This is a genomic window from Anaerococcus obesiensis ph10, assembly GCF_000311745.1.
Classification (GTDB): Bacteria; Bacillota; Clostridia; order Tissierellales; family Peptoniphilaceae; genus Anaerococcus; species Anaerococcus vaginalis.
The window spans coordinates 115,343-173,013 of sequence record NZ_HE978531.1 but is presented as its reverse complement, the minus strand read 5'-3'; the positions used below and the strand labels follow the sequence as shown (position 1 = coordinate 173,013).

General features: G+C 27.7%; 51 protein-coding genes and 1 tRNA gene (2 of these 52 running past the window's edge). 10 read left to right on the top strand and 42 right to left on the bottom strand.

Annotated elements, in window-relative coordinates:
- The 3 genes from HGAG_RS00885 to HGAG_RS00875 form a co-directional block, all read left to right on the top strand.
- Positions 1–1,352 carry the 3' portion of an ATP-binding cassette domain-containing protein gene (locus tag HGAG_RS00885; protein WP_019117515.1) on the top strand. It extends 391 nt beyond the left edge of the window, so 1,352 of the gene's 1,743 nt are visible here — the last part of the coding sequence; its start codon lies off the left edge, out of view; its stop codon occupies positions 1,350–1,352.
- A complete protein-coding gene (locus HGAG_RS00880) occupies positions 1,349–3,109 on the top strand; it encodes an ABC transporter ATP-binding protein (protein WP_019117514.1) in 1,761 nt (586 codons plus the stop codon). The genes HGAG_RS00885 and HGAG_RS00880 overlap by 4 nt, the downstream gene beginning before the upstream one ends.
- 92 nt (positions 3,110–3,201) lie before the next feature.
- Positions 3,202–4,392 (top strand): dicarboxylate/amino acid:cation symporter, encoded by a 1,191-nt coding sequence (locus HGAG_RS00875; RefSeq protein ID WP_019117513.1) that lies wholly within the window; start codon positions 3,202–3,204, stop codon positions 4,390–4,392.
- A 66-nt stretch (positions 4,393–4,458) separates the two neighbouring features.
- Here the strand turns inward: HGAG_RS00875 and nhaC are convergent, their stop codons facing one another.
- The 13 genes from nhaC to HGAG_RS00810 form a co-directional block, all read right to left on the bottom strand.
- On the bottom strand, positions 4,459–6,012 hold the full coding sequence (gene nhaC / locus HGAG_RS00870; protein WP_019117512.1) for a Na+/H+ antiporter NhaC: 1,554 nt from the start codon (positions 6,010–6,012) through the stop codon (positions 4,459–4,461).
- Between the two features lie 402 nt (positions 6,013–6,414).
- Positions 6,415–6,828, bottom strand: a complete 414-nt coding sequence (locus tag HGAG_RS00865) for a DUF2871 domain-containing protein (RefSeq protein ID WP_019117511.1) — start codon at positions 6,826–6,828, stop codon at positions 6,415–6,417.
- An 11-nt stretch (positions 6,829–6,839) separates the two neighbouring features.
- Complete coding sequence (locus HGAG_RS10330) at positions 6,840–8,345, bottom strand: ABC transporter ATP-binding protein (protein ID WP_341871707.1); 1,506 nt, start codon at positions 8,343–8,345, stop codon at positions 6,840–6,842.
- A gap of 85 nt (positions 8,346–8,430) precedes the next feature.
- On the bottom strand, positions 8,431–8,871 hold the full coding sequence (locus tag HGAG_RS11805) for a hypothetical protein (RefSeq protein WP_026074023.1): 441 nt from the start codon (positions 8,869–8,871) through the stop codon (positions 8,431–8,433).
- A complete protein-coding gene (locus HGAG_RS00850) occupies positions 8,864–10,624 on the bottom strand; it encodes an ABC transporter ATP-binding protein (RefSeq protein ID WP_019117510.1) in 1,761 nt (586 codons plus the stop codon). The genes HGAG_RS11805 and HGAG_RS00850 overlap by 8 nt, the downstream gene beginning before the upstream one ends.
- Entirely contained in the window at positions 10,608–11,036 is a 429-nt protein-coding gene (locus HGAG_RS00845) for a MarR family winged helix-turn-helix transcriptional regulator (RefSeq protein ID WP_019117509.1), read from the bottom strand. The genes HGAG_RS00850 and HGAG_RS00845 overlap by 17 nt, the downstream gene beginning before the upstream one ends.
- A gap of 164 nt (positions 11,037–11,200) precedes the next feature.
- Positions 11,201–11,683, bottom strand: coding sequence for a hotdog family protein (locus HGAG_RS00840; RefSeq protein WP_019117508.1), 483 nt, complete (start codon positions 11,681–11,683; stop codon positions 11,201–11,203).
- A 9-nt stretch (positions 11,684–11,692) separates the two neighbouring features.
- A complete protein-coding gene (locus HGAG_RS00835; protein ID WP_019117507.1) occupies positions 11,693–12,733 on the bottom strand; it encodes a hypothetical protein in 1,041 nt (346 codons plus the stop codon).
- A gap of 126 nt (positions 12,734–12,859) precedes the next feature.
- Entirely contained in the window at positions 12,860–13,348 is a 489-nt protein-coding gene (locus tag HGAG_RS00830; RefSeq protein WP_019117506.1) for a prolyl-tRNA synthetase associated domain-containing protein, read from the bottom strand.
- 367 nt (positions 13,349–13,715) lie between these two features.
- Positions 13,716–14,234, bottom strand: coding sequence for an adenine phosphoribosyltransferase (locus HGAG_RS00825; RefSeq protein WP_019117505.1), 519 nt, complete (start codon positions 14,232–14,234; stop codon positions 13,716–13,718).
- Positions 14,235–14,244: 10 nt separating this feature from the next.
- Positions 14,245–15,150: an LCP family protein gene (locus HGAG_RS00820; RefSeq protein WP_019117504.1), complete on the bottom strand. Its 906-nt coding sequence runs from the start codon at positions 15,148–15,150 to the stop codon at positions 14,245–14,247.
- An 8-nt stretch (positions 15,151–15,158) separates the two neighbouring features.
- Positions 15,159–15,632, bottom strand: coding sequence for a COG2426 family protein (locus tag HGAG_RS00815; RefSeq protein ID WP_019117503.1), 474 nt, complete (start codon positions 15,630–15,632; stop codon positions 15,159–15,161).
- 93 nt (positions 15,633–15,725) lie between these two features.
- The gene (locus tag HGAG_RS00810) at positions 15,726–18,287 is read right to left on the bottom strand and encodes an alkaline phosphatase family protein (protein WP_019117502.1); all 2,562 of its coding nucleotides are present in this window, start codon (positions 18,285–18,287) and stop codon (positions 15,726–15,728) included.
- A gap of 171 nt (positions 18,288–18,458) precedes the next feature.
- On the opposite strand from HGAG_RS00810, the gene HGAG_RS00805 reads away from it, so the two are divergent.
- The 3 genes from HGAG_RS00805 (at position 18,459) to scfB (ending at position 21,454) form a co-directional block, all read left to right on the top strand.
- Complete coding sequence (locus tag HGAG_RS00805; RefSeq protein ID WP_019117501.1) at positions 18,459–19,799, top strand: aminotransferase class V-fold PLP-dependent enzyme; 1,341 nt, start codon at positions 18,459–18,461, stop codon at positions 19,797–19,799.
- A 53-nt stretch (positions 19,800–19,852) separates the two neighbouring features.
- On the top strand, positions 19,853–20,002 hold the full coding sequence (scfA, locus tag HGAG_RS10325; RefSeq protein ID WP_004817312.1) for a six-cysteine ranthipeptide SCIFF: 150 nt from the start codon (positions 19,853–19,855) through the stop codon (positions 20,000–20,002).
- A 66-nt stretch (positions 20,003–20,068) separates the two neighbouring features.
- Positions 20,069–21,454 carry a thioether cross-link-forming SCIFF peptide maturase gene (gene scfB / locus HGAG_RS00795; RefSeq protein ID WP_019117500.1) on the top strand — a complete coding sequence of 462 codons (1,386 nt, stop codon included), beginning with the start codon at positions 20,069–20,071 and terminating at the stop codon, positions 21,452–21,454.
- Here the strand turns inward: scfB and HGAG_RS10320 are convergent.
- The 16 genes from HGAG_RS10320 to HGAG_RS00715 form a co-directional block, all read right to left on the bottom strand.
- Positions 21,361–22,107: a ComF family protein gene (locus HGAG_RS10320; protein WP_019117499.1), complete on the bottom strand. Its 747-nt coding sequence runs from the start codon at positions 22,105–22,107 to the stop codon at positions 21,361–21,363. The two genes, scfB and HGAG_RS10320, sit on opposite strands and share 94 nt — an antisense overlap.
- Positions 22,104–24,257: an SF1B family DNA helicase RecD2 gene (gene recD2, locus HGAG_RS00785; protein ID WP_019117498.1), complete on the bottom strand. Its 2,154-nt coding sequence runs from the start codon at positions 24,255–24,257 to the stop codon at positions 22,104–22,106. The genes HGAG_RS10320 and recD2 overlap by 4 nt, the downstream gene beginning before the upstream one ends.
- 2 nt (positions 24,258–24,259) lie before the next feature.
- The gene (murA, locus tag HGAG_RS00780) at positions 24,260–25,537 is read right to left on the bottom strand and encodes a UDP-N-acetylglucosamine 1-carboxyvinyltransferase (protein ID WP_019117497.1); all 1,278 of its coding nucleotides are present in this window, start codon (positions 25,535–25,537) and stop codon (positions 24,260–24,262) included.
- Positions 25,538–25,546: 9 nt separating this feature from the next.
- Positions 25,547–26,176, bottom strand: coding sequence for a uracil phosphoribosyltransferase (gene upp, locus HGAG_RS00775; RefSeq protein WP_019117496.1), 630 nt, complete (start codon positions 26,174–26,176; stop codon positions 25,547–25,549).
- A 10-nt stretch (positions 26,177–26,186) separates the two neighbouring features.
- Positions 26,187–27,224 carry an L-threonylcarbamoyladenylate synthase gene (locus HGAG_RS00770; RefSeq protein WP_019117495.1) on the bottom strand — a complete coding sequence of 346 codons (1,038 nt, stop codon included), beginning with the start codon at positions 27,222–27,224 and terminating at the stop codon, positions 26,187–26,189.
- A complete protein-coding gene (locus HGAG_RS00765) occupies positions 27,196–28,200 on the bottom strand; it encodes a cation diffusion facilitator family transporter (RefSeq protein WP_019117494.1) in 1,005 nt (334 codons plus the stop codon). The genes HGAG_RS00770 and HGAG_RS00765 overlap by 29 nt, the downstream gene beginning before the upstream one ends.
- Entirely contained in the window at positions 28,201–29,274 is a 1,074-nt protein-coding gene (gene prfA / locus HGAG_RS00760) for a peptide chain release factor 1 (protein ID WP_019117493.1), read from the bottom strand. It abuts the gene before it with no gap.
- Positions 29,275–29,283: 9 nt separating this feature from the next.
- On the bottom strand, positions 29,284–30,075 hold the full coding sequence (gene prmC / locus HGAG_RS00755) for a peptide chain release factor N(5)-glutamine methyltransferase (protein ID WP_019117492.1): 792 nt from the start codon (positions 30,073–30,075) through the stop codon (positions 29,284–29,286).
- Positions 30,076–30,110: 35 nt separating this feature from the next.
- Positions 30,111–30,317, bottom strand: a complete 207-nt coding sequence (gene rpmE, locus HGAG_RS00750) for a 50S ribosomal protein L31 (RefSeq protein WP_004839030.1) — start codon at positions 30,315–30,317, stop codon at positions 30,111–30,113.
- Between the two features lie 64 nt (positions 30,318–30,381).
- Positions 30,382–30,972, bottom strand: coding sequence for a TVP38/TMEM64 family protein (locus HGAG_RS00745; RefSeq protein ID WP_004839031.1), 591 nt, complete (start codon positions 30,970–30,972; stop codon positions 30,382–30,384).
- A gap of 58 nt (positions 30,973–31,030) precedes the next feature.
- Entirely contained in the window at positions 31,031–32,386 is a 1,356-nt protein-coding gene (rho, locus tag HGAG_RS00740; protein ID WP_004839032.1) for a transcription termination factor Rho, read from the bottom strand.
- Between the two features lie 52 nt (positions 32,387–32,438).
- Positions 32,439–33,308 (bottom strand): class II fructose-1,6-bisphosphate aldolase, encoded by an 870-nt coding sequence (gene fba / locus HGAG_RS00735; protein ID WP_019117491.1) that lies wholly within the window; start codon positions 33,306–33,308, stop codon positions 32,439–32,441.
- 9 nt (positions 33,309–33,317) lie between these two features.
- Positions 33,318–33,617, bottom strand: a complete 300-nt coding sequence (locus tag HGAG_RS00730; protein WP_004839036.1) for a thioredoxin family protein — start codon at positions 33,615–33,617, stop codon at positions 33,318–33,320.
- Complete coding sequence (locus tag HGAG_RS00725; protein ID WP_019117490.1) at positions 33,608–35,326, bottom strand: proline--tRNA ligase; 1,719 nt, start codon at positions 35,324–35,326, stop codon at positions 33,608–33,610. The genes HGAG_RS00730 and HGAG_RS00725 overlap by 10 nt, the downstream gene beginning before the upstream one ends.
- Positions 35,327–35,389: 63 nt before the next feature.
- Complete coding sequence (locus HGAG_RS10315) at positions 35,390–35,791, bottom strand: PTS sugar transporter subunit IIA (protein ID WP_019117489.1); 402 nt, start codon at positions 35,789–35,791, stop codon at positions 35,390–35,392.
- 89 nt (positions 35,792–35,880) lie between these two features.
- Positions 35,881–37,971, bottom strand: coding sequence for a Tex-like N-terminal domain-containing protein (locus HGAG_RS00715; RefSeq protein ID WP_019117488.1), 2,091 nt, complete (start codon positions 37,969–37,971; stop codon positions 35,881–35,883).
- Between the two features lie 259 nt (positions 37,972–38,230).
- Between HGAG_RS00715 and HGAG_RS00710 the strand changes: the two genes are divergently transcribed.
- Positions 38,231–38,719 carry a DUF5301 domain-containing protein gene (locus HGAG_RS00710; RefSeq protein WP_019117487.1) on the top strand — a complete coding sequence of 163 codons (489 nt, stop codon included), beginning with the start codon at positions 38,231–38,233 and terminating at the stop codon, positions 38,717–38,719.
- A 93-nt stretch (positions 38,720–38,812) separates the two neighbouring features.
- Here the strand turns inward: HGAG_RS00710 and HGAG_RS00705 are convergent, their stop codons facing one another.
- On the bottom strand, positions 38,813–39,985 hold the full coding sequence (locus tag HGAG_RS00705) for a hypothetical protein (protein ID WP_019117486.1): 1,173 nt from the start codon (positions 39,983–39,985) through the stop codon (positions 38,813–38,815).
- 95 nt (positions 39,986–40,080) lie between these two features.
- On the opposite strand from HGAG_RS00705, the gene HGAG_RS00700 reads away from it, so the two are divergent.
- Positions 40,081–40,156, top strand: a tRNA-Thr gene (locus HGAG_RS00700).
- 63 nt (positions 40,157–40,219) lie between these two features.
- On the opposite strand, the gene mtaB is transcribed toward HGAG_RS00700, so the two are convergent.
- From mtaB to lepB, 8 genes are all read right to left on the bottom strand, one after another.
- Positions 40,220–41,518, bottom strand: coding sequence for a tRNA (N(6)-L-threonylcarbamoyladenosine(37)-C(2))-methylthiotransferase MtaB (mtaB, locus tag HGAG_RS00695; protein ID WP_019117485.1), 1,299 nt, complete (start codon positions 41,516–41,518; stop codon positions 40,220–40,222).
- Positions 41,518–42,630: a molecular chaperone DnaJ gene (dnaJ, locus tag HGAG_RS00690; RefSeq protein ID WP_019117484.1), complete on the bottom strand. Its 1,113-nt coding sequence runs from the start codon at positions 42,628–42,630 to the stop codon at positions 41,518–41,520. The genes mtaB and dnaJ overlap by 1 nt, the downstream gene beginning before the upstream one ends.
- A gap of 403 nt (positions 42,631–43,033) precedes the next feature.
- Positions 43,034–44,854: a molecular chaperone DnaK gene (gene dnaK / locus HGAG_RS00685; protein ID WP_019117483.1), complete on the bottom strand. Its 1,821-nt coding sequence runs from the start codon at positions 44,852–44,854 to the stop codon at positions 43,034–43,036.
- An 11-nt stretch (positions 44,855–44,865) separates the two neighbouring features.
- A complete protein-coding gene (gene grpE / locus HGAG_RS00680; protein ID WP_019117482.1) occupies positions 44,866–45,402 on the bottom strand; it encodes a nucleotide exchange factor GrpE in 537 nt (178 codons plus the stop codon).
- 17 nt (positions 45,403–45,419) lie between these two features.
- A complete protein-coding gene (hrcA, locus tag HGAG_RS00675; RefSeq protein ID WP_019117481.1) occupies positions 45,420–46,418 on the bottom strand; it encodes a heat-inducible transcriptional repressor HrcA in 999 nt (332 codons plus the stop codon).
- Between the two features lie 74 nt (positions 46,419–46,492).
- On the bottom strand, positions 46,493–47,617 hold the full coding sequence (hemW, locus tag HGAG_RS00670; RefSeq protein ID WP_019117480.1) for a radical SAM family heme chaperone HemW: 1,125 nt from the start codon (positions 47,615–47,617) through the stop codon (positions 46,493–46,495).
- Positions 47,618–47,667: 50 nt separating this feature from the next.
- The gene (lepA, locus tag HGAG_RS00665; protein WP_019117479.1) at positions 47,668–49,473 is read right to left on the bottom strand and encodes a translation elongation factor 4; all 1,806 of its coding nucleotides are present in this window, start codon (positions 49,471–49,473) and stop codon (positions 47,668–47,670) included.
- Complete coding sequence (gene lepB, locus HGAG_RS00660) at positions 49,473–50,021, bottom strand: signal peptidase I (RefSeq protein WP_004839049.1); 549 nt, start codon at positions 50,019–50,021, stop codon at positions 49,473–49,475. Before lepB ends, lepA begins: the two co-directional genes overlap by 1 nt.
- 140 nt (positions 50,022–50,161) lie before the next feature.
- Here lepB and rpsT point away from each other — a divergent pair, with 140 nt between their 5' ends.
- Positions 50,162–50,428, top strand: a complete 267-nt coding sequence (gene rpsT / locus HGAG_RS00655; protein ID WP_004839050.1) for a 30S ribosomal protein S20 — start codon at positions 50,162–50,164, stop codon at positions 50,426–50,428.
- Positions 50,429–50,494: 66 nt separating this feature from the next.
- On the opposite strand, the gene holA is transcribed toward rpsT, so the two are convergent.
- The gene (holA, locus tag HGAG_RS00650) at positions 50,495–51,508 is read right to left on the bottom strand and encodes a DNA polymerase III subunit delta (RefSeq protein ID WP_019117478.1); all 1,014 of its coding nucleotides are present in this window, start codon (positions 51,506–51,508) and stop codon (positions 50,495–50,497) included.
- Positions 51,505–53,598, bottom strand: a complete 2,094-nt coding sequence (locus HGAG_RS00645) for a DNA internalization-related competence protein ComEC/Rec2 (RefSeq protein WP_244263786.1) — start codon at positions 53,596–53,598, stop codon at positions 51,505–51,507. The genes holA and HGAG_RS00645 overlap by 4 nt, the downstream gene beginning before the upstream one ends.
- A 140-nt stretch (positions 53,599–53,738) precedes the next feature.
- On the opposite strand from HGAG_RS00645, the gene HGAG_RS00640 reads away from it, so the two are divergent.
- On the top strand, positions 53,739–54,485 hold the full coding sequence (locus tag HGAG_RS00640; protein WP_019117476.1) for a hypothetical protein: 747 nt from the start codon (positions 53,739–53,741) through the stop codon (positions 54,483–54,485).
- A 38-nt stretch (positions 54,486–54,523) separates the two neighbouring features.
- On the opposite strand, the gene leuS is transcribed toward HGAG_RS00640, so the two are convergent.
- Positions 54,524–56,932 carry a leucine--tRNA ligase gene (gene leuS / locus HGAG_RS00635; protein WP_019117475.1) on the bottom strand — a complete coding sequence of 803 codons (2,409 nt, stop codon included), beginning with the start codon at positions 56,930–56,932 and terminating at the stop codon, positions 54,524–54,526.
- Positions 56,933–56,941: 9 nt separating this feature from the next.
- Positions 56,942–57,671, bottom strand: partial view of an asparagine--tRNA ligase gene (gene asnS, locus HGAG_RS00630; RefSeq protein WP_019117474.1) — the 3' portion only. The gene runs 659 nt beyond the window's last position; 730 of the gene's 1,389 nt are visible here — the last part of the coding sequence; its start codon lies beyond the right edge, outside the window — the gene reads right to left on this strand; the stop codon is at positions 56,942–56,944.

Genomic DNA, 57,671 nt, shown 5'->3' with positions numbered 1-57,671 from the left:
CTGTAATGATGACTTTGCCAGAATTTTTAGCATCCCTAACTTCTATTGCAGGATTTTTGTGGATTTTTTTAAAAATTGGCGGAATCATTTTATTTTTGATAATTATTTTGACAATAATTTCAACTTATATTGCAAATAAAATTCCTAGAGAATTTTCTAAATTTTGGAATGACCAAAATGAAAACTACAATAAATTTACAAAATTAAACAATGAGCTAAGATCTCCCTTATCAAAACAAGATATACTTATTTTTGATTTTATAAATGTCTTTAAAAGTTTTTACAAAAAAACCAACCAAGATAGGATAGCCTATCTAGTTAGAACAGATAAAAAAACCTTTAAAATTTATAGCCTTGTAAGACTTATAAATTTTATTAGAGATGCTCTTATTATGTATTGGCTTATTACAAATTTGATGAGTGAAAAGCTTGACCTTGGCGATTTTTATGTTTATTTTACAGCAATTTTAGCCTTTGTAAATTTTAACAATTTGTTTATGTGGATTTTTAATGATTTTTTTGATAATCTTACAAGATTTAAACCGTTTTTTAAAATTATAAATCCTTATCAAAAATCTTTTGAAAATAAAAATTTACCAAAAATTTTAAAAATTGACCTAGTAAATTTATCATTTAAATATCCAAACTCTGATAAATATGTCCTAAAAAATATAAATTTAACCATAAACAATAATGAATCAATAGCCTTAGTCGGAGAAAATGGAGCAGGTAAATCTACTCTTGCTCTTATTCTTGCAGGTTTTTATAAATCTTATGATGGGGAAATTTTTATTAATGGTAAAAATTTCAAAAAACTAGATTATGATTATAATAGCTTGGTTTCAGCTGTCTTCCAAGATTCTCAAATTCTTCCATTTTCTATTAAAGAAAATATTTTGTTAAATGATTCTAATAAAAATCTAGAAAAAACTTATGAGCTTACTCATTTGAATAAAATTATAGAATCTTATGACAAAAAAGATAATCAAACTTTGCTTAGAATTTTAGATGATGATGGAGTTGATCTTTCTGGTGGACAAAAGCAAAAATTATATTTGGCAAGAAGTATTGAAAAAAGTTCTTCAGAACTTTTAATTTTAGACGAACCCACCGCCCAACTTGATGCTCTTGCAGAAAGAGAATTATATACCTTATATAATGATTTAACCAAGAACAAATCTTCAATTTTCATATCTCACCGTCTAGCATCAACAAAATTTTGCAACAGGATAGTTTATCTAAAAGATGGAGAAATAAAATCTACAGGAAGTCATGAAGAACTTATGAAAAACGATTCTGATTACAAAGATTTATACAATCTTCAAGCAAAAAATTATAAGGAGAAAGTATGAAAAATATTTTAAAATTATTAAAAAAAATAAATGAAATACACAAAAATTTTATCAAAAAATTTGTAATATTTTCCCTTATTATGGGAATACTTCCTATATTTTCCATTATTGCACCAAAATTAATAATTGATGAAATATATGGACAAAAAAGATTAAAAATAATTTTTATAATTGCTTTTCTAGTTTTAATTTTTGATTTAATAAGAGGATTAGTTAATAGGTTAAATGCTAATTTAATTACTGAAACTTTTGAGTCATTTATTGATATTTATACTTTTAAGTTAAGTGAAAAGGCAATTAAGCTTCCAATAGAAAAATCTGATAGCAAAAAAATTCAAGATGAAATGGAAAAATCTCATTTTGCAATTTTCGAAATTTATAAGGTAGTTGACACCTTTACACTATCTTTGAACCTTGCTATAACCGGAATCTTTTCTTTAATAATTCTAATGAAATTATCAGTTTTGGTTGTACTTGTGGTACTTATTTTAATACTTTTAAATAAAAAAATTGTAAAATTAATAAAGAAAAATGAATTAGACTATCAAAAAAATGATATACCAAAACTAAGGGCTTACAGATTTTTTATAAATTTTTCTCAAGACCATAGATATTTTAAAGATATAAAAATTTATAATGGAGAAAATTTTATTTTAAAAAAATCTGAAATTTTTCACCAAAAATTGGTCAAAAATTCCAGCGCATATTATACAAAAAATGGGATTTATGTTGGGCTTATGAATGTATTTTCTAATTTTTCTATACTTGGATCTTTGTTTTTTCTTGTAGTTAAGCTTATAGAAAAAGCCATAAGCCTTGCTGATTTTACTTTATATTTTAACTCATTAATAAGTTTAATAAATGCAAGTAAGGAAATACAAAAAAATTATGCCCAAGTAATTGCCTTTAATGAGCAACTTCAAAGCTTATTTGATTTTTTAAATCAAAAAGAAGAAAATTTTGATGAAGGAAAAATCAAAAAAATAAACACAGAAAAAATCACTATTAAATTTGATAATGTAAGCTTTAAATATCCAAAATCAAAGGAAAAGATTTTGGAAAATTGCTCTTTTGAAATTAAAAATGGAGAAACCGTAGCTCTTGTGGGGAAAAATGGTGCTGGAAAATCTACAATTGTAAAACTTTTGTGCAAATTTTATAAGCCCACAAAAGGAAATATTTATTTGAATGGGATTAATATAAATGATATTGATACAAAAACATATTACAAAATCCTCTCCCCAACTTTTCAAGATTTTAGATTATTTCCTTTTAGAATTTCTGAAAATATTTCAGCAAATTTATTAGATGAGATTACAAATTATCAAAGAGAAAAAATGGATGAATCTTTTTATCTTTTAAATTTGAAATCTTGGATAGATGGTCTTGTAAATAAAGAAGATACATTCTTAACTTTCCTTTTTTCAAAAAATTCTGTCGAACCTTCTGGTGGAATTGGACAAAAACTTGCTCTATCAAGATCAATTGTTCATGAAGGGAAATTTTTTATAATGGATGAGCCAACAAGTGCTCTTGATCCAAGAAGTGAACAAGAAATTTTTGAGAAAATGCTAGATATTTCAAAAGGACAAACTTCGCTTTTTATTTCTCACAGGCTTTCATCAACAAAGTATGCTGATAGGATTATTGTTTGTGATAATAAAAAAATTACAGAAAATGGAAATCATGAAACATTAATGAAAGATGATGGACTTTATAAAAAAATGTATTTAAGCCAAGCAAAACTTTATGATTAATATAATTTATTACAATAAAAGACTATTATAGTATTGTAATTTTGTCGAATTAATGTAGAATATTATTAAAATAAATGAAAGAGGTATGAAAAATGAAAAAGAAAAGCTTTTTCAATTCATTAGTTTTTAAGCTAGTGATGGGAATTATTGTAGGAATTATTATTGGACAAATTTCAAATGAATCTGCAATTTTGGTAGTTAGTTCGATAAAAACAATTCTTGGAGATTTGATAGGATATATTGTTCCTTTGATTATCCTAGGTTTTGTTACACCTGCTATTGTTTCATTAAAAGAAAATGCAGGAAAAATTCTAACTGTAACTTTATTGATTTGCTACCTTTCATCAATTGGTGCAGGAACTTTTAGTTTTTTGGCTGGAAAAGCTATTATTCCTCATTTAAATATTGCATCCAATGTGGCAGGAGCAAAAGAAATTCCAGAATCTATTTTTAAATTATCAATAGATCCAATAATGCCAGTTATGACAGCTCTTGTAACATCAATTATTTTTGGTATAGCAGTTATCCTTACCAAATCAAAAACATGGGAAAATTTATTATTAGAACTTAATAATATTGTTTTAAAAATCGTAGACGTTGTCGTAATTAATATGCTACCTTTTTATATTGCTTCAACTTTTGCAGTTTTAGCTTATGAAGGAGTAGTGTTACAAGAATTGCCTGTATTTTTGAAAATAATTTTAATAGTAATAGTTGGACATTTTATTTGGATGACACTTTTATATTCTTTGGGAGGACTTTTCTCAAAAACAAATCCAAAAGAAGTTTTTGGTCATTATTTACCAGCTTACCTTACAGCCTTAGGAACAATGTCATCAGCAGCAACCCTTTCAGTTGCCTTAAAATGTGCTAGAAAATCAAAAACATTAGATCCAAAAATAAGAGATTTTGTAATTCCACTTTGTGCTAACACACATCTTTGCGGTTCAGTTTTAACAGAAGTATTTTTTGTTATGACAGTTTCACAAATTTTAACAGGACAAGTTCCATCAAATGCAAATATGATTGTATTTATTGCATTACTTGGAATTTTTGCAATAGCAGCTCCAGGAGTTCCTGGAGGAACAGTAGTTGCAAGTTTAGGATTAATTATTTCTGTTTTAGGATTTAATGATACAGGAACAGCTCTTATGCTTTCAATATTTGCCCTCCAAGATTCATTCGGAACAGCTTGTAACGTAACAGGCGATGGAGCAATAGCTCTTATGGTTACAGGAATTTTTGATAGAGTTCCAAAAGATCATAAAGAAATTGAAGAATAAAAAATAATGCTATACTTTTTGTATAGCATTATTTTTTTGAAAGAAAAGCTTATTTAAATGGAGGATTTAAAGTGAAATTTTTGGAGCTTTTCCTTCTTTTCTTAATTTATCTAATTGATTTGTTGCATAAATTTCTACTTCTTTTGGTGCGTGTGCTTTCTTTTTCATTTTTGTTTTTCCAAAAATATTTGTGTATGAACCATCTGCCCAAAATATATTTCTTTTAAAATACGCTGTTACTAGAGCATATATTGGATTTATTAAATTTACAAATGCAAATGGGAAATAATAAAGAGGATTTACTCCCAAAGTTTTCATTTGATAAGCTCCACAGGCTGTCCACGGAAACATAACTGCCCACAAAGTGCCTGCATCTTCTAAAGTTCTCGATAAAAAATTTCTTGAAAGACCCATATCATCATATTTATCTTCATAAAGTGGAGCTGGAACTCCAATGCCTAAAAATTGATCACACATAGTTGCATCGCAAAAAATTGAAGTTGCCATTGTTGTAAAAACAAGTCCACCAACTGAATTAATTTTTTCTTTTAAGTGAGCAAATAATTTTTCAACAACTCCAGATTTTTCTAAAGCTCCTCCAAAAGATACAGCTAATAAAATTAAATTTATAGTCCACATTTGATTATCCATTCCTCCCTTTGCCAAAGCTTGATCAACAAAAGCATTTCCTGTTTCAATATCTGGACCATAGTGTAAAATTGAAAAAATTTCAGCAAGAGATCTTGGCTGTTGAAAAATTAAAGAAAAAATAATTCCAACTACAACAGAAATCATTACACCAGCCAAGCCTTCAATTCTTAATACACAAACTAAAATTATAATTGCAATCGGAAGTAAGACCAAAGGATTTAAATTAAAATTATTTGCAAGAGAAGTTTTTATGCCTTCTGCAATTGTTGGATCATAATTAACAACATTTGCCCTAAGTCCCAAAATCGTATATAAAATTAAAGAAATTATAAAAACTGGACCAGTTGTAGAAATCATTGCAGTAACGTGATCAAACAAACCAGTTTTTGAAACACCAGCTGCAAGATTTGTAGTATCTGATAAAGGAGAAAATTTATCTCCAATATAAGCACCAGAAATTACCATACCAGCACTAATCGCTGGATTAATTCCCATTCCCTTTCCTATTGTCATAAATGCAATTCCAATTGTTGCTGTTGCAGTCCAAGAAGATCCACAAGCAAGACTTACAATCGCCGTTATGATACAACCAATTGGCAAAAATAATTTTGGATTTAATAAATCAAGCCCATAATAAATAAGAGCTGGAATTGTTCCACTTATCATAAAAGAAGAAACCAAAAGCCCAACAGTAAGCAAAATTAAAATTGCATCAAGAGTTGTGCTAATCCTATTAATCATTCCATTAATCATCTCTTTAAAAGAATGACCGCAAATCATTCCAACCAAACAAGCAACAATTATTCCACAAATTAAAGGCATGTGTGCCCCATCATAAATAGATTCAAATTTTCCATCAACTTTTTCTTTTGCAAAAGCAAATACATAAATCATCAAAGACACCATAGTTATAATCGGCAAAATCGCTTCAAAAAAACTAGGTAGCCTAATTGATTTTTCTTTTTCCATATTAATTCCTTTCATAGTAAATTATATTTTATTATAATGCCTTGATAAAATTATATGTTAAATTTTATCGTATATTTATTTTACAATATCAAGAGCTTATTGTCAATTTTGATTTTAATTATTTTATTTTGTTATCTAGATAAAGCAAAATAATTAAATCATACCCCATTAAAATAAATGGCTTAAAAATATTTTTATTTTAACAGCTAAGTTAAATTTTTAATATAAATAAGAATTAATTTTTTTCTCTTAAAAATTTCAGTAGGCTTTAAAAATTTTAAAAATTCTTAAAAGCTTTCAATTTATTTTATTTTTTGAATATTTACATAAAAAAAAGGCTATAGAAAAATTATTAATAATCATAATTTACCTACAGTCCCTTTTAATTTTCATTTGTAATTTTTATTTTACAATAGATTTTAAAGACTTAAAGAAAAAGTAAAATGCTACTGCCATCAATATATGAAATACTCCTGCTATTCCTGAAATTGACATATCCATTGCTTTTGTCAATTGGCTAGCGTTTACTTGTGTTAGACCTCTTACAAACATTGTAAGACTTGTTCCTACTAGAGCAAGGTTATAAACTTTATAAAATCTAGAAAAACTTTTTGTTTTTATTAAATCATCATTGCTATATACGTAAGCTCCTATTACCAAAAATACTAACATACCTAAAACTAAAACGTAAGGATGGACTTTTGAAAGACTTGTTAGTCCTTCAAATCCCTTAAGTTTAGTGTATTCTCTATAAAAAGCTCCTGCTGTTAAGCCATAAATCATATAAAACATTGCTGTGTTGATTATTTTTTTCATTTTTTCTCCTTTTATAAACTAAATTGTGAATTGTAAAGATCAGCGTAGAATCCATTTTTTTCCATTAATTGTTCATGATTTCCTTGTTCAATTATATTTCCTTCATCCATTACCAAAATCAAATCTGCATTTTTGATTGTTGATAATCTGTGGGCAATTATAAATGACGTTCTTCCTTGTGCTAATTTATCCATAGCTTCTTGAACTAATTCTTCACTTCTTGTATCTACGTTTGATGTTGCTTCATCTAAAATTAAAAATGGTTTATCATCAATCATAGCTCTTGCAATTGTAAGAAGTTGCCTTTGTCCTTGTGAAACTGAATCGTCATCATCAATTTTTGAATCTAGTCCTTTTGGTAAAGTTTTTATAAAATGATCTAAGCTTACAGATTTTATTACATGATTTAATCTTTTTTCTGAAATATCTTTTCTATTAAATAAAATATTTTCTCTAATTGTTCCTTTAAATAACCAAGTATCTTGCAAAACCATGGTAAATAAATCATGGATATTTTCTCTTTTTAAATCATTTATGGATTTTCCATCAATAATAATATCTCCCTTATTTATTTGGTAAAATTTCATTAAAAGATTTACCATAGTTGTTTTACCAGCTCCTGTTGGCCCAACTATTGCAACTTTTTGTCCTTTTTTAATATCAGCTGAAAAATTTGTAATAGTTGGTTTTTTATTTCCATCATAAGTAAATTCTACCTTTTTAAATTCAATATTTCCGAAGGCTTTTTGTGGATCTAAATATTCTTTTTTTTCTTTTTCATCTTCCATTTCTTTTTCATCAAGAAATTCAAAAACTCTCTCACTACTTGCTGCTGTTGATTGAATTGATGTCATAGCTTGTCCGATTTGTGAAAGTGGAGATGTAAATAATCTGACATAAGACATAAAAGCAACAATTACTCCAAAAGTAATTTTCCCTTTAATTGTCAAAACAGCTCCTACAATACAAATTGCAACATAGCCCAAATTTCCAATAAAAATCATTAAAGGCATCATTAATCCTGACAAAAATTGACTCATCTGACTTGCTTTATAAACATCATAATTAGCCTTATCAAATTTATCTAGAACATAATTTTTGGCATTGTATGATTTTACAATATTTAAACCCGAATAAACTTCTTCAATGTGTCCATTCAATTTTCCAAGTGATTTTTGTCGCATTGAAAAATATTTTTGACTTTTACCAATTATCAAAAACATAAATATAAAACCAAATGTGCTTGAAACAATAGCAGTTACTGCCATTTGCCAATTTGTGTAAAACATCATTATAATTGTTCCTAAAAATTGAACGATTGATGAGAAAAGACTTGCCAACGATTGGTTCATTGATTGGGCAATTGTATCAATATCATTTGTAACTCTTGATAAAATATCTCCAACAGAATTTTTATCAAAAAATGTCAATGGCAGTCTATTAATTTTTTCAGAAATTGAATTTCTTAGTTTTTTTGCAAATCTATTTGCAACTTCTGTCATTGAAATGGACTGGATAAATGTAAAAAATGAACTTATAAAATATAAAAGTGCAATTACAATTGCGATATTTTTATTTTTTCCAAATCCATTTTTGGTTCAATTACTTTTTTATTGATTTTGGGAATGATTCCAATTTTTTTAGCTCTTTTAGCTGATCTTCTTTGGATAAATTTTTCATATCCATATTTTTTCCTTGGTTTTTTTGCATTATTTTTGCAAATTCCATTTGATCTTCTACGCTAATTTCAACTCCATCTATTGTTATTGGATCAAGTTTTCTATTTTTCATTCCTTTTTGAATATTTTTAGCTATTGGTTCAATATTTTCTACTCTTGGTCTAATTCCAAGAGAAATTTCATCAACCATATCGGATAATTTATTTGGAGTAATTATTGTTAAAATTGAACCAACGATAGCAAGTACAATGCTAAGTCCTATTAATAATTTAAAATCTTTTAATTCTTTTGTTAATCTTTTTATTGATGACTTTAAATCTTTTGGTTTTTCAATTTTCCCTCTTGCATTTCCATGTCTAGCCATTGTATAATTCCTCCTCACTTAGTTGGGATAGAGCAATTTCTCTATAAACATCACAGTTTTTTAATAATTCTTTGTGGCGTCCTTTTCCAACTATTTTTCCTTGATCTAAAACTATTATTTCGTCTGCATTCATAATAGTTCCAATCCTTTGAGCAACTATTAATTTGGTAGAATTTTCTGTAGATTTTTTTAATTCATTTCTCAAAATCGCATCTGTTTTGTAGTCAAGTGCTGAAAATGAATCATCAAAGATAAATATTTCAGGATCTTTTGCTATGGCTCTAGCAATAGATAATCTTTGTTTTTGTCCTCCTGAAATATTTGTACCACTTTGGGCTATCATAGATTTTTTGCCATCGTCCATTTTATTTACAAATTCGCTAGCTTGAGCAATGTCCAAAGCTTTTTCTATATCTTTATCACTAATTTCTTTTAGTCCTTCTCCAAAATCTATATTATTTTCTATGCTTTCATTAAACAAAAATGCTTTTTGTGAAGCGTAGCCTAATTTATTATATAAATCTTTTAATGGATAATCTCTAACATCAATCCCATCTATTAAAATTTTTCCGCCACTTACATCGTAAAATCTTGGAATAAGATTTATCAAAGTAGATTTTCCTGAACCAGTTGAGCCGATAAAGGCAACAGTTTCTCCCCTGTTTGCTGTAAAAGAAATATTTTCTAAAACTGCTTCTTCTGCATCAGGATATGAGAAATATACATTTTGAAATTCTACTTTTCCTTTTATACCATTATCTTTTACTACTCCTTTTCCATCTTCTATTTTAATTTTTGTATTTAAAACTTCATTAATACGATCTGCTGAAACATTTGCTCTTGGTAGCATCATAAAAATAAAGGCTAACATTAAAAATGACATAATAACTTGCATAGCATAAGATGAAAATACAACCATATTTCCAAACAATTCAATTTTTTCTGCAATCATTGCCCCATCAATTAATCTTGAGCCAATAAAATAAATTGCCAAAGCCAAAAAATTCATTACAAAAAACATAATTGGCATCATTAAAGCAAACATTTTTTGGTTAAAAGTTTGTAAATTTGTCAAATCTGTATTTACTTCTTCAAATTTTTCTTCTTGATATTTTTCAGCATTAAAGGCTCTAATAACTCTAATTCCAATTAAATTTTCTCTTGTAACCCTATTTAATTTATCAATTAAATTTTGAACTAATTTAAATTTTGGAACTACAATAGCCATTATTATTCCTACAACAACCAACAAAAATACTACAGCTACACTTGTAGCAGCTGACCATTGCCAACTTTTATCAAGAATTTTATTTATAGCCCAAATTGCAGTTATTGGCGATTTTATTAACATTTGTAAGCCCATAGCCAAAAACATTTGTACCTGAGTTATATCATTTGTATTTCTTGTAATAAGGCTTGGTGTAGAAAATTCGTGTATTTCTTCACTCGAAAAACTTGTCACCTTATCAAATAATTTTCTTCCAACATTTTTAGAAAATCTGGCAGAAACTGTAGAAATCAAATAACCAGTAATAACTGCACTAATCATTGAACCAAAGGCACAAGCCATCATGTAGCCACCATATTTTAAAACTTCATCAAGCTCACTTACTTCAGATTGAACCAACACCGTGATTTTTGACATATAATCAGGCATTTTCAAATCTAAATAAACTTGAAAGACAATAAAAATTATGGCTATCAAACCATAAATCACATCTATTTTTTTCAAATTTTTAAATAATTTTATCATTATTCATATCTCCATTATAATTTTCAATATTAATAATCATCTTATCAATAACATTACTAAATATTTCTAAATCTTTCTTATCTATATTTTTCGTCGCTATCTTTTCAATATCTCTCAAGTGATTTAAACCCTTTTGATATCTTTTGATAGCTAAATCTGTAAGAATAATTTTTTTTGATCTCAAATCCTTTTTATCAGTTTCTCTTACAATATATTCATTTGCTTCCATTTTTTTCAAAATATTTGATATTGTAGCTCGTCTTAGATTGAGAACTTCTTCCAAATCTCTTTGAAAAACATCCCTATCTTTATTTTCTATCAAATACGAAAAAATTTTTACTTGAGTTGGATTTGCTACATTAGAATGATCATGTCCTGCGCAGTTTTTTAGTTCCGACATTTTTCTAATCATACAAATATCCAAATCTTTTATTTTTTTAAAATTCCTTTTTGCAAAATTTCCTCCTTGACGAAAAAATTATACTTTGAGAATTTTAATTGTCAACTAGCTAACATTATTTATAAAAAAATTCCAGCTATATATTTTTAATTTAAAAATTTATAGCTGGATTAATTTTACATATTATCTTTTACTTTAACTGCAACCATTTTTGCCTTTGCTCTAATTTCTCCCTTTGCTAATAATTCCATATTAATAATTGCTTTTCTTTCGCTAATTTCTTCAAGTTTTGCTATTACTTCAATCTCTTCATTCATTGGAGTTGGTTTTTTAAAATCAACTTCAAGTCTTGCTGTTATAAATCTTCCTATTAATGTATTTTCATCAAATTCCAATCCCTTGTTGATATGAGCAAAATAAGCAGCTGAAGCTGTGCCATGACAATCAAAAATCATTGCAATCATTCCACCAAAAAGATTTTTAGGCACTCCACCCGTATACATTTCATTTGGAATAATTTTTGCTCTTACAGTTTTTTTATCATCACTTGGGAAAGATTTTAAATGCAATCCCTTATCATTTTTTGGTCCACAACCCCAACAATGTTGAAATCTTTCGCCATAAGTTTCTTGTATAGAAATTTTTTTTGCATCTTTCATAAAAACTCCTTAATTTAAATTTTCTTTTATAATGCTATATAAGCTTGTATCTTTTTTGCCCTTATTATTTAATTTTTCTTGCCAATTTTTAACTTCAATCTTATCCAAATATTGGCACAAAAGTGATCCAGATTCATAAACTATTTTTTCTCCGATTATACTTTGATTAATTTGTCCTTTTTTTATTGTTGGAACTATTTCATCAAATTTTACATTTTTTGTATTATCAAAATACAAAATCCCATAATCATATCCAACAATTTTTGCTGCTTTTATCGATACATAATTTGCAGCTCCCTCCATTGTTTCTTCAAAAATTTCAGCTTGGATTTTTTCAGGATTAGTTTTTTCAAATCTTTCATCCATTACCTTTAAATATTCTTTACCCAAATTTTTTAAAGTATTTACATCAGCATTTTCATCAAGAGCATTTTTAATTTTTCCTAAAATTTTATACTCCCTATCCAACAAATCCAATTCCTTATCACTGTAAGAATATCCCCTAAAAGTAATATTATCCCAATCTTTTTGCATATAATAATGCAAAGCCTCATGGCTTAGGAAAGGCAAAAAATGTAAAGATGAAAATTTTTTATTTATTGAATCTTTGTCATATTTTACATAAAAAATATTATCCTTTCCCAAAATTTTATAATTTTTATCTTTAGTATTAAAATTTCCAATTAAATACTCAAATCTTTTTGGATACAATTTAGAAATCCTATAAATATTTATTTTATCTTCTTTGGTCTTTATTTTTTTAGCAAAAATCGACTTTATATTTTTATCCTTAGTAAGCAAATAAAAATTCCCGACAACATTTTTATTTATTATCAATATATCCTTATCTTCAAGCCTATAATCTTTCCATAATTTTTCATCACTTTTTTGAAATTTATCGTATTCTTCTATAACTTGTCTATCAAGTTTTGGCAAATTATCAAAATCAGTTTTCAAAAATTTATTTGTCCCTAAACTTATAATAAAACCTATAAAAACAATTATCAAAATATATTTTAATTTTTTAAATTTTTTTTCTTTCTTTTTCATTTTTTCTTCCTTTTTTTAAGACTTAGCTTTGTTAAAACCTATTTTATATTACAAAAATTCCACAAAAAAATCAAAATTTTTTAAAATAAAGAAATAAAAAAGCATCTAAATTTAGATGCCCTAAAGTTATAATTCTATAATATTTACTTCATATCCTATATTATCCAAGTATTTGAACAAATCTTTTGTTTTTAAAAATAAAGTTTTTTCGTTTATATTTGGATGAAAAGTCATTATTTCTTCATCTGCAATTTCTTTGTCCATGAAAAATTTTATATCATGGTCTTCATTATTTAACAAACCAAAAGGAGAAACTGTTCCTGCTGGAAGTTTCATTTTTTCCATCAAAGAATTTTCAGATGCCATTTTTACTTTTTTCTCTCCAACTATATCTTTAAAACGATCCATATCTAATCTTTTATAATCATCCAATATAACCAAATAAAAATTTTTCTTTTTTCTATCAGTTAAAAACATAGATTTAGTACGAACACCCTCATGCCCTTCTATATATTTGTCAGCAAGCTCTGTTGTAGTTGCAGGTGGATGATCAACTATTTTGAAATCTATTTCCAATTCCTTTAATTTATTTTCAACCATCTTATATTGATCCATTTTTTCCTCCTAATAATTATTTTCCCTTACACATACTATACCCTTTAAAATTTTAGGCAAACATTATGAAAATTTATTAAAAACTTAAAAGTTATGAATCTATTTAAATATACCAAAATAAAAACCTTCAAATTAATGAAGGTTAAGACTGTCGAAAAAGTATACAAATCCTCATGCTAAGAATATCATACAGAAAAAATTGATTTGATTTCAAATTTTAAAATTCGTCAAAAATCGCACTGTTTGAGCGTTAGCGAGTTTGCGATTTTAGAATTTTGAAATTTAGAAATCAACAATTTTTGGAGTCAGATATTCGTGCTTGAGGGTTTGTCTACTCTCTTAACTTCAAATTAATGAAGGTTTGGTTTTAATGATCGTATTCAATTAATGAAATCACTTTATAATCTTTTAATTCCTCTCTTGCTTTAAGGCTTGTAAGTTCTATTAAAAACTCTAAGCAAACTATTTCGCCACCTAATGATTCTACTAATTTTGTACAAGCTTTTGCAGATCCACCTGTTGCTATTAAATCATCAACTATTACAACCTTATCCCCTTTTTTCAAAGCGTCTTCGTGAATTTCTATTGTGCTTTGTCCGTATTCCAAATCATAAGATAAAGATTTTATTTCTCCTGGCAATTTTCCTGGTTTTCTAACTGGAATAAATCCTACATTTAATCTGTCAGCAAGGGCTGCTCCAAAAATAAATCCTCTAGATTCTATTCCAATAATATAATTAAAATCTAAATCTTTTAATTTTTCTGCCATAAGGTCAATTGTTTCTTTGTAAGCCTCTTTGTTTTTTAAAAGAGTTGTTATATCTTTAAATGATATTCCTTCTTTTGGGTAGTCTTCAATTACTCTTATTGTTGATTTGATGTCCATAATTTCTCCTTTATTCTTCTAATAAATAATTATATAATATTTTATTTCTTAAATCTATTGTTGCCTCATTGTCTGGAATATAATAAGATATTCCATCAATCATATCTGGGTATCCTGGAATTGTTTGTGTATTTATTTGAGCATCATCAATATTTTTAAATGCCCAAGCAAAAGATAAAATAGTTGTCATACTTATATTTGAATCCATGTTTGAGCTTACTTTTGAAATTACACCAGGAATTTTTATTATATTTTTTGGCCTTGTCATATTTTTGATAAATTGAACAACAAAATCTTGTTGGCAAGAAATTCTTCCCAAATCAGCATTTGCATAGCCTTTTCTAAACCTACAATAATCAAGAGCTTGTTTTCCATTAAAATGATGCAGACCAGGTTCAATATTTTGAGCTGTTGCAATTTGGTCTGGAACATTTATATCCACTCCACCAAGTGCATCTACTCCATCTTCTACTGCCTGAAAACTAACTTCTGCATAATAATCTAAATCTATTGACAAGAAATTTCTTATAGTTTTTATTGTATCGTCCATACCACCATAAGAATGAGCAGCATTTATTTTATCCATATTCCCATCTACATCAACCCTTGTATCTCTAGGAATAGAAATTATATCTATGGTTTTGTTTTCTTTATTCATCAAAACAAGCATAAGTGTATCAGTTCTTGTACCAAGTTTTTCCCCAGTTGCATCTACACCTGCAAAAACAAATAACAATTCATCTTTATTTTTTTGCTCAATCTTGTTACCTTCTCCAAGATCACTTCCTGTAAAATTATTTTCATCTTTTATTATTTGTGATCCTATAAATCCTCTTACAAGTTGAATTGCAAATAAAACTGTTAATCCCATTAAGATAATCAGTATTGCTTTTATAATTCTTTTTTTTATATTCATATAACTCCTTAAAAGAAAAAACTAGAAAAAGTATAAATAATTACTCCTGCAATTACATTTCCAACTGCTATTGTAATAAAAGATCTTTTTTTATTTAAGCCAAGAATTGATGCAATCAAAGATCCCATCCAAACTCCTGTTCCCGGCAAAGGAATTGCTACAAATAAAAATAAACCTAAATATTCATATTTTTTTATTCTTCCTTCTTTTTTCTCAGCTTTTTTCAAAGCCCAAGCTGCAATTTTTTTAAGTTTAGCATTTTTTTTCATGTATGCAAAAATTGGCGTAATCCATAAGAGTATAAAAATTGCTGGAATAGTTGAACCAATAATTGAGTACATATAAGCTTTAACTGGTTTAAATCCCATTGCAAGACCAATAGGAATTGAACCTTTTAATTCTATTAAAGGCAGCATGCTAATAATTATTAGGGCTATTTCATTTGAAAAACTTGATCTAATAAAATCTATTAGACTTTGCATTGATTCTCCTTTTTAAATTCTTATGTAGCTATTATATCATATTAATTAAACATGAAAAAACCGAAACCAAGATTTACTTGGTTTCGGAAAATTTTATTTTGAAGCTTCATTAAAATATTTATTTGATTTTGTATCTTGCTTCATTTCATAATAAATTAAGGAATTTAATTTATTATTTCTCTTTATAAATTCTTCATCTTTGCTTACTTCTTGACCTTCATTATTATATATTTGTTTAGTTGAAATAATTGGATAATCCTTGTGCATATCTAACATATATTTTTGATATGCTGATAATTTAATTCCACCAGCTTTTTCTAATAAATATGGCATTAAGTAATTTACTGATATATTTACATCCTTATCCTCTTCAATATCATAATTTGCCCAAATAGTAAGAGGCGTATGGAAAACATCCTTATTTGTATAGTTGTCATTTGAGTTTATCAACTTCATAAATACATCGTAGTTTTGTGGTTGATGATCACCAAATATACAAAGTATTGTTGGTTCCTTATAAGATTTGAAGTATTCGATTAGATTTTTTAAATCCTCATCAGATTTTTTAAGCAAGTTTACATAATGGCTTGCCCCTTGATCATCTCCATTATTTTCATTTAAAACTTTGATGCCTCCAGGAATATTTGATGTATAACCACCATGATTTTGCATTGATACAAGATATGCAAAAAGAGGTTTGTCATCAGATTTATTTTCAAATTGCTCTTTTATTTTGTCATAAGCAACTGAATCTTTTAAAAATCCATTTGTTGATTCAAAATTATTTGGGTTTTGGTCATAATCTGGTAAAAATGCAATATTTTTAAATCCTAAATTTGGCCATACTTCTTGTCTTGAATAATTTGTTGGTTTATTTGGATGAGTTATAAATGTTTCATAACCTTGATTTTCCAAAATTCTTGCTACTGATGTGTGACCTTCTTTTACATATTGTTGGAATGGATAAGCTCCTAGTGGGAAAAATGTCAAAGGAACTGAAGTTAAAGTTTCGTATTCTGAATTTACTGTTCCTCCACCAAGAACTGAAACATAAGCATTTCCTTGAATTGCATTTTCTTCTAAAGATCTTTGGAAAGCAATTGGATTTTCACTTAATTTTAAATTTCCTTTTCCATAATAATCAGCAAGAGCTTCAGATTGAATCATTACAATATTTGGTTTTTTGTTATCTTTTGTTCCAATATCTTTGTTGTAATATTCTTCTAATGTATTTTCTACTTCTTTTTCATCATAGCCTCTTGGTGCTGTTAGAATTTGGTTTGCAAAAATTCTATAAAAACTATATGGGGAACCTTCTACATAATAAGTTCTTGATGGTCTCCACAAGTTTACTCCAACTCCATTTTGCTTGATAAAATAATTTACGCTAACTACAGTAATCAATCCAAACATCGTACAATAACCAACAAGTTGTTTTGCATAAGACTTCTTGGAAATTGTAATTTTTCCTTCATTTATAGAAGAAATTACTAAAAGCCACAAGCTTGCAAGTGAAAATGCCATTAATGAATGTCCATTTAGTTGAATAACTGTATCTTTTGCAACATCAGCTGCAACTCCAAGTGATCCCAAAAATGCTGGTATAAGCGGAGAATCTCTCAATATATACAAAGCATCATTAGCAATACCAAAAGCAATTGATAAAACTAAAATGAAAATCATTGAAAGTCTTTTTTTCCTAATTACAATATATATTAAAACTTGGATTAAGAATAAAATTAAAGCATTTATTAATATATAAATTACTTCCATTGAAGCAAAATTTGGATTGTAAGCTGATTCCAATATATAAAATGACATGAATGGATTTAGGATAAATAAAATCCAATTTGTCATATCAAGTGCTTTTATGTTTTGTTTTCTCTTGTAAATACTTTTCATTCCAAGAGATGCTAAAAATACAATTGATATAAATTCTACCAAATCATTGTAAGTAAATGGTGCACGGAAGAAAGTAAAATAAATTTCATTATTTACATGATCTCTTAGTTTACTCAAACCATAAACAGATATACCAAAAACTAAAAAATTCAAAATATAATCTTTACCTATGTATAAGATTTCTTTTTTCTTATTTTCTGCCTTTTCTATTCTTCTTATTAAATTATAAATAAAAAATGAAAATAGAACTATTGAGCCTATAAAAATTAATGTTTGTGTAAGAATTGATAAAAAGTCTGTGTAATTAATATCTACGTATGACCTATTATCAGATGAGCTAGCATACATTGTCATTGTATGGTCTTTTAAATAAGTCATCACAGCTGTAGAATATTTTGGACTTGTTTCAAAATTTACTGTTAATTTATTAAACATCAATCTTGGACTAGGTTTAATACTTAATTTATTATCCTTGCTATAACCATTTGTTTGAATTGGATAGCCCGTTTTTGTATTTGCCTTTGTCCATCCTTTAATATCAACCTTGTTTAAGTCTAAAAGTTTATCGCCTTGATAAATCGAATTAATTTTAAAATTATTCGAATATTGGCTACTAGGTTCCAATTGACTAATTTCAATTTTTTCGTTTGTATAAACTTTGTAAGAAAAATCTTCAATAAAGCTTTGAATAAAAAGCATTACAATCAAAGAAATTACAAACGAAGTAATTTTTAATTTTTTATTTTTATTCATTTAATCCTCTCTTTTCTAATTGTGAATTTTTTATATATTTTATGTTAAATTAATGTAAATTTTCCAATACAATTATACATTATATCACAGATTATGTAAATAAAATGTCTAATTTCAAAAATTTATTTTAAATTTTTTAAGTATAATATTGGATAAAAGAAAGGATTAAAAATGTTAAATGAAAAATTAGATGATTATTTAAAAGAAGATTATTATCCATTTGCTATGCCTGGACACAAAAGAAATAAAAATTTGTTAAATAAAAAAATTTCTTACGAAAGAGATATAACAGAAATTAGAAATTTTGATAATTTGAATAATCCCCAAGGGCTTTTCAAAAAAATGGAAAATGAACTTGCTCATATCTATAAAGCTAATGACTTTATAATTTCAACTAACGGTTCAACCTGTGGAATTCTTGCATCATTAAGAGCTTTAACCCAAAAAAATAAAAATATTCTAGTCCAAAGAAATTCCCACAAATCTGTTTTTAATGCAATTGAGCTTTTTGATTTAAATGCAGATTTTTTAAAGGTAAAAATAGACGAAAATGATATGGCTTATGACATTGATTACGAAGATTTGAATAAAAAAATCGAAAAAAATTCTTATTCTTTGATTTTTCTTACTTCTCCTTCTTATGAGGGTTTTATGATTGATTTAAAAAAGATTAAAGAAATAATAAAGGATAAAAATATTTTATTGCTTGTTGATATGGCTCATGGTTCTCATACAATCTTATCCGATTATGAAAATAATTTTTCCTACGACCTAGCTATTACATCTTTTCACAAAAATTTATCAGCTTTAACTCCAGCTAGTGGCATTATTATAAAAAATAAAAATATTGATATTAAAAATTTAAGACGAAATATGGCAATATTTCAAACATCTTCCCCATCTTATTTAGTAAGTGGCTCAATTGATGATATGATTTCTAATTTTTCAAATTTTTATGGTCTGTGGGATAACTTATTGGAAAATTTAACTTATTTGTATAAAACTGATTTGAAAAATTTAAAATTTATCAATTCTAAGTCTAAAGATATTTCAAAAATTATTATTTCTTGCAAAAATACAAATATTAACGGGAATGAGCTTTCTGATTTATTATACAAAGAAAAAATCGAGATTGAAATGGCAAGCCCAACTTATGTGATTTTGATTGCAAGTATTTTTGATAGGAAAGATGGATTTTTGAGATTAAAAAAAGCCTTATTAAAAATTGATAAGAATTTAAAATATAAAAAATCAAATTTTTCATTTGAATTTATTGAATGTGAAAAAAAATTATCTATTAAAGAATCTTTTTGCAAAGATATTTCTTTGATTGATCTAGACAAATCTCAAGGCAAAATCTCTGCCTCATATATTTATGCCTATCCACCAGGAATTCCCCTTCTTATTCCTGGAGAAATTATTAATAAAAAAATTATTGACCAGATTAAATATCTTCAAACTATGGGAATTGATTTATCTTTGGAAAATTCTCACATTCCTATTATCAATTGACAAAAATTATCCATTTTGTTATTATGAATCTATAGGAAAAAGGAGATACATATATGAAAAGAATTATTACTTTAAATACAAGAAATCTTCACAAAAGCAAAAAAGATGGTGGCTGTGGCGAATGTCAAACATCTTGCCAATCAGCTTGCAAAACTTCTTGTGGAGTTGCTAACCAAGAATGTGTTAACACAAAAAATAAATAAGGGCAAGCCCCTTATTTTTTTATTGGATTAAATCCCAAGTATTTTACTATAAATTAAGGAGAAAAAATGATACACCAATATAAAGCAAAGGGTTATAATATTGTTTTGGATGTTTATTCCGGATCAGTTCATCTAGTTGATCAAATTTCTTACGATATTATAAGCCTATTAAATAAAAATAAAGACAAATCTTACATAGAAAAAGAAATTAAAAATTTACATAATATAAATCAAGACCAATTTGATGAGGCTTATGATGAAGTAAAAAGTTTAGTTAGCGAAAAAGTTTTATTTTCAGATGATGATTTTAAAGATTTAACCATTGATTTGGATAAAAGAAAAACTTATCTAAAGGCAATGTGCTTAAATGTAAGTCACACTTGCAATCTTTCTTGTGAGTATTGTTTTGCAAAAGAAGGACGATACCATGGCCCTGAAGCAATTATGACAGATGAAGTCGCAAAAAAATCTATTGATTTTCTTTTAGAAAATTCAGGATCTCATTTTAATTTGGATATTGACTTTTTTGGCGGAGAACCACTTTTAAATTGGGATTTGGTAAAAAATACCGTCGATTATGCCAGAAGTAAGGAAAAAAAATATAATAAACATTTTAATTTTACCCTTACTACAAATGGTATGCTTTTGGATGATGAAAAAATCCAATATCTAAATAAAAATATGAAAAATGTTGTTCTTTCTCTTGATGGAAGAAAAGAAAAACACGATGAATTTAGGAAAACTCATGATGGAAATGGCTCATTTGATAAAATTGTTCCAAAATTTCAAAAATTAGTAAAAAATCGTGGCGATAAAGAATATTATATGAGAGGAACTTTTACAGCAAACAATTTAGATTTTACAGAAGATATAAATACATATTTAAATCTAGGTTTTAAAAGAACATCTCTTGAGCCAGTTGTTGGAAATAATGAAGAGGATTACGCCCTAAAAGAAGAGCATCTTCCAAGAATTTTTGAAGAATACGAAAAACTTGCCGATATGTTAATAGATGCAATCGACAAAGACGACAAATTTATTTTTTACCATTATATGATAGATTTAAACAATGGGCCTTGCGTTTACAAAAGAATTTCAGGTTGTGGATCAGGATCAGAATATATGGCAGTTACACCAACAGGAGATTTATATCCTTGCCATCAATTTGTTGGAAACGACGATTTCAAAATAGGAAATGTTTTTGAAGGAATCAAAAAACCAGAAATAATTAAGAATTTCAAAAAAAATAATTTATATAGCCAAGAAAAATGCAAAGACTGCTGGGCACAAATGTATTGCTCAGGAGGCTGTGCAGCAAATAATTATAATGCAGGTGGCGACATAAATAAAATTTATGATTACGGATGTAAAGTTTTCAAAAAAAGAATAGAAATGGCACTTGCCGTAAAAATACACGAATTTTTAAAAGAAAGTGAAAAAGAAAATGCATAAAAAATAAGGTGCCCCCGCACCTTATTTTTTACCCTATGACTTGATGCAAGGGCAAGAATTTCTATATTTTTTGGATTTTCCTTTTCAATTGTTCTTATAATTTCTTTCATAGTATTGGAACTTGTAATAATATCGTCAAAAATCAAAACTTTTTTCCCAGTCAAATCTCCATAAAATTCAAAAGAATTTTTTAAATTTTTTGCCCTTTCTTCTCTTGACAGTTTATGTTGAGCCTTTGTGTTTTTTATTTTTTTAAAATTTTCTAAATATTTCATATTAGTTTCATCTATAAAATAATCACAAATAAGTTTTATGTGGTCAAATCCCCTATTAATTAAAACAGATTTTGATGAGGGCGTCGTAAGAATATAATCAAAATCATCTATAGATTTTTCTTTAATATAATCATATATCATTTGACCAAAAATTTTATAAAGGGAAGTATTTCTATTAAACTTAAAATCTCCAATCAAATGTGCCATAAAAGGATTATAAAAATACAAAACTCTAGCCTTATAATTTAAAATTTCAAATTCATTGTCAACATAATCAAGCTTTGAAAGACAAGTTTTGCACAAAGAAAATTTTTCTTTTTCTTCATCCTTGCAAAAAAGACACAAATTATCATCCAAAAACAAAAAATCTCCAATCATTTTAACGCCTCTGATAATTCTTTTATCCAAAAACTTAAATTTGTAAGTCTTTTTGATTCGTTATTATTTCTAACCATTTGTTTTAAAATTTTCTTTTCTCCAAGTAAAATTACCAATTTTTTTGCTCTTGTTATGGCAGTATACAATAAATTTCTGTTTAAAAGCATAAATGATGCTGGCATCATTGGAATTAATACGCAATCAAATTCAGATCCTTGCGATTTGTGAATTGTAATTGCATAGGATAAGTCCAAATCTTTAACATCTTCTTTTTTATAAGAGACAATATTTCCATCATAAAACTCTACTTTTAAACTTTCCATATTTTTATCAATATCAATAATTCTACCAATATCTCCATTATAAACGCCATCATCAAAATCATCTGGATTTAAGCTTTCAAGTTCATAATTATTTCTAACTTGCATAACCTTATCACCTAATTTAAAAATTCTATTGTTAATTTTAATTAAATTAGGATTTTTATTTAATTCTTTTTGACAAAGATCATTTATATTAACAATTCCCCACAAAGATTTTTTGCTAGGCGCAAGTATTTGAATGTCGTTAATAGGATCAAGTTTATAGTAGTTAGGAAGTCTATTTTTTACCAAATCCAACAAATCGTTTTGAAAATTTTTTGAATTTGAATTAATAAAGAAAAAATCCTTATTTTTTTGATTTAAAATTGGATATAGACCATCATTTATTCTGTGAGCATTTACAACAATATTACTCTCTTTGGCCTGCCTAAATATTTTTTTAAGTTTTACTGATTTTATATCCGTATCCAAAATATCTTTTAAAACATTTCCTGCACCAACACTTGGAAGTTGATTGTGATCTCCAACCAAAATTAAAGCGGTTTTTGATGAGAGAGCTTTCAATAATTTATCCATTAATTTAATATCAATCATACTTGCCTCATCAAGGATTACATAATCGCAATCAAGAGTATTTTCCTCATTAAATTCTGGAATTGGACTTTCTGGTTTTATTCCTATTAACCTATGAATTGTAAAAGCTACATTTTCTGTAGACTCTTGCATCCTTTTTGCAGCTCGTCCTGTAGGTGCTGCAAGATTAAATTTCAAATTATTTTCATTTAAAATATTACAAATAGCCTTTATTATTGTAGTTTTCCCAGTTCCAGGACCTCCAGTAATTACTAAAAGCATATTATTAAAAGCTTCTTTTATAGCAATTTCTTGTTCTTTTGAAAAAGCATCAAAGTCTTCTTTTATTTTTACATCAAAAATATATTTTTCATTTTGAAGCCTAGAAAGATTTATTGCACATGATTTTTCTGCCTTATAAATATCTTTATCATATACAAATTCGTCTTCTCCAATTTTTATAATTTGAATTTTTGATTTAAGTAAATCTTCATTTATCTGTTCATTTATTTTATTTTTATCTACCTTAATCAAATCAAAAGTTTTATTCAACAAATCTTCTTTTTTTAAAGCACAAGACCCGCTCATTTCTGCATCATTTTTTAAAATATAAGAAATGGCCGCTGAAATTCTAAATTTAGAATCATTTTTCATTTGCATATTCATGGCAATATTATCAGCCATTACAAAACCAATTCCTGAAATATCTTCAGATAATTTATAAGGATTTGTCTTCACAATAGAAATCGTATTATCTCCATAAGCTTTGTAAATTTTATTTGATAAGTTAAAAGAAATATTTAAACCTTGAAGATATAACAAAGCCTCCCTACTATCTCTAGCATCAATAGTAGATTCTTTTATTTTTTCAAGTTTTTTCTTGCCAATTCCTTGTATAGATAAAAGTTTTTCAGATTCATTAAAAACAACATCAATAGATTTGTCCCCAAATTTTTCATAAATTAATTCAGCAGTTTTTTTTCCAATTGACTCAATATTTCCACTAGAAAGATACGAAATAATTGCTTTTTTGCCTGAAGGTTTTTTTATCCTAGCACTTTCTACATTTATTTGCTCCCCATATTTGTCATGATAAATTAATTCGCCTTCAACAACAACTTGATCGTTTTCATTAAAAAAAGGCATAATTCCAGTACAAGTTATAGGCGAGTCAGAAGTTTGTAAGGATAAAACCGTGTATCCATTTTCTTCATTTCTATAAATTATACTTTTAATTATGCCTTCAAATTTCATTATTAATTTACCTGTTTTCTTTCAATAAGAGCACCAAGTTTTGTAAACTTTTCAATCAAATCACTATATCCTCTATCTATATGATAAATATCAGATATTTTTGTCTCTCCATCAGCTACAAGTCCAGCAAGGATAAGAGCAGCTCCCGCTCTTAAATCTGTAGCTTTTACTTCCGCTCCATGAAGTTTATCAACTCCAACAATTACAGCCCTATTTCCTTCAGTAATTATTGCAGCTCCCATTTTTTTAAGCTCATCAACGTGCATAAATCTGTTTTCAAAAACAGTTTCTACAACTGATGATTCGCCCTTGCATACTGTCATTAACGCCATAAATTGAGATTGGACATCTGTAGGAAATCCAGGATATGGTAGAGTTTTTATACTTGTAGATTTTAATTTTTTACTAGCTTTTACCCTAATCATATCATCATCTTCAATTTCTTCTACCTTAGCACCAATTTCGATTAATTTCGCTATAACCGGTCTTATGTGAGAGCCCAAAACATTTTTAATTAAAATATCTCCACCAGTAATTGCAGCAGCTAGCATATAAGTTGCAGCTTCAATTCTATCTGGAACTATTGTATGTCTTGTTCCCTTTAATTTTTCCACACCCTTAATTATTATATTTGATGTACCTGCTCCAATTATATTTGCACCCATTTTTGACAAAAATGATGCAAGATCTACGATTTCAGGTTCTTTTGCCGCATTTTCAATTACAGTTTCTCCTTCTGCCATTGTAGCTGCCATCATAATATTTTCTGTTGCACCTACTGAAGGAAAATCCAAATAAATTACATTTCCTGTTAAACCATTTTTTGTTTTTGAAGATATTTCTTCGTGATTCATTGTAGTTTGAGCACCTAAAGCTTCAAAACCTTTCAAATGCAAATCAATTGGTCTTTTTCCAATATTACATCCACCAGGAGCTTTTGTTACTGCGTGTCCAAATTTTGCAAGCAATGGACCCATAACTATAAAAGATGCTCTCATTTTATCCATCAATTCAAATGGTGTTTCAAATTTATCTACATTTGAAGAATCAATTCTAAGACTTGTTTCTGTAATATATTCAACCTTAGCATTTAAACTTCTTAGTATTTCCACCATAACTTCTATATCTTTTAATTTTGGCACTTCATCTAAAATAACTTCTTCACTTGCCAAAAGACTTGCAGCAAGAATTGGAAGAGCTGAATTTTTTGCTCCAGAAATATAAACTTCTCCTTTTAATGGACCGTTTTTTCTTACTACTAATATTTCTTCTTTACTCATACTATCCCCTTATTTAGTACCAAACAACCTATCTCCAGCATCTCCAAGTCCTGGCACTATATAACAATCATCATTTAATTTTTCATCCAATTGAGCAATATAAATATCTACATCTGGGTGTTCTTCTTGAACTCTTTTAATTCCTTCAGGTGCTGCAATTATATTTAATAATTTTAAAGAAGTACAGCCTTTTTCTTTTAATCTTTGGATGGCATCACAAGCTGAACCACCAGTTGCAAGCATAGGATCAATTACTAACATATCTCTTTTGTTAGAATCTTTAGGAATTTTTAAATAATATTCAATAGGTTTCATTGTTTTTTCATCCCTATACATTCCTATATGACCAACTCTTGCTGCTGGGAAAACTTCAATTAATCCATCAACCATACCAAGTCCTGCTCTAAGAATTGGAATAATTCCAAGTTTTTTTCCAGAAAGTCTATAACCTGTAGTTTTACAAATTGGTGTTTCTATATCATATTCTTCTAAAGTAAAATCCTTGCTTGCTTCATAAGCTAAAAGAATTGTTATCTCTTTTATAATTGATCTAAATTCATTAGAACCTGTATTCTTATCTCTTAAAATTGAAATTTTATGTTTGATCACTGGGTGATCCAAAATTGTTACTTTGCCCATTATTTCTCCTTTACAAATTAAAAATATTTCCAGATGCGGATTTTTTCATCCTATTCATTATACTCTTTCCAAGCCCAATGTCTTTAACTCCCTCAGCAAGAATTATATCTACATTTTTTCTATCCAAATCTCTTAAAGCTTCAAAAAGAACGTGGCTCATTTCTATTAAATTATCTTTATTTCCTAAAGAAAGTGTAGTAAAAGCTGAAAATTTTTCAGTATCCTTATCAAAAACTAAAATCCCTACTTTTTTGCCTTCATTTTTATATTTCAAAGCTAAATCTTTTATTTTTTCTACACTTTTATCTCCAACAAAAACTTTCATTTCTGCTTTTGGCGCATAATGTTTGTATTTTTGACCAGGAGATCTTGGAACTTTTGAATCATCAACCAATGAATCATCCAAACAAACATTTGGAATAAATTTTTTTATGTATTCATAAGTGTAATATCCTGGTCTTAATATACAAGGATTTTCCAAACTCATATCAATTACAGTTGATTCAATTCCAATATCTGAACTTCCTCCATCAATTATTAGTGGAATTCTTCCATTCATGTCATAATAAACATCTTTTGCATTTGTTGGGGAAGGTCTGCCAGAAATATTTGCTGAAGGCGCCGCAATAGGTGTATTACAATATTTTATAAACTCTCTTGCAAGTTTATCTTTTGGTCTTCTAACAGCAACTGTATCTCCTCCACCTGTAATTATATCAGGAATTATTGAGCTTTTTTTAAGGATTACAGTAAGAGGACCTGGCCACAAATTTTTAATTAAAAATTTTGTCCTATCATCAACCTTTTCAACCAATTCGTCCAATTTATAATCTTCATCTATATGAAGAATCAATGGATTATCTTCTGGTCTATTTTTTGCCTTAAAAATTTTTTTAGCTGCTTTTGGATTTAATCCATCAGCTCCCAAACCATATACTGTTTCTGTGGGAAAAGCAACTAATTCTCCTTTGTTGATTATTTCAGCTGCATGGTTTAGGATATTTTCATCTATATTTTCTCTATCTATTTTCAATATCTCTGTTTGCATTTTTTACTGACTTTCTTAATTTCTCAATTATTTTTTTGTTTTCTTCATTTTCTATTAAGCAATAAGTTGGATCCATGTGTATGGTTATAGAAATATTTAACTCATTTAAAAGTCTAAGTTCAATATTTGTAACTGCTTGATGCATTATTCCTACACTTATATTTGATGGAACTTCTACATCGCAACTTCCTACAAGCTTTCCTCTGCCATATTCATGAATTTTTAAATCGTGATAGCCATGGACAAAGTCGCCAGAAAGAATTATTTCTTCGATTTTTTTATGAAGGTCCTCACTGATTCCTTTTCCCAATAACTTATCTATCGTATCTATAAACAAATCTAAACCTGGTTTAAAGACAATAATGGATAAAATTATACCCAAAAGTGCATCGAGGTTAAAACTTATATATTTTTGTATAATTACAGCAAAAATAATAGAAATTGTTGACAATATGTCATTTCTTGCATCTATCATTACTGCATAATTTAATTTAGAATCTAGTTTTTTGTCTAAGTTTTTATTTAAAAAATAAATGTAAAATTTAAATCCTAAAGAAATAACAAGGATTATTATACTAAGTTTAGAAAGTTTTGGTAAATTTCCTTTATAAAAACTATCTATAGAACTTGTAAATAGCAAAAATCCAACAAACATAATAAGAATTGAAACTAAAAAACTTGCTATGTATTCACTTCTACCATGTCCGTAAGGATGGTTGCTATCGGCTGGTTTGCTACTTGCTTTTGCACCTACCAAAGTGATTAAACTCGTAAGGGCATCGCTCATATTATTGAAAGCATCTCCCATTACTGCTGAAGAAGATGCGATTATTCCTATACTTATTTTTATTAAAAACAAAAATACATTAATTAATACTCCAACTAAACCAGATAAAGAAATTAATTTTAATCTTACTCTTTGTTTATCAGTAGATTTATAATCTTTTACAAATCTTTTTGCAAGAATTTCAAACAATTAGTCTTCTCCCATTGTCTTTAATTTTCTAGTTTGGTCTTCTGTTATCAAAGATTCTATCATCTCTTCAATATTTCCATCTAAAAAATCATCTAATTGATAAATAGTTTTGTTTATCCTGTGATCTGTTATTCTTCCTTGTGGGTAATTGTAAGTTCTAATTCTTTCAGACCTATCTCCTGTTCCCACTTGAGATTTTCTGTTATCTGAAATTTCTTTTTGCCTTTTTTGCTCTTCTATTTCATATAGTCTTGCCCTTAAAACTCTCATTGCCTTGTCTTTATTTTTAATTTGAGATTTTTCATCTTGGCAAGTTACTACAAGTCCTGTTGGAATGTGGGTTAGCCTTACAGCAGAATCTGTTGTATTTACACTTTGTCCACCGTTTCCACTTGACCTGTAAACATCTGTTCTTATATCATTTGGATCAATTTTTATATCAACTTCATCAGCTTCTGGCAAAACAGCAACTGTCGCTGTTGATGTGTGAATTCTTCCACCTGATTCTGTTTCTGGAACTCTTTGAACTCTGTGAACTCCAGATTCATATTTTAATTTTGAATAAGCGCCTTCACCTCTTACTATAAAAGTTGCTTCTTTCATTCCGCCGATTCCTTGGCTTGATACGTCAATATCTTCTGTTTTATATTTTTGTTTATCGGCATACATATGATACATTCTGTAAAGATTTCCAGCAAAAAGTCCAGCTTCTTCTCCACCAGCTCCTGCTCTAATTTCTACAATTACATCCTTGTGATCGTTAGGGTCAGTTGGTATAAGTAAAACTTTTAAATCTTCATTATATTTTTCAAGATTTTTTTTATTTTCATCAATTTCAGATTTCAAAAGATCAATCATTTCCTTATCTTCAGCTTCTTTTAAAAGCTCAGTATTTTCATTAATCATATCTTCTGCAGATCTTATTTGATTGTATTTTTCAACAATTGGTTTTAATTGATTGTATTCTCTTGAAACTTTTTTAAACCTTTCAGTATCAGATAAAACTTCAGGATCAGCAAGTTTTTTTTCTAATTCTTTGAAATTTTCTCTCATATGTTCTAGATTTTCTAACATATATCCTCCTTAGATACAAGCTTTAATTATCCTATCAAAATCATTAAAATCCTTGTAGGATTTTATTTGTTTATATCCATATTCTTCTAATAAATCACTTATAGAATCTTTTTGATCATAACCTATCTCTAGATATATTTTACCATTTTTATTTAGAAAGTTTTTTGCATTTTTTATTATTTTCTTATAAAAATATAAACCATCTTCTCCACCATAAAGAGCATTTTGAGGTTCATAATATAATTTCTTATCTAATTTTTCAAAATCTTCCTTATTTATATAAGGTGGATTTGAAACTATTATATCGAATTTTTCATCAATATTTGAAAAAATATCACTTTCTTTAAATTCTACGTTATTAATATTTAACTTAATCTTATTTTCATTTGCAAGGTCTATGGCTTTTTTTGATATATCTACTCCAATAATTTTAGAATCTTTTAGATTTTTTGAAAGAGCAAGAGAAATCGCTCCGCTTCCTGTGCCTATATCAAGAATTTTTTTATTATTTGAATTATCATTAATTATAAGATCTACCAAAATTTCTGTTTCATACCTTGGTATTAATGCTCTTTTATCTACTAATAAATCTAAACCATAAAAATTCCACTTGCCAATTGCATATTGGAGTGGATAGCCTTCATTAATCTTATCGTTAATTTTTTTTAATTCAATTTCTATTTTTTCATCTAAAATTTCTTCTTTATTAAGGAACAATAAATTTTTGTTTGTATTTAATAAATATGTAAGCGCAATAATCAAATCATTATTGTTCGTTTCTAAAATATCTTTAATTTTCATAAATACATATAAAAAATAAGGTTAGAAACCTAACCTTATTTATTTCTTCCATATTTTTTATTGAATTTTTCTACATTACCACCACGGTCAGAAAATCTTTGTTTTCCTGTATAGAATGGATGGCATTGTGAACATACTTCAACTTTGATTTCTTCTTCTGTTGAACCAACAGTGAATTCATTACCACATGATGTGCAAGTAACTTTTGCTTGGTGGTATTCTGGATGTAGTTCTTTTTTCATATAAACACCTCTTCTTGTCTCTTTCAATAAGCAATAATGATTATACCATAGGAATATTTATCTTTCAAGCAAAACTTTTAAATATTGTTTTGATTCCCAAAACAAGTCCCATCGAATAAATAAATATTGAAGGAGGCTTACAAAAAATAATTATTTTTACAAAAGTTATTAATTTCATATCAGTAAGTCCTGAAAAATAACACAAAAAATCATCAGGAGCTACTGGAAGTAAAATAGCCCAAGCAAAAAATTTATCATATTTTTCGTGATTTAACCACTTATCATATTTTTTAAAATTTTCTTCGCCAAAAATTGCAAGTACAACTTCTTTTCCAAAAAATCTAGAAATTAAAAATACTATAATAGAACCAAGGCAAATTGAAATATAATTATAAACAAATCCCCACAAAGGTCCAAACATAACAACTCCAAAAGCTGTAGTAATTCCACCTGGTATAACTGGAATTATGATTTGGATTATTTGTAAAATCATAAAAATTAGTGGAGCCCAAATTCCATATTGTTGCAAAAATTTTTGAAGACTTGCAACTGATGTAAATATTCCTAGCTTATAACCCTTATAGCCTAAGTAAATAGAAATTAAAATTATAAGAATACTTGTAATATTTATTATAGTTTTTGCTTTAACTTTCATAAAAATCCCTAACTTAATTTATTACATCTTCATTATAACTTATATAATAAATTTATGGCTAATTTTTGTAAGTTTTATTTATAAGTTCTACAAACTCATCATTTGATTTGCATTTTGCCATTAAATTAATTAATTCATTTGTGAAATCCATCTTATCTTTCATATCAGAATTTCTAAGTTTATAAACTGCCTCAAGCTCTTTGTTACTCAATAATAAATTATCTTTTCTTGTTGATGATTTTTCTATATCAATGGCTGGGAAAATTCTTCTTTGGGCAAGCTTTCTATCAAGATGCAATTCCATATTACCAGTTCCCTTAAATTCTTCATAAACCATATCATCCATTCTTGATCCCGTATCGACAAGAGCTGTTGCGATAATTGTAAGAGATCCACCGTTTTCAATATTTCTTGCAGCGCCAAAAAATTTCTTTGGGCCAATTAAAGCCAAAGGATCAAGACCTCCAGAAAGAGTTCTTCCTGATTGTGGTGTCATAATATTATAAGCCCTTGCAAGCCTTGTAATTGAATCTAATAAAATTACAACGTCTTTATTATCTTCTACAAGTCTTTTTGCTCTTTCAAGAACCATCTCTTGCATATAAATATGATTTTGAGGAGCCTTATCAAAAGTTGATGCTGCAACTTCTGTTCTTGTAAGCTCATTATCTTTGTCCCTGTATTGATTTACAAATCTTTTAAAATCTGTAACTTCTTCTGGTCTTTCATCAATCAATAAAACCAAAATCTTTAAATCATCAAAGTTTTTTTCAAGAGCATATTCAATATCCTTAATCAAAGTAGTCTTACCAGCTTTTGGTTGAGATACAATAAGACCTCTTTGTCCTCTTCCTATAGGCGCAATAATATCTATTATTCTTTGAGAAATTTTATCTTTGCTTGTTTCAAGTTTTAATTTTTGATTTGGGTATATTGGTGTGAGTGATTCAAAATTTGACCTATTAAAAGCATCTGCTGCCTTTAAGCCATTTACATCTGATACGAAAATTAAGGGAGAAAATTTATCTTTATCTTTTTTTACTCTGGCAATTCCTTTAATAAAATCACCTGTTTTTAGTCTAAACATTTTAACTTGTTTAGGAGAAACATATATATCATCATTGCTAGATTCATAAAGCTCAGTTCTTAAAAATCCAAAACCATCTTCGTGAAGGTCTAAGAGTCCTTCGCAATTAAATTTTTCTCCAAGATCAAAATTTTCATTTGAATCATCTAAATCATTGCTAGAACTTTCATTATTTTCAAAATTTTTACTATTGCTATATGCCTCTTTAATTATTTCTACAAGCTCATTTTTTCTGTAAGATGAAAGAGATTTTATCGAAAGGTTTTTTCCAATTTCTCTTAGTTCATCTAACTTTAGCTTATCTAAATCATTTATATTTATATCCATATTATTCCTTTACAATAAAAATATACGGAGCCAAAAGGCTCCGATTTTATTTTTATTTTTCTGCTGAATTTTCACATTCGAAAAATTCTATTTTTTCTCTAACCTTATCTTTGATTGCTTCAAAACCTGGTTTTAATACTTTTCTTGGGTCAAATCCCTTGCCAACTTTATCTTTACCTTCTTCAAAATATTTTCTTGTAGCTTCTGTAAATACTATTTGGCATTCAGTATTAATATTTATTTTTGAAACTCCTCTTTCGATAGCTTTTTTAACTTGTTCTTCTGGAATTCCTGTACCTCCGTGTAAAACTAGAGGAATTTTTCCAGCTGCTTCTTTGATTTCTTCAAGTCTTTTAAAATTAAGTCCTTGCCAATCTTCAGGATATACTCCGTGAATATTTCCAATTCCTGCTGCTAAGAAATCAATGCCAAGTGATGCAACTTTTTTACATTCTTCAGGATCTGCTAATTCTCCTGCAGAAACAACTCCATCTTCTTCTCCACCGATTCCACCAACTTCTGCTTCTACAGAAACATTTTTGGAATGACATAACTCAACAATTTCTTTTGTTTTTTCTATATTTTCATCTATTGGTAGGCTTGAACCATCAAACATTATTGATGTAAAACCTGCTTCTAGTGCTTTTTTAGCTCCTTCGTATGAACCGTGGTCTAAGTGAAGAGCAACTGGTACTGTGATATTTAAATCTTTATCAAGTCCTTCAACCATTTTACTAACTACATTAAATCCACCCATATATTTTGCAGCACCTTCTGATACTCCCAAAATAACTGCTGATTTTTTTTCCTCACAAGCTTCAAGTATTGCCTTTGTCCATTCAAGGTTATTTATATTGAATTGTCCAATTCCGTAACCATTTTCATAAGCCTTATCTAACATTTCTTTTGCATTAACTAACATATTTGCTCCTTAAATACTCCTTAATGAATTTATTATAAAATCATTTTCGTTTAGACTATCTTTAGTAATAGAAACTAAAGATGGTATTTGATTAATACCCAATTTTTTGATTAATTCCCTATTTTTATCAATGTCTATAATCATTTTTTTTATATTTTTATATGAGTCTTCTTCTTCTTTTAAAAAGTTTTTTTTCATTAAATTCGAAGAGCTTGACCAATTTGCATGAAATAGGGCTATTATTTTTTTATTATCAACTAATATCTTTTTTAAAAATTCTTTTGAAATTTTATAATCAACTATTTGCATAAATCGTCTTTTATTGAAGATATAATTTTTTCGACAGCTTCATCTGTTGGCATTTTTAAGTTTTCCATATCAGATCTTTTTGAAAATTCTACCATATCATCTTTTGCATCTTTTCCTACAGTAATCCTATAAGGAACTCCAACCAAGTCTCTGTCATTAAATTTAACTCCAGCTCTTTCTTTTCTATCATCAAGCATTACTTCAATGCCTGCATCTAATAATTTATTGTAGATTTTTTCTGCTATTTCTTTTTGCTCTTCATTGTTTTTGTTTACAAGAGTTATCCAAGCTTCAAATGGAGCAACTTTTGTTGGCCAAATTATTCCATTTTCATCGTAATGTTGCTCAATAATTGCAGAAATTGATCTTGTAATTCCTATTCCATAAGAGCCCATTATAAATGGTTTTTGTTTTCCATTTTCATCCAAGAAATAAGCCTCAAGACTTTCGGAATATTTTGTTCCCAATTGGAAAATATTTCCTACTTCTATTCCACGAGCAAGTTGAAGTTTTTCTTTTCCATCTTGTGAAAAGTCGCCTTCTTTTGCTGTCAACAAATCTTCGCAAACTTCCCCATCAAAATCTCTCTTATAATTTGCATTTATATAATGATGGTCAGTTTTGTTTGCTCCAATTACCATATTTTTATATCTTGTAATTGACTTATCAACAATAACTCTCACATCTTCTTTTAAATCTTTTGGACCAGTAAAACCTGGTTCTGCTCCTGTGATTTTTCTTATTGTTTCATCATCCATCATTTCTATTTCATGTTCTGGAACTTGTAAATAAGAAATTAATTTTGCCATATTTAATTCCCTATCTCCTGGAACAATAACAAGAACAGGTTCACCTTTTACCAATAAATCTACAGCTTTGGCACATTTATTTTCATCTATTTTTAGAAAATTTGAAACTTCTTCAATTGTTTTTGCATCTTTTGTTTCAACTAATTCTAATTCCTTTTCTTTTTCATTTTCGTCAATTTCTAGGAAAAATTTTGCAGATTCATCAGTTGCTGCATAATTTGAATTTTCTGTATAAAAAATTTCGCCTTCTCCTGTTTCTGCAAGTGCCATAAATTCGTGGCTTATATTTCCACCCATAGCTCCAGAATCTCCCTCAACAATTTTATAATCAAGGCCTAGGGCATCAAAAACTTCTACATAAGCATCCCACATTTTTTGGTAAGATTTTTCCAAGCCTTCCATATCAACGTCAAATGAATAAGCATCTTTCATTATAAAATCTCTTGACCTATTTATTCCAAATCTTGGTCTTTTTTCATCCCTAAATTTCGAAACTATTTGGTACAAATTTAATGGAAGTTGCTTATACGAATTTAATTCGTCTTTAATCAAATTTGTAAATTGTTCTTCGGCAGTTGGTCCAAGACAAAATTCTCTGTCGTGTCTATCTTTTATTTTAAACATTTCCGGTCCAAAATTTTGCCATCTACCAGATTTTTCCCAAATATCTTTACTTTGTAATACTGATGTACTTACTTCTATAGAATCATATTTTTCCATAGATTTTCTTACAATATTTTCAATTTTATTTATAACTTTCATTCCTAATGGTAAGTAGGAATAAACTCCTGATGAAGTTTTTCTAATAAAAGCTCCTCTTACCAAAAGCTTATGACTTTGTGTTTCTGCATCTTGAGGATCATCTCTTAATGTAGGCATATAATAATTCGATAATCTCATTTATCCTCCACTTTTTAAATTTTTATCCTTAAAAATATTATCACACTTAGTTTTTTTAATCAATTATTCTACGATTGTAACTTTTTGAACTTCTTCGCCACAATTTGCTTCAAAATTTATTTCTGATAAAATATTTTCTTCCAAATTTGCGACAATGCAAGGTGTAATTATTGAAGGCACTTTGTCTTTTATTTTTTCAATATCTACTGACAATACCTTATCGCCTTTTTTAACCATATCTCCAACTTTAACATGAGGAGTAAAGCCTTCGCCTTTTAATTCTACAGTTTCAAGTCCAAAATGTACTAATACTTCAAGTCCTTCTTGTGTTTTTATTCCGATCGCATGGTAGCCTTCTGGTTGTAAAGTAACTTCTCCACTTACCGGAGCAAAAACTTCGCCATTTTCAGGTTCTACTGCAAATCCATCTCCTACCATTTTTTCTGCAAAAACTGGATCTGGCACTTCTTCTAATTTTACAACTTTTCCTTTTACAGGACTTGCTATAGATACGATTTTTTCTTCCTTTTTTTCTTTTTAAAAAAATCAAACATTTATTTCTCCTTTAAATTTTTCATTGACAAACCAATTCTTTCTCTTTTTTTGTCAATTTCTATTACTTTTACTTTTATTATATCAGAATTTGTAACAATCTCATTTGGATCTTTTATAAATTTATCGCTCATATTTGATATATGAACAAGTCCATCAATTCCTACTCCAATATCAACAAAGCAACCGAACTCTGTAATATTTCTTACAGTTCCTTCCAAAATATCTCCCTCATTCAAATCATCTATTGATAAAATTTCACTTTTTGTAACAACTTCTGGAAGTTCATCTCTTGGATCACGTCCTGGTTTTTTTAATTCTTCAATTATATCTTTTAAAGTCAAAACGCCAACTTCAAGTTCGTCAGCACATTTTTCTAAATCAATTTCATCCAAATTATAATCTACAAGTTTTTTTGCAATAACGTAGCTTTCTGGATGAACTGCTGTATTATCCAAAAAATTTGGAGAGTCGGGAAATCTCAAAAATCCAGCTGCCATCTTATAAGTTTTATCTCCAAGACCTTTAACTTTTTTTAAGTCTTTTCTTTCTTTTATCGCACCATTTTTAAAATCTTCTTCGATTCTTTTTGCAAGATTTAAATTTAATCCGGAAACATAAGATAATAATTTGTAAGATGCATTATTTATATTTACCCCGACTTCATTTACACTATCTTCTACAACTTTTTCAAGCTCATCGTCTAATTTTTTTTGATTTATATCATGTTGATATTGACCAACGCCCAAATGTTTTGGATCAATTTTTACAAGCTCTGCCATAGGATCTTGAAGTCTTCTTGCCATTGAAACTGCACCTCTAATTGTAACATCAAGATTTGGAAATTCTTCTTCCCCAAGCTTTGATGCAGAATAAACAGAAGCTCCTGCTTCATTTACAATTGCATAAGAAACACCATCAACTTCTTTTAATAATTTATTTACAACAATTTCAGTTTCCCTACTTGCGGTTGCATTTCCCAAAGCAATTATATCAACATCGTATTTACTAATTAAATTTTTTAAAATCTCAATAGATTCTTTTTCTTTAGAGTGAGGTTTTACTGGATAAATTACAGCCTGATCTAAATATTTTCCGTGCTTATCAATAACAGCAACCTTACAACCTGTCCTAAAACCCGGATCAAGACCAATTATATTTTTATCTTTGATAGGTCTTTGTAAAATATATGGCTTCAAATTTTTTGAAAAAACTTTAATTGATTCATTTTCGGCATTTTCTGTAAGCTTATTTTTTATTTCAGTTGTTATTGTAGGAATTAAAAGCCTTTTGTATGAATCTTCAATAGCTTTTTTTATCAAAGATTCTGTATAATCATTGTTGGATTTATAAAGATTTTTGATTAAAGTTAGATTGTAATTATCTGTAAATTCTAATTTTACAGTCAAATCACCATTTTTTTCTGCCCTATTTAAGGCTAAAATTTGAAAAGGCTTTAAATTTTTAATTTTTTCATCAAAACCATAATAATTTTCATAAATCAAATCTTCATCTTCTTTTTTTTCTGCCAAAATTCTTGCCCTAACAAGTCCATCTCTTCTAATTATATTTTTTGCCTCAATGTTATTTGCAACATCTTCTGCCAAAATATCCAAAGATTTATTTATAGCATCGACTTCATCCTCTATGCCTTCTTTTATGTATTTTTTTGCAAGTTCAAGACCTTCTTCTTCACTTGTTGCATTCATCAAAATCTCATCCAAAAGCTCCATTAGACCAAGTTCTTTTGCCTTATCAGCTCTTGTTTTTCTTTTTTTCTTAAAAGGAGCATATATATCTTCAAGCTCAGTCAAAGTTTTTGCCTTTTCAATTTTTTCTTTCAATTCATCATCAAGCTTTTCTTGATTTTCCAAAGAAGTAAGAATTTCTTCTTTTCTTTTTTCAAAATTTCTAAGCCTTGTAAGTCCACTTTCAATATCTCTAATTTCAGTATCTTTTAAGCCACCAGTTTTTTCTTTTCTATATCTTGCAATGAAAGCAACAGTAGAGCCTTCATCTAATAATTTTATAACCTCATCGATACTTTTTTGATTAATATTCAATTCATCGGAAAGAATTTTTGATATTTCCATTATTACCTCACTAATTCAATCTAAAATCACAAAAATATAGGAGATTTCCTATATTTTTTAATTAATATATTTCTTTAAATACAAATATACTATACCCTAATAGGTCATTAATTCGAAAAAATAGAATATAATATTTAAGAATTATTAAAATTTGTGAAAGTAGTATAACTTTAAAACTTTTGTATTAGCTTTTAATCCAGTATGGTTACTATATAAATTACTACAAATTTTTAATATAAAATATAAAAGGAGAAAGATTATGAAGAAAAAGAAAAAAATATTTTTATTAATTTCAGCTATTATAATTATTAGTCTTAGTTTGATTTTTAAATATAAAACTAATAATGAAAAAGTAAAGACACCTAAACCTGATAAGATTAGTAGTATTACATTTATTAGAGTTATTAATGATAGAGGAGTTGAGAAAAGGGAAGTTTATAAAAAATCACATATAAATAAATTTTTAAATATAATAAAAGATTCAGAAAAAACAAAAAAGATAAGTACTTCAAATTTCCCTGATAAAGAAGAATTTATTATAGTTACTTTCAAAATTAAAGATGGTGGTTTTATTATAAGCTCAATTTATGAAGAAAATAATAGTATTTATTTTGAACAAGCTTTTAATGATATTTTTAAATTAAATTATAACGATAATTTATATTTACTGTTAGATAACATTTCCCAAGAAAATAATAAAGAAGATATTTCAGTAAATATTGAAGATTTATTATACAGTGACTTCTAAATATTATTATCCCTTTATTATATAGAATTTTTCACAAAGTAAAAAAGCTGGTGCAAAAACCATTATTGATTAATAATTTTCACCAGCTTTAATTTAATTTTCTGTTATATAATTTATTTTATATTTTGGGAAATTCATAGAAATTGTTCTTCCTTGAAATTCATTTCCAAATGACCTATCAAGCTCATATAGGTTTGATGGATCATAAAATACTACCTTTGAATTTTTTGCTTTTTGTGGAATCAAATCAAGTTGAAATTTATATTTTGACCTATTTTTTGAATAATCTAAAAGCAAATCAATAAATCTACCATAATCATAATCATTGAAATTTTCAAATTCCAAATCAAGCTTGTATTCATCTTCTTGTCTAATATCAGCTTTACACTTGTCTGATTTATAAGATTTTTTCACTCCATCAGCCAAATTTGTAAGAGAAATCATCGTGACAAGTTTGCTATTTTTATCATTTATAAGATTAATCAAATCATTTTGATTCATTTTATCTCTAAAATCATATAAATTTATTTCTTCATTTACATTTTCATTTAGTTTTTTATCTATATCTTTCAAATTTAATCTTTTTGTTTGAGTTTTTTCTAAATCATCCTCTACTTGTTCGTTTTCTTCTTTTTTCAAAACTTTTCTATCTGAATTTTTGCTTTTGTTTTGAGAATTTTTTCTAAAAGGAATATTTAAATCATCAAACCTCATTCTGCCTGTATTTCCCTTAAATGTATCAACTCTTTTATATGTATTGTATAAAGTTGTAAATACCATAAATAAAAAAGATAGGCTTGTAAGTAAGTGTAAAATATTTTTATAAATTCCACCTCCAGGATTAAATACATTTAATAAAAGCATAATCAAAAATGGAAGTGAGCCTGTGTATGCGAAAAAACTTTTTATAGGATTTTTATCAGACTTTTGTTTTTTTACTGGATTTTTATCTTTAAAAAGTTCTTTTTTTCTCTTATTTTTCATTATTCTTTTTATATTTTTATAGGCAAAAATAAAAAATCCCAAAGCATATAATATATTTATAATAAGCTTTATGCTAGGATAATTTTGGTAAATATCTATCGGCAAAACCCTCATGAAAAAATCGAAAATAAAGGTCATTACTAATAAAAATAAACCAGCCTTTATTAAAATTTTTGATATTAAAAACAAAATAGCAAGTCCTAAAATTAAAACTATAATTACTAATGGCAAATTCATTTTGTTCAAAATATCATATATTCCATCATAATTTAAATTATTCATATTACCACCTTTGAAATAATTATACCAAATATAAAAAAAAATTGAAATCTATCTGTATTGAATAAATTTTAAATTTTCGTATAATAAATTTATATGCTGGAATAGCTCAATCGGTAGAGCAATTGTATCGTAAACAAAAGGTTGCGGGTTCAAGTCCTGTTTCCAGCTCCAAATATAAAAAGGCTATTGCAAAAAATTATTTTTTTATAATTTTGCAATAGCCTTTTAAAATTTTTAATCTACAATATCTCCAATCAAATAATCATCTATTCGTTGAGTTATTTTTACATTTTTTATTTCATTAATTTCTACATTGTCTTTGCTGTGAACCCTTAAATAATTTGTAGAATATCCTGACCTATATCCGTCAAGCTCTGTTTTTGTTTCAAATAAAACTGAAAGAGTTTTTCCAATTTGCTTATCTAAAAATTTATGAGAAATTTCTTTTTCAATTTCAGATAATTCCTTTGACCTACGTTTTTTAATGTTTCCATCAACTTGATTTTTCATACTAGCAGCCTTAGTTCCATCTCTTTTTGAATATTTGAAAAGATGAGTTTTTGAAAATTTAATATCTTTTACAAAGTTTTTAGTTTCTTCGTGATTTTTTTCGCTCTCATTTGGAAAACCTACAATTATATCTGTTGTAAGTCCTGCATTTGGAAAATATTCCCTAATCAAATCTACTTTTTCTTTAAAAACTTTTGTGGTATATTTTCTATTCATTAATTTTAAAACATCATCAGAACCTGATTGGAGGGATAAATGAAAATGGTCGCAAGCTTTTTTTGTATCTTTCATTCTTTGTAAAAATTCCCTATCAATATGCCTTGGCTCCATTGATGATAATCTAATTCTTTCTATCCCATCAATTTTTGCAATGTGTTCGATTACATCTATTAATGAAATATCCAAATCAAAATCTTTTCCATAACTTGCAACATGAATTCCTGTAAGGACAATTTCCTTATAACCATTATTCCTAAGTCTTTTTGCCTCATCAATTATTGAAACCAAATCCCTTGATGCAATATTTCCTCTTGCATAAGGAATCAAACAATATGAGCAATACATATTACAACCATCTTGGATTTTTATATAAGCTCGAGTCATATCACTTTGATTTGAAATTTCCAAATCTTCAATAGCTTCTCCTATTGAAAATTCTTCAACATCTTCCATTTTTTTATTATTTTTAATGAAATTTTCGCAAAGGTCAACCACTTCTTCTTTGTTTCTAGAACCCAAAATTATATCAACGCCATCAATTTTTTTTACTTCATCAGCCTTTACTTGTGAATAGCAACCAATAACTGCAATTACTGCATCTTTGTTTTCTTTTCTAGCTTTTGAAATAGTTTGTCTGGATTTTCTATCGCTCATATTTGTTACTGTGCAAGTATTTATAACATAAATATCAGCATTTTCTTCTTTTTTTTCAAATCCTCTTTTTTTAAATAATTCTTCTATGGCCTCTGATTCATATTGGTTTACTTTACATCCTAAAGTTTTTATATTAAATGTTTTTTTCATTAATCAAACAAATCCTTTAATTTTTCAAAAAAGTTCTTGTCTTCTTTTACCTCATCGCCAGATATTTCAGCAAACTCTTTTAATTTTTCCTTTTGTTCTTTGGATAATTTTGTTGGAGTAATAACTTTTACATAAAAATAAAGGTCTCCTTGTCTTTTATATCTATCAGATTTTATTCCTTCATTTTTAATTCTAAATTTACTTCCTGTTTGAGTTCCTGCTGGGATGTGATATTCTTGAGTTGTTGTAAGAGTAGGAACTTCTACATTTCCACCCAAAGCTGCTGTTGCAAAAGATATTGGCATCTCATAATAAATATCAAGTCCATCTCTTTTAAAAATTTCGTGCTCTTCAACTTTTAAAATTATATACAAATCTCCATAAGAACCACCATTTTCTCCAGCATTTCCTTTGCCAACAACTCTAATTACAGAATCATTTTCAACACCTGATGGTATATCAATTTTGATTTTTTCATTTTTAATTTTTCTACCGCTACCATTACAATCTGGACATTTTTCCTCAATTATTTCTCCAGATCCATGGCAATTATCACAAGTTGTTTGGCGAGAAACAGTTCCAAATGGAGTTTGACTTATATTATTTATAACGCCCGTTCCATTACACTTAGGACAAGTTTTAATTTTACTTTCATCTTTTGCACCTTTGCCGTTACAAGTTTCACATTCAACTTCTCTTCTTACTTGAATTTCTTTAGAAATTCCAAAAGCTGATTCTTTGAAAGTTAATTTTACAACTTGTTGAATATCAGAACCTTTTCTTGGTCTTTTTCTATTTTGACTTCTTCCTTGAGAAAAAATATCTCCAAATATGTCCCCAAATATATCTCCAAATCCACCAAAATCGCCAGAAAATCCGCCAGCTCCACCATTTTCAAATGCAGCTGCTCCGTAAGTATCATATTGACGTTTTTTTTGTGGATCAGATAAGATTTCATAAGCTTCAGATATTTCTTTAAATTTTTCTTGAGCTTCTTCGTCATCTGGATTTAAATCTGGATGATATTTTTTTGCAAGTTTCCTATATTTTCTTTTTAATTCAGAATCAGTGACATTTTTGTCAACTTCTAATAATTCATAAGGGTCTTTCATTTATCCTCCAATATAAAAAAAATAAATTATTGCTAATTTCAGACTTTTTTATAAAGTATATAAATCCTCATGCTTAGAATATCATACGGAAAAAATTGATTTGATTTCAAATTTAAAAATTCGTTAAAAATCGCACTGTTTGAGCGTTAGCGAGTTTGCGATTTTAGAATTTTTAAATTTAGAAATCAACAATTTTTGAAGTCAGATATTCGTGCTTGAGGGTTTATATATGCTCTAAAATTATTTCTAATTTATTTGTAGTATCTTAATTTATAATTTTATTTTTTTATCTAAGCTCAACTATTATACCACTTTGATAAAAAAATTAAATTATATTTTAAAATTTAAAATAAAAATAAAGAATAAGAAGCAAGGCCTCCTATTCTTTATATTTTATTTATTTTTATTCTTCGTCGTCATCTACAACTTCATAATCTGCATCTACTACATCGTCATCTGCTTTTCCAGCGTTTTGACCTTCTTGACTTGCTTGAGCGTTTTTATACATTGCTTCACTCATTGAGTAGATTTCTTGTTGTAGAGCTTCTGTTTTTGCTTTGATGTCTTCAGTATTGTCAGCTTTAATGCTAGCTTCAAGATCTTTAATTTTTTCTTCAATCTTATCTTTTTCGCTTCCTTCAACTTTTGCATCTTCAAGAGTTTTTCTTGCTTGATAAACTAATGATTCAGCATTGTTTTTAACTTCAATACTTTCTTTTTTCTTTTTATCATCTTCAGCAAATTTTTCAGCTTCTTTTACTTTTTTATCTATTTCTTCATCAGTTAAGTTTGTTGATGATGTGATAGTAATTTTTTGTTCTTTTCCACTTCCTTGGTCTTTTGCAGATACATTTACAATACCATTTGCATCTATATCAAATGTAACTTCGATTTGTGGAACTCCACGTCTTGCTGCAGGAATTCCTGTAAGTTGGAATCTACCAAGTGTAGTATTGTCTGCTGCCATTTCTCTTTCACCTTGTACAACGTGAATATCTACATCAGTTTGTCCGTCTGCAGCCGTTGTAAAGATTTGAGATTTTTTAGTTGGAATTGTTGTATTTCTTTCGATTAATTTTGTAGCAACTCCACCAAGAGTTTCTATTCCTAGTGAAAGTGGTGTAACGTCAAGAAGTAATAAATCCTTAACTTCTCCTGTTAAAACTCCACCTTGAATTGCAGCACCAAGTGCAACACATTCATCAGGATTTATATCTCTTTGTGGTTCTTTTCCAATTATATTTTTAACTAAATCTTGAACTGCAGGAATTCTTGATGATCCACCTACAAGTAATACTTTTTCTATATCGCTTGATGATAAAGAAGCATCTTTTAATGCATCTTCAACTGGTCCTCTTGTAGCTTCAACTAAATCGTGAGTTAATTCATCAAATTTTGCTCTTGTAACTGTTAAGTCTAAGTGAACTGGTTGTCCATCAACTGCTGTAATAAATGGTAAGTTTACATTTGTTGTTTTTGTTGATGATAATTCTTTTTTAGCTTTTTCTGCTGCATCTTTTAATCTTTGCATAGCTGTAAGATCTTTTGTTAAATCTACACCAGTTTCTTTTTTAAATTCAGCTGCAAGATATTCAACTAATCTATTATCAAAGTCATCTCCACCTAATTTATTATTTCCTCTTGTAGATAAAACTTCAAATACTCCATCGCCAACTTCAAGAATTGAAACGTCAAATGTACCACCACCAAGGTCGTAAACCATAATTTTTGCTTGGTCAGTTTCTTTGTCCATTCCGTATGCAAGTGCTGCTGCTGTTGGTTCGTTTATAATTCTTTTTACATTTAAGCCTGCAATTTTTCCAGCGTCTTTTGTAGCTTGTCTTTGAGCATCTGTAAAGTAAGCAGGAACTGTTATTACTGCATCTGTTACTGTATCATTTAAATAACTTTCTGCATCTGATTTTAATTTTTGTAAAATCATTGCTGAAACTTCTTCTGGTGTGTAAGAATTTCCATCAATTTCATTTGTTTTAAAATCTGATCCCATTTCTCTTTTGATTGATGAGATTGTTCTGTCTGGATTTGTTATTGCTTGTCTTTTTGCAGTTTCTCCAACAAGTCTTTCTCCATCTTTTGTAAAAGCTACAACTGATGGTGTTGTTCTGTTTCCTTCAGTATTTGGGATTATTGTTGAATCCCCACCTTCCATAACGGCAACTGCTGAGTTTGTTGTTCCTAAATCAATTCCTATAATTTTTGCCATATTAATTCCTCCTATTTTGCAACTTTAACCATACTTGGTCTTATAACTCTATCATTTAGTTTGTATCCTTTTTGATAGGTTTCTATAATATAATTTGATTTGAAATCTTCGTTTTCTTCTGTTTGAAAAGCGTGGTGGAAATTTGGATCAAATTCTACTCCATCAGATTCGATTTCTTCAAGTCCTTCTTTTTCCAAAACTTTCCAAAAAGAATCTCTTGTCATCATTATTCCTTTAACAAAAGAATCTTCTTCATCCTGATCTTTAAGCGCCCTATCAAAATTATCTAAAACTGGTAAAAGTTCTTCTATTAAATTTGATGATGCAAACTTTTTAAAATCAGACCTTGCCTTTTCTTCTCTTTTTTTGAAATTTGTAAAATCTGCCAATAGTCTTTGGTATTTTTCTTTGTATTCATTATCATCATCTGATAAATCTTCTTCTACATTACCTTCTTCATCGACTATTTCAGCATCAATTTCTTCTAGTTGTTCATCTATATTTTCTTCTTGTTCAACATTTTCATCATGCTTTTTTTCATTGTCCACCTTAAACACCTACCTTATTATTTGCTAAGTAAATCTGATATTAGTTTGATGTCAGAAATAACTTCCTTATAATCAATTCTTGTAAGTCCTATAATTCCAATTTGGCCTACAATGTCTTTGTCATAATTAAAATGTGAAGTTATGATTGTATTATCTTTCAATTCATTTATCTCATTTTCATCACCAATAGTAATTTGTAATTCGTTGTTGGAATTTTCAATCAATTCCCAAATTCTTTCCTTACTATCAAATATCTTAATAAACTCTCTAGCCTTAATTGGATCTTCAAATTCTTTGAAATTAAAAATATTGCCTAGTCCCTTTATAATAACTTCTTTAGTCAAATCGCTTAAAGAATCATTGTTGATTTTTTTCTCCAAAATATCTAACAGATTATCATACTTCTTAAAGCCAGAATTTTTGATTTTTTCAAAAATTTTTGCAAGGTCTTTTAAATTTTTTCCTTCAATGCTTTGTTTTAAAATTCTAGAAATTTCTATTAATTTTTCATCATCAATTTCTTCACTTATATAAATTCTATCGCTTATTAAACTTCCGTTATCATAAACAACTATAAACAAAAGCATGCTAGGATTAATTTTTAAAAGTTCTAAATTTATGACTTTAGTAATATTGTTTCTTATTGTGTAAGAAACAGCTGTAAGATTTGTCATTTTTGAAAGAAGCAGTGTTGCAGTCTCCACAATTTTTGAAACATTGCCATATCTTTTATCAAGAATTTTTTCTAAATTTTCATCTTCTTTTTCATTTAATGAATTTTCTAATAAATTATTTACATAAAGTCTGTAACCTTTATCAGATGGGTATCTTCCTCCCGATGTGTGAGCTTTTTCTAAAAGCCCCATTTTTTCAAGAGTGCTCATCTCATTTCTAATTGTTGCAGACGAAATATCTAGAGAATATTCATTAAGTAATGAATTTGAACCAATAGGCTCTCCAAGATTAACGTATGAGTTTATAATGGAAAAGAGTATCATCTTCTTTCTCTCGTTCATTATTTTCACCTCATTTAGCACTCCAATTATCTGACTGCTAATTATAATATACTAGGTAAATTTCTTTTTGCAAGTTATATTATTTCAATATAAAATTCATTTGATAAATCAAAACCCTTGTGAGTAAATCTTAAATTTTTATCAATTTCAAAAAATCCTTCTTTATAAAATTTTTCAACTATTTCACTATACTTTTCTAAAAGAGAATGCCCAAAAATATTTTCAAATTCTTTTAAGTTGATCCCTTCCACTTCTCTTAATTTAAAAATTATATATTCTTTTTCTCTTTCATCTTCTGAAATAAATTCTCTAAATTCTATTGGAAATTTTCCTTCATTAATTAATTTTTCATATTTTACAAAATTTTTTACGTTATTATATCTTGCATTTGACAAAAATCCGGATGCACCAAGTCCAAAGGCAAGGTATCCACCTTCTGACCAATATTTTTTGTTGTGGTAAGATTCAAATCCCTTTTTTGAAAAATTAGAAATTTCATACCTATTTAGTCCCAAATCTTTCAAATATTTTTCAATATAAGAAAAAATATCTCTTTCCAAATCATCATCCATCAAATCAAGCTTATTTTTCTTATACAAACTATAAAAATGTGATCCTTTTTCAAGTATTAAAGAATAATAAGATAAATGTTCTGGATTTATCTTTTTTATTATCTCCAAATCATTTTTTATAGAATCAAAATTTCCACTAGGCAGATTTAAAATCATATCTAAAGATAGATTTTTAAAACCTGCTTTTCTTATATTTTCTATATCTTTTAAGACAATTTCCTTATTATGGTCCCTGCCAATTTTTTTTAAAACTTTATCATCAAAAGATTGGACACCAAGAGAAATTCTATTTATTCCCAAGCTCTTGTAAGCTTTTAATTTTTCCAAGGTCAAAGAATTTGGATTTGCCTCAATTGTAAATTCTTTTACATGACTTAAATCAAAATTTTTCAAAATTTCTACAAGCTCAATTATATAATGATAATCAACGTAAGTTGGCGTACCTCCACCAATATAAATAGAATCGACTTCTACTTTCATATTTTTTTGGTACAAGATTATTTCTTTTTTTAAATTTTCAAAATATGAATCAATCCAAGATTCTAAATTTTGAAAAGCTGTAAAATCGCAATAAAAACATTTTTTCTTACAAAAAGGAATATGAATATAGATTCCAATTTTTTCCATATTTTCTCCTTAAATTTTTGCAAATAAAAAGTTAGGACTTATCCTAACTTTTATTCATCATCATATTTCAAAACAGCAAGGAAGGCATCTTGTGGAATTTGTACGCTTCCTAATTGTCTCATTCTCTTCTTTCCTTCTTTTTGTTTTTCTAGAAGTTTTTTCTTTCTTGATATATCTCCACCGTAGCATTTTGCAATTACATCTTTTCTCAAAGCTTTTACGGTTTCTCTTGCTATAACTTTTGAATCGATTGTAGCTTGAATTGGAATTGCAAATTGTTGTCTTGGAATTTGATCTTTCAATTTTTCGACAATTGATCTTCCCCTAGCATAGGCGAAATCTTTGTGAACAATTGTAGATAGAGCATCAACTTTATCTTCATTGATTTTTATATCAAGTTTTATTAAATTACTTTCTTCATAATCTACAACTTCATAATCAAGCGAAGCATATCCTTTTGATCTTGATTTTAAAGAATCAAAAAAGTTATAGATTACTTCATTTAAAGGAATTTTATATTTTATTGAAACCCTATTTTCGTCAATATATGACATATCTATAAGATCTCCTCTTCTTGCTTGTGCAAGTTCCATTACAGGTCCTATATATTCTTTTGGAGTCATAATTTCAGAAATTGTAATTGGCTCTTTTACATATTCAATTTCTGATGGTGGAGGAAAATCATTAGGATTTTCTAATTTTTTTTCTTCGTGTCCTTTTGTTTTTACCTTATAAATTACTGATGGTGCTGTTGCGATTATGTCCAAATCATATTCTCTTTCAAGTCTTGCTGTGATAATATCCATGTGCAAAAGACCTAAAAATCCACATCTTAATCCAACGCCAAGAGCTTGTGAATTTTCTTGTTCAAAAACTAAAGACGCATCATTTACTTGAAGCTTTTCCAAAGAATCTTTTAATTTGTTAAATGATTCTCCTTCAGCTGGATAAATTCCAGAATAAACCATTGGCAAAACTTCTTTGTAGCCAGAAAGTGCTTTTTGTGTTGGATTATTTTTTAAGGTAATTGTATCTCCAACTCTCGCATTTCTAATATCTTTTATGCTTGCTTCAATAAATCCTACATCTCCGCTTTTTAATTCTTTGGTTTCAATTCTATTTTTCATAGTATATCCTACGCCAGTTACTTCGTAAGATTTTCCACTTGCCATCATCAAAATTTCATCGCCTGCTTTTACACTTCCTTCAAAAATTCTAACATAGCAAATTACCCCCCTGTATGAATCATAATATGAATCAAAAATCAAAGCCTTTAATGGTTTGTCATCATGATCTTCTGGGGCTGGAACATTTTCTATAATATCTTCAAGTACATCTTCAATATTTAAACCAGTTTTTGCAGAAATTAAGGGAATATTTTCTGTATCAAGACCAATTTGATTTTCTATTTCTTCTTTTGTTTCTTCGACTCTTGCACTTTCAAGGTCAATTTTATTTAAAACTGGCAAAATTTCCAAATCTTGTTCAAGTGCAAGATAAGTGTTTGCCAAAGTTTGAGCTTCAACTCCTTGGGAAGCATCAACAACCAAAATTGCTCCTTCGCAAGCTTTTAATGATCTTGAAACTTCATAAGTAAAGTCAACATGGCCTGGAGTATCAATCAAATTTAAATCGTAAATTTTTCCATCATTAGCCTTGTATTTTAACTTTACTGATTTTAATTTTATGGTTATTCCTCTTTCTTGCTCAAGCTCCATGCTATCTAGCATTTGATCATTTATATCTCTTTTTGCAACAGATTGAGTTTTCTCAATTAATCTATCTGCAAGAGTAGATTTTCCATGGTCAATATGAGCAATTATAGAGAAATTTCTAATATTCTCTTTTTTCTTCATTATCTGTTTTCCTTATCTACAAATCCTATATCATAAATCGGGAAAAATCTTAAAAATGCGTGCCCTACAATTTTTTCTTCAGAAATCGGACCAAAATTTCTTGAGTCATTGCTTGCATTTGGAAGTCTATTATCTCCCATAACAAAATATTCTCCTTCGCCAACTTCCCAAGATGAATTTTCATTTGTTGTTAGGGTTTCTTCATTATTTATATAATTTTCTTCGTAGATTTCTCCGTTTACATACACATTTCCATCTTTAACTTCTATATTATCTCCTGGCATACCAACTATTCTTTTTATATACAAAGTATCTTCTTGGTCTGGAGCATTAATTATTACAATATCTGCCCTATTGTATCCCTTAAAATGTTTTGAAACTTTGTCAACAAATAGCATATCGCCACTATGTAATGTATTTAGCATAGAATTTCCTTCAACTTTTGTTGCATCCATTATAAAAATTTTTATAACAAAAGCAATTGCCAATGCCAAAAGTATTGTTTTTATCCAATCAAGAAATTCTAAATCATTAGATTTTTCTGTCATATAACACCTCTCTCATTTTATAATTATAAACGAATATCTCAAAAGTTCCAAATATTTTAATATTTAAAATTTATAAAGATTTGTAATAAATATAGTTTTATGGTAAAATAAATCAGTCGATATAAATTGGGGGTGAAAAAATGGCAAACATTAAATCAGCAATAAAAAGAATTGATGTAACAAGAAAACAAACTGCTAGAAATAAATCAGCAAAATCTGAAATAAAAACTTATGTTAAAAAATTTGAAGAAGCTATTGCAAATAATGATAGCGAAAAAGCTAATGAACTTTTCAAAACTGTTGATAAAAAAGTAAAACAAGCAGCAGCTAAAAACATAATTCACAAAAATCAAGCTAGTAGAACAACTTCAAGATTAGCTAAAAAATTAAATTCATTAAACGCTTAATTTTTAGTCGGTTCATTCAAACTTGCGACTTAGAAAAGTCGCCAAGATTAGAATGAGTCGATTTTTTTATGTTGAAAATTTTTCTATAAAAATTAACATATTTAAATTCATATCAAAATCTTCGCTTTTTTGTTTTAAGTCGCAAGTATATAAAAAATCTTGCAAATCAAATAATTCATCCAAAGTAAAATTCCCAATAAAACTTTTATCTTTTCTAAGCTCAAAATTTGATATACCTAAAGATTTTTGCATAAAGGAATCATTGTAAGAATCTTTTGATAAAATTTTTATTCCGATTAAATTTCTAATATGCCTTACTAGCATATAGAAAATTTTAAATATTTCATCCATATCCTTTGCCATAAATAAATATGTGTTCATAGCAGTTTTTGTATCCCTTTTTGACAGAGCATCTGTGAGATTAAAGATATTTAAATCTAAAACTTGGTCTAATTGGTCGTGAACATCTTCCAATAAAACTTCGCTTTTATCGGAATTTGCAATAATTTTATCCACTGTATTTACAACCTCATAAAGGTCGATCTGCGAATTTTTATTTAAATATGAAAACCTATCAATTATTTCATTTATATAAGATTTTTTGATTTTTTTATTATTTTTTACAAATCTTTTTCCAATAAAAGAAACAAGCTCATTATTATTTAGCCTATCAATTTCTACAATATTTCCATTTTTCTTGATTGCCTTGTAAAATTTTCCTTTAAATACACTTTCATCAGATATTATTATAAATGTCAAAAAATCTGCTAAATTTTCTATATCTTCAATAATCAAATTACAAATTTCCTCATAATCTTTTATATTATTTTTAGATAAGTCGATATTTCTCCAAATCACAACTTTTTTATCTTCCATTATTGGATATGTATCCATGGCAGTTTTTATGTCCTCAAGGCTTTTTTTGCCCTTAATTTCTATATAATTAAAGTCAGGAAAAGAAATTAAATCCTTAGCTTGATCTATAATTGTTTCTTTTAGATATTCTTCTTTTGAATCAATTAGATAAATTCCCCTGCTTTTTTTTGAAAAAAGTTCAGCCATAAATTCCTTATAATTCATCTAAAAAATCCTCCTTTCACATATTTTTTTACCTTAAATGAATTCTTGTAAAATTCTATCTTACAATATCCATCTTTTTGAGTATTGTATATTTTAACATTTTTTAAATTATCTAAGACTTCTTTTGATGGGTGTCCATAAGTATTTTTTCTTCCAGCTGAAATTAAAGCAACTTGTGGACTTGTTTTATTTACAAAATCCTTTGAAGTTGAAAATCTTGAGCCATGATGGGAAACTTTTAAAATATCAATATCTCTTGCAACTTTTTGTTCATACTCCATTGGCAAATCTCCCATAGTCAAAATTTTAAAATCATTTATCCTAATTAAAAGTGGCATAGAATTAGAATTTTCGTCTCCAGAAAAATTTTCTAAACATTCAACGCTAAAATTTTTTCCTTTGTAAATATTACCCTCTTTCATTTCCAAAAATTTATATTTTTCCCCTAGATTTTTATTATAAATATTAGAAATTACAGGACCAATTTCAAATTCATTTTTCAATTTTTCCAAAGCGCCCGAATGATCCTTATCCTCATGAGAAATAAAAACCGCCTTGATTTTTTTTACTCCTTTTGCCTTTAAAAAAGCTATAGCTATTTTTTCAGTTGATGAATAATTTTTGTAAGAAACTTCCCCACAATCAAACAAATAAAAATCGCCCTTATCTTCCAAAATAAAAAAATCTCCCTGTCCAATATCAAGCATTTGATAGGAAATAGGCTTATTTTTATCTTTTACAATAGAAAAAATCACTATAATCATAGAAATCATCAAAAATTTTTTTGCCCTTAGTTTTTTATTTTTAAATTTCACAAATATATACAAAAGTATCAAATAATAAAAACTAATTAAGATTGACTCTTTTGGAAAGTCTAAGCCAAAAATTGTAAAAGTACTCAAAAAATTTGCTATATCCATGATAGATTTTATCAAAAAATCCAAAATAAAGAAAAAACCAGCTAACAATCCGCCAAATATCGGATACAAAATAATTATCCCAAAAATTATGTACATACTTATAGAAAAAATTGGAACAACCAAAAAATTCGCAAAAAAATTAAGCAAATTAAAATATCCATAATAGTAAATAACATGAAAAGCCAAAGTTATTTGCAAGCAAAGAATAAAAATTATGTATTTTTTTAAATAAGAGAAATTTTTCCCCCTTACAAGTTTTGGATAAATCTCATAAATTGCAAACCCTGCCAAAAATGAAAGAATAAAGCCAGAATTTAAAATTGCAAAAGGATTTGCCAATAAAATTAATAACATGGCTACAATGAGATTTTTTCCTGTATCCTTGCCTTTTTTTAGTAAAAATTCCAAATGAGATAAGCTGTATATAAATAAAACTCTCAAAACCGAAAATGGAAATGAAATTAAATAGGCATAAAATAAAGAAATTCCCAAAGAAATCGGATAAGCGTACTTGTATGAAATATTTGCTTTTATCAATAAAAATATTAACAAAGCCATCAATAAATCAATGTGAAGACCAGAAACCGCCAAAATATGAGCTAAGCCTAATTTCGAAAGACCTTGTCTATATTCAAATTTATCCGAAAGAATAACAGCTTTTACAAAAGAAAAAGAATCCTTAGACAAATTTTTTTCAAACACCTTATTAATATATTGGTTAAAATTTTTCTTAATTTTTAAAAAAATAGAAGAAGATTCTCCCAATTTTTCAAAAGATTTTATATCAAGCTTGCTTTTTATTTTTTTAGATAATAAATATTTCCTATAAGAAAATAAATATGGATTGGTGTTTGTAGAAGGCATGGAAATATTGCAATTTGCCCTTAGCCTATCTCCTATTTCAAAATTTTTATCAGATATAAAAGTAGATTTTTCATCTATTTTTTTATCCATATTTTTTGCTTTTACATAATAAGTATAGGAATTATCATTTTTAATTTTTTCAACAACAGTTAAATTTAAATCTAAATTATCATATTTTTCAAGCTTATAAGAATGAAAATTAAAAGATGCCAAAAAAATTCCCATAGAAAATCCAAAAAACAAAAAAGAAAGATAAGATTTTTTTACAAAAAGAAAAATTCCACATACAAATAAGCCTATAATCACAAACAAAAAATCATAAGCCTCAAAAAAAGTGAAAATTCCTATACCAGATATTAAAGAAATAAGTAAAAAAACAAATTTTTTCTCATAAGATTCTCCCAATATGATTATAACATATGATATAATAATTTAGAGGTAATTTTATGAAGGATTTGTTATATATTAGTCATCCACAAATAAATCAAATAAGCGCCAAAATTGTAAAAAGAAAATACGAAGATGATACAACAAAAATAATTTTGGACAGAAGTATTTTTATGCCTAATTCTTCCTATTTATTAGATGAAAATCCAAAAATTTCGGAAAATGTGCTTTTGGATGTTGAGTTTATAAATGGAAATTTAGTTCATACAATCAAAAATAAACCCCAAAAATCATCTGTAATTCTTTCTTTGGACAAAAATACCAGAGAAAAAAATTTATCGTATAATACAGCTTTTTATATTTTTAAATCTATGTTTGCTAAATTTTATAATAATAAGGAAGTTTCTTTAAAAATCAAAAATTCTTATGGGCAAATAAAAATTTCCAATTTCTATGATGATTTTATTGCCGATGATTTTTTGAAAATTTTTAATAAAATAATTGATTTGGGATTAAAAATAAATAAGGATAAAGATTTTGTTTGGATAAATGGTTTTGAACGAGAAAATAATTTTGGAGTTTATTTAAATAATACAAAAGATTTAGAAGGAATTTTTATTCTTTCTATAGAAAAAATCGAAAAAAATCTCTTTATTGATTTTATAACAGGATCTGACTACAAAAATTTCACAAATAATAATATAGAAATAATTAATAATATTAAAAAAATATCTTTTGATGACTTAAATTCTTCTGAAAAAATCAGAAAAATAATTTCACTTATTCAAAAATCTAGGTATAAATAAAAGCTCTTGCATTAATTTTTTTGCAAGAGCTTTTTTTATTATTTTACAAGCAAGTTTAATATTTTTCCTGGTACATATATTACCTTAAATATTTCCTTACCATCTATATTTTTTTGAATATTTTGATCATTTTCTGCACTTGTTACAGCTTCTTCTTGATTCGCATCTTTTGAAATTTTTATTGTAGCCCTAACTTTACCATTAACTTGAACAGGAAGTTCAATTGAATCATATTCAAGTTTACTTTCATCATAAGTTGGCCAGCTAGTTTGGTTTAATTCGCCTTCAAAACCAATTTCTTCCCACAATTCTTCTGTCAAGTGAGGAGCAACTGGATTTAATAAAATCAAATAAGTTTTGAAATCTTTTTTGGTAATTTTTCCAATATTTCTCATTTCATTTAACAAGCTCATAAGTGAAGCTATTGCTGTATTATATTTTAATGATTCATAATCATCACTTACTTTTTTAATTGTTTGATTAATTAGAATTTCAATTTCTTTTGTATATTCGTCGCCATCTTCAACTAAATCATAAAGATTAAATACTCTTTCTAAATATTTTCTACAACCTTTAACCCCTTCATCTGACCATGGAGCTGTTGATCTAAAATCTCCAATAAACATTTCATAGCATCTTAGGGTATCTGCCCCATAATCTCTTACAATATCATCAGGATTTACAACATTGCCTCTTGATTTTGACATTTTTTGATGGTCTTCTCCTAAAATCATTCCGTGAGAAGTTCTCTTTTGATATGGTTCTTTTGTTGGAACTTTTCCTATATCATATAAAAATTTGTGCCAAAATCTTGAATACAATAAGTGAAGAGTTGTATGTTCCATTCCACCATTGTACCAATCAACTGGTGTGTAATAATCTAAACTTTCCTTGCTTGCAAGATCTTCATTATTATTTGGATCTGTATATCTTAAATAATACCAAGAAGATCCAGCCCATTGTGGCATGGTGTCAGTTTCTCTTTTTGCTGGCTTTCCACAAATTGGACAAGTAGTATTTACAAATTCATCAATTTTTGAAAGTGGGCTTTCGCCATCATCTGTTACTTCGTAAGATTCAACATCTGGTAATTTTATTGGAAGATTTTCTTCCTTTTCTGGAACCCATCCATGTTCCTCACAATAAATCATAGGGATTGGTTCTCCCCAATATCTTTGTCTAGAAAATACCCAATCTCTTAATTTATAATTTACCTTAGCAGAACCTAGATTTTTTTCTTCAACAAATTCTATCATTTTCTTTTTAGCTTCTTCTACAGATAAACCATTTAGAAAATCGGAATTTATTAAAATCCCCTTGTCAATTGAAGTTGTTGGCAAATCTTCATCGCCTGTATCAATTACAGGAACAATTGGCATATCAAATTTTTGTGCAAATTCAAAATCTCTATCATCATGAGCAGGAACTGCCATTATAGCTCCAGTTCCATAAGAAATTAATACATAATCAGAAATCCAAATTGGAATTTCTTTCCCATTTATAGGATTTATTGCAGAAATTCCATCAAGCATTACGCCAGTTTTTTCTTTTGTAAGCTCACTTCTTTCAAAATCTGATTTTTTCTTTGCAAAATCTTGATATTCTTTTACATCATCCAAATTTTTAATTTCATCTTTAAATTCTTCAAGCATTGGATGTTCTGGTGCAATTACCATATATGTTGCACCAAAAATTGTATCAGGTCTTGTTGTGTAGACATTTAATTTGTAATCTTTATCTTTTAAAGAAAAATTAATTTCTGCACCATGACTTCTTCCAATCCAATTTTTTTGTTGGGTTTTAATTTTTTCTTCATAATCAACTTCGTCTAAATCATCAATAAGTCTATCGGCATATTCTGTGATTTTTAACATCCATTGATTTTTAACTTTGTGAGTTACTTCTGAGCCACATCTTTCACATTTTCCATCTACAACTTCTTCATTAGCAAGTCCTACCTTGCATGAAGGACACCAGTTTACTGGCATTTCTTTTTTATAAGCAAGTCCATGTTTATATAATTGAATGAAAATCCATTGAGTCCATTTGTAATAATTTGGATCTGTTGTATTTACTTCTTTGGACCAATCAAATGAAAATCCTATAGATTTCATTTGCGCTTTAAAATTTTCGATATTATTTTTTGTTACAATTGAAGGATGAATGTGATTTTTTATAGCATAATTTTCTGTAGGAAGTCCAAAAGCATCCCAGCCCATAGGATAAATTACATTTTCTCCTTGAAGTCTTCTTTTTCTTGCAACAATATCTAAAGCTGTGTATGGTCTTGGGTGGCCAACATGAAGACCTTGACCTGATGGATAAGGAAATTCTACGAGTGGATAGAATTTTTTCTTATTTTTATCAATTACTGATTTAAAAGTTTCATTTTCATCCCATTTTTCTTGCCATTTTTTTTCGATGGCATTTGGATTATATTCTCTCATTTTTTCTCCTTAGTTTTTTGATGCAAAAGATTTTACTGTTCTTGGGTAAGGGATCACGTCACGGATATTTTTCATTCCTGTAAGATACATTACTGCTCTTTCAAATCCAAGACCATAACCTGAGTGAACTACTGTTCCATATTTTCTTAAATCTAAATAATTTTGATAATCTTCAAGTTTTAGTCCATTATCTTTCATAGATTTTACAAGCTCATCATATCTTTCTTCCCTTTGACTTCCACCTATTAATTCTCCTACAGCAGGAACTAACATATCAAAAGCTGCAACAGTTTTTCCATCTTCATTTCTTCTCATATAAAATGCCTTTATATCTTTTGGATAATCTGTAACGAAAACTGGACCATCAACTATTTTTTCTGATAAATATCTTTCATGCTCTGTTTGAAGATCCATTCCCCATTTTACAGGATATTCAAAATCAACATCAGCTTCTTGTAATTTTTCAATAGCTTCAGTATAAGTAATTCTTGCAAATTTTGCCTCTTTAACTTTTGTAAGTCTTTCAATCAAAGTATCATCAACTCTTTCGTTGAAAAATTCAATTTCATCCTTACAATTTTCTAAAACAAAACTTATCATATATCTCATCATATCTTCAGCCACATCCATGCACACATTATAATCTGCAAAAGCAATTTCTGGTTCAATCATCCAAAATTCCGCAGCGTGTCTTGGTGTGTTTGATTCTTCAGCCCTAAAGGTTGGACCAAAAGTATAA

What these genes read in the sequence shown, in the direction of transcription:
- HGAG_RS00880 (WP_019117514.1), top strand. Translation starts at nt 1,349, where the DNA reads ATGAAAAATATTTTAAAATTATTAAAAAAAATAAATGAAATACACAAA.
- HGAG_RS00875 (WP_019117513.1), top strand. Translation starts at nt 3,202, where the DNA reads ATGAAAAAGAAAAGCTTTTTCAATTCATTAGTTTTTAAGCTAGTGATG.
- nhaC (WP_019117512.1), bottom strand. Translation starts at nt 6,012, where the DNA reads ATGGAAAAAGAAAAATCAATTAGGCTACCTAGTTTTTTTGAAGCGATT.
- HGAG_RS00865 (WP_019117511.1), bottom strand. Translation starts at nt 6,828, where the DNA reads ATGAAAAAAATAATCAACACAGCAATGTTTTATATGATTTATGGCTTA.
- HGAG_RS11805 (WP_026074023.1), bottom strand. Translation starts at nt 8,871, where the DNA reads ATGGCTAGACATGGAAATGCAAGAGGGAAAATTGAAAAACCAAAAGAT.
- HGAG_RS00850 (WP_019117510.1), bottom strand. Translation starts at nt 10,624, where the DNA reads ATGATAAAATTATTTAAAAATTTGAAAAAAATAGATGTGATTTATGGT.
- HGAG_RS00845 (WP_019117509.1), bottom strand. Translation starts at nt 11,036, where the DNA reads ATGATTAGAAAAATGTCGGAACTAAAAAACTGCGCAGGACATGATCAT.
- HGAG_RS00840 (WP_019117508.1), bottom strand. Translation starts at nt 11,683, where the DNA reads ATGAAAGATGCAAAAAAAATTTCTATACAAGAAACTTATGGCGAAAGA.
- HGAG_RS00835 (WP_019117507.1), bottom strand. Translation starts at nt 12,733, where the DNA reads ATGAAAAAGAAAGAAAAAAAATTTAAAAAATTAAAATATATTTTGATA.
- HGAG_RS00830 (WP_019117506.1), bottom strand. Translation starts at nt 13,348, where the DNA reads ATGGATCAATATAAGATGGTTGAAAATAAATTAAAGGAATTGGAAATA.
- HGAG_RS00825 (WP_019117505.1), bottom strand. Translation starts at nt 14,234, where the DNA reads ATGGACATCAAATCAACAATAAGAGTAATTGAAGACTACCCAAAAGAA.
- HGAG_RS00820 (WP_019117504.1), bottom strand. Translation starts at nt 15,150, where the DNA reads ATGAATATAAAAAAAAGAATTATAAAAGCAATACTGATTATCTTAATG.
- HGAG_RS00815 (WP_019117503.1), bottom strand. Translation starts at nt 15,632, where the DNA reads ATGCAAAGTCTAATAGATTTTATTAGATCAAGTTTTTCAAATGAAATA.
- HGAG_RS00810 (WP_019117502.1), bottom strand. Translation starts at nt 18,287, where the DNA reads ATGAATAAAAATAAAAAATTAAAAATTACTTCGTTTGTAATTTCTTTG.
- HGAG_RS00805 (WP_019117501.1), top strand. Translation starts at nt 18,459, where the DNA reads ATGTTAAATGAAAAATTAGATGATTATTTAAAAGAAGATTATTATCCA.
- scfA (WP_004817312.1), top strand. Translation starts at nt 19,853, where the DNA reads ATGAAAAGAATTATTACTTTAAATACAAGAAATCTTCACAAAAGCAAA.
- scfB (WP_019117500.1), top strand. Translation starts at nt 20,069, where the DNA reads ATGATACACCAATATAAAGCAAAGGGTTATAATATTGTTTTGGATGTT.
- HGAG_RS10320 (WP_019117499.1), bottom strand. Translation starts at nt 22,107, where the DNA reads ATGATTGGAGATTTTTTGTTTTTGGATGATAATTTGTGTCTTTTTTGC.
- recD2 (WP_019117498.1), bottom strand. Translation starts at nt 24,257, where the DNA reads ATGAAATTTGAAGGCATAATTAAAAGTATAATTTATAGAAATGAAGAA.
- murA (WP_019117497.1), bottom strand. Translation starts at nt 25,537, where the DNA reads ATGAGTAAAGAAGAAATATTAGTAGTAAGAAAAAACGGTCCATTAAAA.
- upp (WP_019117496.1), bottom strand. Translation starts at nt 26,176, where the DNA reads ATGGGCAAAGTAACAATTTTGGATCACCCAGTGATCAAACATAAAATT.
- HGAG_RS00770 (WP_019117495.1), bottom strand. Translation starts at nt 27,224, where the DNA reads ATGCAAACAGAGATATTGAAAATAGATAGAGAAAATATAGATGAAAAT.
- prfA (WP_019117493.1), bottom strand. Translation starts at nt 29,274, where the DNA reads ATGTTAGAAAATCTAGAACATATGAGAGAAAATTTCAAAGAATTAGAA.
- prmC (WP_019117492.1), bottom strand. Translation starts at nt 30,075, where the DNA reads ATGAAAATTAAAGATATTTTAGAAACGAACAATAATGATTTGATTATT.
- rpmE (WP_004839030.1), bottom strand. Translation starts at nt 30,317, where the DNA reads ATGAAAAAAGAACTACATCCAGAATACCACCAAGCAAAAGTTACTTGC.
- HGAG_RS00745 (WP_004839031.1), bottom strand. Translation starts at nt 30,972, where the DNA reads ATGAAAGTTAAAGCAAAAACTATAATAAATATTACAAGTATTCTTATA.
- rho (WP_004839032.1), bottom strand. Translation starts at nt 32,386, where the DNA reads ATGGATATAAATATAAATGATTTAGATAAGCTAAAGTTAGATGAACTA.
- fba (WP_019117491.1), bottom strand. Translation starts at nt 33,308, where the DNA reads ATGTTAGTTAATGCAAAAGAAATGTTAGATAAGGCTTATGAAAATGGT.
- HGAG_RS00730 (WP_004839036.1), bottom strand. Translation starts at nt 33,617, where the DNA reads ATGCAAATAGTTGATTATAAAATTTCAAAAGAATTTTTAAAAAAGATA.
- HGAG_RS00725 (WP_019117490.1), bottom strand. Translation starts at nt 35,326, where the DNA reads ATGAGATTATCGAATTATTATATGCCTACATTAAGAGATGATCCTCAA.
- HGAG_RS00715 (WP_019117488.1), bottom strand. Translation starts at nt 37,971, where the DNA reads ATGGAAATATCAAAAATTCTTTCCGATGAATTGAATATTAATCAAAAA.
- HGAG_RS00710 (WP_019117487.1), top strand. Translation starts at nt 38,231, where the DNA reads ATGAAGAAAAAGAAAAAAATATTTTTATTAATTTCAGCTATTATAATT.
- HGAG_RS00705 (WP_019117486.1), bottom strand. Translation starts at nt 39,985, where the DNA reads ATGAATAATTTAAATTATGATGGAATATATGATATTTTGAACAAAATG.
- mtaB (WP_019117485.1), bottom strand. Translation starts at nt 41,518, where the DNA reads ATGAAAAAAACATTTAATATAAAAACTTTAGGATGTAAAGTAAACCAA.
- dnaJ (WP_019117484.1), bottom strand. Translation starts at nt 42,630, where the DNA reads ATGAAAGACCCTTATGAATTATTAGAAGTTGACAAAAATGTCACTGAT.
- dnaK (WP_019117483.1), bottom strand. Translation starts at nt 44,854, where the DNA reads ATGGCAAAAATTATAGGAATTGATTTAGGAACAACAAACTCAGCAGTT.
- hrcA (WP_019117481.1), bottom strand. Translation starts at nt 46,418, where the DNA reads ATGAACGAGAGAAAGAAGATGATACTCTTTTCCATTATAAACTCATAC.
- hemW (WP_019117480.1), bottom strand. Translation starts at nt 47,617, where the DNA reads ATGGAAAAAATTGGAATCTATATTCATATTCCTTTTTGTAAGAAAAAA.
- lepA (WP_019117479.1), bottom strand. Translation starts at nt 49,473, where the DNA reads ATGAAGAAAAAAGAGAATATTAGAAATTTCTCTATAATTGCTCATATT.
- lepB (WP_004839049.1), bottom strand. Translation starts at nt 50,021, where the DNA reads ATGACAGAAAAATCTAATGATTTAGAATTTCTTGATTGGATAAAAACA.
- rpsT (WP_004839050.1), top strand. Translation starts at nt 50,162, where the DNA reads ATGGCAAACATTAAATCAGCAATAAAAAGAATTGATGTAACAAGAAAA.
- holA (WP_019117478.1), bottom strand. Translation starts at nt 51,508, where the DNA reads ATGAATTATAAGGAATTTATGGCTGAACTTTTTTCAAAAAAAAGCAGG.
- HGAG_RS00640 (WP_019117476.1), top strand. Translation starts at nt 53,739, where the DNA reads ATGAAGGATTTGTTATATATTAGTCATCCACAAATAAATCAAATAAGC.
- leuS (WP_019117475.1), bottom strand. Translation starts at nt 56,932, where the DNA reads ATGAGAGAATATAATCCAAATGCCATCGAAAAAAAATGGCAAGAAAAA.